The following is a 53,800-nucleotide window of genomic DNA, read 5'->3' as shown; positions in this document are numbered from 1 at the left end:
CGGACCGCCAGATGCCGACCGACAAGTGGTTGACTTCGCGGGCCGGCCTCCCTTATATCGCGGCGCGCTTGGCCTTCGGGCAACGAGCGGGCGATTAGCTCAGCGGGAGAGCACACCCTTCACACGGGTGGGGTCGCAGGTTCAATCCCTGCATCGCCCACCATCTGCTTTCCTGAATCAATTCCAAGTCAGAGCGGCTAGTTGTCAAAATCTGACGCTTGGTCCCGAAGCAGTAGGCGCGCTCTGGGTAAACCTGCCTTTCGCTCCGGCTGCTGAAGCGGCTTTATCGCGCCCACTGCAAGCATATCGCCCATTCGGCAAACTCGCGCGTCGAGGCCTTTTTCAGCGGCGCGAAGCAATCCCCGCCGCCTGGGAGCGGCTGGAGCGCCCGTCGCGGTCATCAAGCGGGTCGCTCGCTACGCTCCCGCTACGGACTCGATGTCACCCATTGTGAGGCCGCAGCCCGATCACGGTCCGCGCTAAACCCAACCCGAACCAAAGTGTCCACAGGGACATCACCAGTGATGCCACGACCCAGACGAAGCTGCCCAGGGTGACTCCGAGCCACATGCCCAGGGGCCAACCGAGGAAGGCTCCAATTCCGGCCACGACTGCGATGGACGATGCCCAGACCGGCGTGGCTCGGTGAGTGGTCTGCGCCTCGTTGCCAGCGATCACGGCAACGGCCAACGCCAAAAACATGAAGCCGTTGGCCTTTCCTTCGGAAAATGCCCACCAGGCCTCGAAAGTTGCCGTGTTCCCGGCGGCAGCAGCGGCGGAGACCACGGTGGCCTCGGCCACCGCGGTCGTCATGGTCCAGAGGGCGCCGACAGTCAGCACACCCCAGGCAGACAACGTCCACCACGCCTCGGTGAGGCGCGATCTGGCCGCCAGCACGATCAGACCTGTCAGGACGAACAGTGATAGCGCTACCGCGGAAACCCAATGGATGATCGCCCATCGGACAGGGTCGTCGGTGATGACTCCCATCTGGCGACCCATATCGGGATCGATCGGCCCATGGCCGACCAGCGCGCCTGCCAGCAGGATAGAGGCGATCGCAAGCCAAACTCCTGCTACGCGCGTTCCTTCTTCTGTGTTTGCCATAGAGACCTCGCGCAGTAATGGTCCCATGTCCCATCTAGCGCCAGATTTCAAAGGGTTGCAAGATGGCCAATGAACGGAACGGGTCAACTGACGCCGTAACATTGCCACGTCTGTACGACCGGAAAGGGTCGGAACAGATAATCCGCATTGGGCACCAAGCGTCAGATTTTTACCACTAGCAGCTGCAGGTCGCCCCCTCGCCCCCAAAATTCTTTTGGGCGAAATTCAAGGCGCTGCTGTAGCTCGTATAGCTTTGGAACTGGCAAACGTTGGAGCCGGCCCGCACCTTCATCTGCTCGATATCCCAGAACGAAACTCCGATGCGGTCGTCGGCGCAATAGACCGTATAGCGTTCAGGTTCCAGCGCCTCGGCTTTCTGCACAGGCATCGAAACGGACGGGATGGAAAGTATGGAAAGTATGGAAAGTACAAATATGATGGCATGACGCATTTGCATGTAGACCCCCGAGTGGCCGTCGGCACTGTTATGGCCGCGATGTTGAGGCGACGCATCATGATTTTAAGCAGTCGCCTTTTTTCGGCGGCCATAAATCAGGTACGGACGGTGCCTCCTTGTAGCGCAACGCTCCGCGATCCCGGAACAAACCTGCATGGAAACGAGTTTCTGCTGATCGAGATGTGAGGGAAAGCCATGTCCAGACTTGTTTTGGCGGCCGCCGTGCTGCTTGTCGGCGGATCGGCCTTTGCCGCGGACGACAATCCGGTGCCGGCGCAGAATGCCAAGAAGCTGTCGGAAATCATTGCCAAAGTCGAGCAGCGCGACGACTTCCGCTACATCAAGGAAATCGATTGGGACAGCGGCGCCTACACCGTCATTTATTACACGAACGACAAGGCCAAAGTCGAAATCACCTATGATCCGGTGACAGCCGCGCCGAAATGAAGCTGTCCCGCAAACGGTCCAGATTCTAAAAAATGGCGCGCCTCGAAGGCCCCCGGCCTTCGACACACCCTTGCGCAGATATGACTTTGATGGCTGACTGAGTGCTATCATTGCGCGCGGGGGTGGGCATGGCGACGGTAAAGCACGTATTGAAACGCTTTCTGATGATGCTCGCGGGTTATTTCATAGCGGTACTGGTTGGGCTGATCGCGGTGGCGGCGATCTATGGCGGGCTGAGCTCGCTGCCAAATGCGCCGAATTATTTCGACGTCATGGGTGTCACCCCCGTTGCGGTGCTGCTGTTGCCGCCGCTCGGCATGTTCATCTATTTTCTGACGATCGTGCTGACTGCCTTGCAGACGCTGATCTTCGCACTGATTGCCGAGTTTTTCTCGCTGCGCAGTTTTTGGCTGCATATGATCTTCGGCGCCGCGGCTGCGGTTGGCGGCTTCGCCCTGATCTGGCCCAGTGTACCAGACGACACGAACCCGGAGCGCTGGGCCGATATCGGTATCATTGCCGCAGCAGGCGTTGTCGCTGGCCTGGTGTATTGGCTGATCGCCGGGCGCGACGCCGGCTTCCGGCGTCCGCTCTTTCAGCGCTAGACCCGCATTCCTCAGCTTGCCGGCGAACGCACCGCTTCCGTGCTGTCGAGCGCCTGCTGCAGCCTTGTGTCGCGGCCGTAGACGTCGTTGAAATATTCGACATTGCCGGACAGGTCCGGCCATGCGGTGAAATAGGCGACATAGACCGGGATCTTGCGTGTCACGTCTTCGGTCGAATGTCCGAGCTTCAGTCTGTCCTCGATGTAGTCGACCGAGGTGCCGAGCACGGCAGCCGCCATACCGCGCGGATCCTGCAAGCGCACGCAGCCATGGCTGAGCGCGCGCATGTCGCGCTGGAAAAACGACTTCTGCGGCGTGTCATGCATGTAGATGGCGTGCTTGTTGGGGAACAATATCTTCAACTCGCCCAGCGCATTGGCCTCGCTCGGCAGCTGGCGCACGCCGTAGGGTATCTTCGCGCCATAGGCGCCCCAATTGACCGAGGAGGAGGGAATGCGCTTGCCGCGCGCATTGACCACCTCATAGCCGGCGCGGTCGAGATAGCCCGGATCCCGGCGCAGCCGCGGCAGCATCTCATTGACCAGGATCGACTGCGGCACGCCCCAATAGGGGTGGAAGTCGACCTGCTCGATCTGGTCATAGAAGAAAGCAGTCTGGTTGGTGGGCCTGCCGACGACTGCGCGGGTCTTCAGCTTCTCCTCGCCATCGTCGATATAACTCGCGGTGAAAGCCGGCTGGTTGATGAAGACGCGCGGGCTGCCGAGGTCGGAAGGCAGCCAGCGCAACTCTTCGAGCGCAACCCGAACCTTCTGAACCTTATCGGCCTTGGACGTTCCGGCCAACGATGCAACGGTACGTGGGCCAATGACGCCGTCGCCTTTCATGCCGGCCCGTTTCTGCACCGCCTTGATCACCGGCACCAGCTCCGGATCATAAACCTCGCTGGTGGCGAGCCTCGCCAGGACCTCGCCATAGGCGCCGCCCATCTCGTCATCGAGATTGCGCGCGATCTTTGTCAAAAGCTTCGGCAGTTCAGGGCTGGTCTGCCCCGGCTTCAACAGCAGATTGGGATCGATGGTGATTTCGTCTTCGGCGCTGGCCTGGAGCGCTTCCAGTTCGACGCGCAGCGCCTGATACTCGGCATTCTGTGGATGCCGCGATTCGAGGTAGGTGCGAGCTTGCTGGGTATGGGCCAGCGTCTTCAGCACCCCTTCCATGTCGAGCGGCTTCGGCGGAAAATCGTAGTAGCCGGTCATGCGGTTGGGATCGACGCGGCCGCTTTGTGCGTCACGGGCGTAGCGCAGGACGCGTGCCGACAGCGCCATCTCGAAGCGGACCAGCTCTTTCAGGCGTTCATCGGCATCGCCCGCCGATGTGCCTGCTGCCGGAATTTCGACGGTGTAGTCGGCGGGCGTCAGGCCGTAGCTCGCGGCTTCGCCCAGCACCCGCACCGCATCCTGCGCACGGCTGCTGGGACTGGTTCCCGTCACCCAGATGAAATCCGGATTGGCTGAGTAGTAGGCGATCAGCGCCTTGGCGATGTCCTTCTCGGCATAGAGGTCATAGCCGTCGAGCCCGGCAATGGCTTCGCGGAATGCAGCCCCGGTGGCCGCCGGCTCGAACGCAGCATCCTGCGGCGTTGCCGGTTCAGGCGCTGCCGACAGTGCCGAAAAATCGACGCGCACCAGCGGATCGCTCTTGTAGGTGTAATAGGACGGGCTGCTGATTTGCGCACCACCACCGCCACCACCGGAAGCGGCCGGCGCCTTGGGCCTCGGCTTGTATTTTGACGGTGGCGGGGGAAAGTTACCTTTCGGCGGTGCGTGTTTGACGCCGCCACCGAAAAGCATGTCGAAGAACCCTTGTGCTTCAGCCTGCGGCGCGCCGAAGGCCAGCATTGCCACGGCCACCGCAAACGGCAGCACGGTGGCTTTGTTTCCAAGGAGTTTCATGGATCACCCGCTCCGGTTGAACCCGGATCCCGTTCCGCACCGCTTTCACGGTCTCGCCCACCGCATGGCGGATGTAAGGCGTGACTATACTGATTCATACTGATTTCGTTAAGCTTCCATAAATTTCGGAACGTCTGTTGCAGAACGGTTTCACAACATCGTGACGGGTCAAGCCAATCCGCCTTCGCCCCCGACCAATGGTAGTGCCCGCGAGCCAAGCCTCAAGCGTTGGCGCCGCCGTCGATGGTCAATGCCGCGCCTGTCACGAAGCGCCCTTCGGGGCCGGCAAGCCAGGCGACCATGCCGGCGATCTCGTCGGCCGTGCCGAAGCGAGGCGTCGCCATCTTCTGGCGCTGATGCTCGGCGTGCGGGCCGCCTGCTGGATTCATGTCGGTATCCGTCGACCCCGGATGGACGACATTGGCGGTGATGCCGCGCGGACCGAGATCGCGTGCAAAGGCCTTGGTCAGGCCAACCAAGGCAGCCTTGCTGGCCGAATAGGCGCTCAGGCCGGCATCGGTGGCACGCTCGGCCAGGTTGCTGCCGATCGAGATGATCCGGCCACCCTCGCCCATATGCGCTGCTGCCGCCTTGGCGGCGACGAACGGGGCTCTGAGGTTGACCTCCATTGTCTCATCGAAGTCGGCAAGCGACAGGGCATGGATCGGCGCAGCGCGCCAGATGCCGGCACTGTTGACGAGGATGTCGAGCCGTCCGAAGGCTTTTACCGCCTCATCGACTGCCGCCTCGATCGCGGCAGCATCGCGATTGTCGGCCTTGATGGCGAAGGCCCGACCGCCGGCCGCCTCGATTGCCCCGACCACCGAACGCGCCCGTTCCTCGCCATTCACATAGGTGATCGCCACGCCCGCGCCGTCGGCCGCGAGCCTTCGTGCGATCGCCGCACCGATGCCGCGGCTGCCGCCGGTGACGAGGGCGGCCTTGCCGTGCAAGCTCCTGGATGACATTTGCTTCTCCATTTTGTAGTGATTGATACATAAATATCTGCCAGCCTTGCTGAACCGCGTCAACTGAATTATGTATCGATCAACACAGAAAGCGCGCCATGCCGGAACGAGGCCGCCCCCGCACCTTCGATCGAACCGCCGCCTTGCGGCGGGCAATGGAGGTGTTTTGGGCCAAGGGTTATGAGGGCGCGTCGATAAGCGACCTGACCGCTGCAATGGGCATCAACTCACCCAGCCTCTACGCAGCCTTTGGCAGCAAGGAAGCGCTGTTCCTCGAGGCGACCGAGCTTTACACGCAGGTGGAAGGCACCGAGATCTGGTCTGCGCTGGAAAAGGCGCCGACCGCACGCCAGGCGGTCGAGCGATTCCTGCGCCAGACGGCCAGGGCCTATTCGCAGACCGGCCGTCCGCAAGGCTGCCTTATCGCGCTCGGCGCATTGCACCAGGACTCGAGCCGCGGCGCCATCTGCGATGATCTGCGCCGTCGCCGTGCCGAAAACCGCGAAGCCTTGCTGAGACGCCTCGAGCGTGGCGTGGCCGAGGGGGAGTTGCCGGCCGATTTCGACTGCGGTACGGCCGCGACCTTCTATGCGACCGTACAGCACGGCATGTCGATCCAGGCGCGCGACGGCGCGTCGCGCTCGGCTCTTCTGGAGACGGTGGCCGGGGCAATGGCGGCTTGGATAGCGATGGCCAGCACCGGGGCGGCGTGACGGTCGAACCCGGCAGACAAGAACAGACATTCAGGTCACTGCAGAGACGGCTCCAGCCTGCCGGCAACGAAGCCAACGGCGCGCTCCACCACACCCTTGTCCGCGAGAATGCGGCGGTGGCCGAGCCCGTCGGCCCAGTACAGCCGCACATGGTCGCCGGCACGCGCGTAGAGCCTTGCATGATCGGCGGACACTTCGCGGTCGTCCGGCGCGTGGATCACCAGCGTCGGCAGCGGCGCGCTTGCCAGTTGGCGGTCACCGGTGAATTCGTGCAGCGGCCGGCCGGCGATGCGCTCGACCCGGTCGGCCATGGCGACCTGCGAGCGCGAGCCGACATTCAGCATGCGGCTGAAATCGGCAAAGATCGCAGGAAGCGAGCTCGGCGCAGCGATTAGCACCAGCCGCCCGGCCGTCAACGGCGGGATATTTCTGATTGAACCGGCGACGGCATTGGCGGCGACGGCACCACCAAAGGAATGGCCGGCGATGGCGGCAAATGGGCCGAACCATTCGCCGGCAACCCGTGCTGCATCGACCGCACTGACAAGGGTCAGCCGGCGGCCCTGCGACTGGCCGTGGCCCGGCAAATCGAGCGAGACCACCTTGTAGCCGGCATCGCGATAGGCTTCGATCAATGTGCGCATGTATTCGGTACGCGAACGCCAGCCATGGATGACGAGCACGGTGCCTGCAGCCGCCCTGCCCGGCTCGGGCCGGAATTCATGCACCATGACGCAGCCGGTTCTGGTCTTTAGCCGGTGATGGCGCGCTTCGGTCATGAAATCGGCGGCGCGATCGATTGCGCGGCGCTCACCATGGCTCAAGCTCTTTTCGTGCGGCGTGCGGCAGAACAGCTCGAATGCAGCGCGCCCGGTGAGTCGCGGCGCCACATGCTCGGCCACGCCGAACGTGCCGCGGATGACCTTCAGTCCAAATGATGCCATAGTGGCGATCCATCCATTGGTTCAAGCATGAACATAATAGTTCAAACATGAACATTAAGCAAGACCTGCCCTGGGACAACCCGCGTTTTCGCAACTGGGTTGCGGTGGCGCGCGCCTGCCACGTGGTGGAACGCACCTTGGCGGTGAAGCTGGCGCCGCTCGACCTGAAGCCGGCGCAGCTGGACGTGCTGATGAACCTCTACCGCCATCCCGGCATGTCGCAGCACGACCTCGCTCGCCGCCTGCTGGTCGGCCGCTCCAACATCACCATGCTTTTGCCGCAGTTGGAGACCCGCGGCCTACTGCGCCGCGAGAGCGACGAGAAGGACAAGCGCGTGCTGCGGCTGACGTTGACTGAGGCAGGCGAAGCACTGCTGATGCAGGCCCTGAAGGTCCACATGACGCTGATCGAAAAGGCGATGAGCCAGTCGACGCCGGAACAATGCGACATGATCGGCGAACAGATGCGCAAGATTGCCGAGGTGTTGAAGACCGCCTGACGGCCCAGTGCTTCACCACCAAATTCCCTCACCACCAAATTTCTTCACCACATCGATTTTTTCGCGCGCTCCGGCCATTCCCTGTCGTAGACCTCGCCGTCGATGTTCTTGCGGCTGGTGATTTCCAGGATTTGGCCGGCGGTCGGCAGCGATCTTGGGTCGACATGCCTTGCCGGATTCCACAGTTCCGATCGGTGAATGGCGCGGGCGCACTGGAAATAGACCGCATCGACCTCGACGACCGTCACCGAGCGCGCCGGCTTGCCCTCGACTGCGAACGAGGCGCAGAGCGCGGGATCGGTGGTGATGCGGGCGCGGCCATTGACGCGCAGCGTCGTGCCGGAGCCCGGCACCAGAAACAGAAGCGCGACGCGCGGATCGCGAAGGATGTTCCTCAGCGAATCGGCACGGTTGTTGCCGCGCCGGTCCGGCATCATCAGCGTTTTCGGATCGTGGATGCGGACGAAGCCGGCGAGATCGCCGCGCGGCGAGCAATCCAGCCCTTCAGGCCCGCAGGTTGCGAGCGCAGCAAACGGCGAAGCTTCGATGAAGGCTTCGTATTCGGGAATCAGCTGGTCGAGCTCCTTGACCACCGACGCCTCGCGAGGCAGGCCATAGAGCGCTTCGAGTTGTTCGATGCTGGTGATCACGGACATGTTTTCGTCTCCAAACCTTTGCCGGCGCTACTCCAGACGCATGACATTTTCACGACACGATGCCCGTTTGTCGGTCATCAGGAAACGGGTGTCGAGGGACCGCGAACAAGCGCAAACCGCTTTCGTGCTGACAGAAACGGAGGTCAAAAATGGAGAAACCGCTCGGCCGGCGACGCACCGCCATGGAACTTATTGAAAACATGTTCAATGTTGAAATGCGTTTCCTGCAATCAGGGTCGGAGAGCCTCGATATGCTTGCAAGCGCATTTCATGTCGAGATTGTCGTGCATGAGCCTCGCTCCCTGCCCTATGCCGGTGACTGGAACGGCCTCGACGGCGTTGGCGCCCTTTTCCGCAAGATGCGGGAAATCTGGAGCGACGTGGCGGTGGAGGACCTCCAGGTCGCCCAAAACGATGACATGGTGTTCATGAGCTGCACGCTTTCGCTGACATCGCGGGCCAATGGTGCAACCATCAAGCAGCCGTTTGCCGAAGTCTTGCACTTCAAGGATGACCGGCTGATCGAAGGCACGCCGTTTTATCACGACACCAGCGAGATACTGGCGATGCTGCGTTGACCGGAGCGTCCCGCGAAATCAGTCAGCGGTCGCGGCTCAGCCCCTTCTCTTCCAGCTCGGCGAGATAGGCGGCCCAGCGTGCATCCTTCTCATGACCCAGCGTATGCAGGTAATTCCAGGTGAAGATGCCGGTGTCGTGGAAATCGTCGAAGGTGATGCGCACGGCATAGTTGCCGACCGGCTCGATCTTAAGGATCGCTACATTGCGCTTGCCGGGAACGGTGACGCGCTGTTCGGGCGAATGGCCCTGCACCTCGGCCGACGGCGAGGCAACACGCAGCAGCTCGGCTGGCAATTCGAACGGCTGATGGCCCGGAAAGGTGACGGAAAGCAGCTTGCGGTCCTTCGAGACCCTGAGTTCCTTTGGCGCTGTCATGCTGGTGGATCCTGCGGAAGACAGCCTTCCCTACGCCGCTTCGCGTTGAGGGAAAAGGCCGCATGGAAAGTTCCGACATGATCTGTCGGCGTCGGGGTGTTACCGCAGATCGCGAGCTTCTATCTTGAATGGCAAGTTGGCTCGCATCACATAGCCATATATAACGAAGCCGTTCACGGCCACGGGAAGCGCATAAGCATGGATATGATCGATCCTTTCGGTCGCACGATCACCTACCTGCGCGTGTCGGTCACCGACCGCTGCGATTTCCGCTGCACCTATTGCATGGCCGAGGACATGACGTTCCTGCCCAAGAAGGACCTGCTGTCGCTGGAAGAGCTCGACCGGCTTTGCACGGTCTTCATCGAAAAGGGCGTGCGCAAGCTCCGCCTCACCGGCGGTGAGCCGCTGGTGCGCAAGAACATCATGCATCTGGTGCGCCAGCTTTCGCGGCATCTCGAGAGCGGTGCGCTGGAAGAGCTGACGCTGACCACCAACGGATCGCAGCTTTCACGCTTTGCCGCCGAGCTCGCCGACTGCGGCGTCAAACGCATCAACGTCTCGCTCGACACCCTCGATGCCGACAAATTCCGCCAGATCACCCGCTGGGGCAATCTGGATAAGGTCATGGACGGCATCGACGCGGCGCAGGCGGCGGGGCTGAAGGTAAAACTCAATGCGGTGGCCTTGAAGGACTTCAATGACGCCGAATTGCCGGAAATGCTGCGCTGGGCGCATGGCCGCGGCATGGATCTGACGGTCATCGAAACAATGCCGATGGGCGAGATCGACGCCGACCGCACCGACCAGTATTTGCCGCTGTCGCTGCTGCGCGCAGCACTCGAGCGCCAGTTCTCGCTGAGCGATATTCCCTATAAGACCGGTGGCCCGGCCCGCTATGTCCACGTCGCCGAGACCGGCGGGCGGCTCGGCTTCATCACGCCGATGACGCATAATTTCTGCGAAAGCTGCAACCGGGTCCGGCTGACCTGCACCGGCACGCTTTACATGTGCCTCGGCCAGGAAGATGCAGCCGACCTGCGCGTACCACTGCGTGCGTCCGAAGGCAACGAGCTGGTCGCCGACGCCATCGACGAAGCAATCGGCCGCAAGCCGAAAGGCCACGACTTCATCATTGATCGCCGCACCAACCGCCCATCGGTGTCGCGGCATATGAGCGTCACCGGCGGCTGATTTGTCACCGATTTCGTGCAAGAATAATCGCCTTGGCATCGGCTTCGAGGCAAGGCTCATGCAGCGGCTTTTTGCAATCCCGACGTTTTTCGGAGTGATGGCGGGGACCATGGCAGTTGCCGCGCCACTCACCTATACGAACGAGCGCTTCGGTACCGTCTGCACCTTTCCGGATGAGATCTTCACTCTTCGCCAGCCTGAGCCGGACAATGGCGATGGACAACAATGGCTCACGGCTGATGGCGCCAGCCTGATCTGTTCAGGCATCCTCAATATCGATGATGAAACTCCGACAGCCTTCGTCTCCGCCCAGAGGGGCAGCAAGGAACCTGGCTACAAGATTACCTACAGCAAGACCGGCAAGGACTGGGCGGTGCTGTCGGGCATCAAAGGCGAGAACATCTTCTACGAACGCCGCCTGTTCGGAAAAGACGGTGTCATCCGTACGGTCTGGATCGACTATCCGCCAGCCTTGAAATCGAAATACGACCCGCTTATCGGAGCGATCGCCGGCAGCCTCAGGGGACCGTGAGCATCCGGCGACCTCGGAACATATTCGCAACCCGTTGTTTTTGCTAACGAGTCACGGTTGACGCGTGTAGTCGTATCGTACGGCAAGCCATTTCTTGCCGCTGCCATTGGCCTGAAGGAAATGCTGCTCGGCCACTTCGTGATTGTCGCCGTCCCTGGAAATGACGAAATCGGAGGCAGTGAACCGCCCTTCGACCTCGGGCCCGAAGCCGACGAAACCAAGCGGCTCGAAAAGCAGCGAAATCTTGCCGTCCTCCTCGCCACCAAAACTCCAGGCGGGCATGATCCCTGCCGGGAAACGGGTATCCATCGAGACATACTTCCAGCGGCCCTCCACGCGGTCATAGCTCAAATAGGCTATCCGCTGGAAGTCTGGGATTTTCGACCCGGGCGCCGGTCGCATCACCTCCTGCATGAAGGGGCCGATCATCGTACGCTCGGCCACCAGCCCGGTCATCACAATCGGCTGGGCGCCGGGCGTTGGCCAGATCGTGTTGACGACGGACCATTTCCCGACGCGGCGAGCGAGTTCATCCGCTTCGTGACCCGGCGTGGACATCCGTTCGACTGCCGACGCCGAAGCGCCGTTCTCGGCGAAGGCAGGCGCCATCGCCATGAGGATAACCGCCAGTGCAGAAGAGAACCGGGAAGCCGACGAAACGTGCCGCCTGCTGCCTGTGCCAAGCATGTCCGCATTGCCTCGTGCATTCATCATGGACCACCTCCCCAGACAAGATCAGAAGCCTACAATGACCAATTTGGTGAATCTTGCCGAGCAAATTTGATCTCGTCGAAAAATTTTCCTCGAGCCGCAGTGTGATCGATTTGCCCTCCGAACCCATCCTTTGGAACGGCACATTTCGGGATCACACCCAGAAAAGGTCTTGTCCGCAAACGGTTACCGGATTTACCGCAAGCCCGTTCGGGCCTAGCCTCTGCTCTGGAGCGGTTCTTCGCCCAGTGGGGGAATACGATATGCACAAACTCATTCTTTCTGTTGCATTGCTCAGCTTCGCGGCCCTGCCCGCGGCGGCCCAGTCGATCGGCGGCACCTATGCCGTGGCCGGCACCAACTTCGATGGATCGTCCTATGGTGGCGACGCGACGATCACGCTGACCAGCGAGACTACCTGCACGATCCATTGGGAGACAGGCGGCTCGTCCTCGGACGGCATCTGCATGCGCAACGACGATGCCTTCTCCGCCGGCTATGTCATGGGCAAGGCGGTTGGCCTTGTCGTCTACAAGGTGCAGGAAGACGGCTCGCTGCATGGCCTGTGGACGATTGCCGGCAAGGAAGGCAACGGCACCGAGGTGCTGACGCGCAAATAAGCCTGCCGCTCTTGCGAGGTAGATGTCACGGGCCACAGAAAGGCTGTGGCCCAGCCCTTTGACGTTGCTGTTTTGCGGGTGCCTGCTAGACGCTTGCTGCAGGACTCACCCGGTAATCGCCTTGCCTCTTTCGCCAAATCTGCGCGGCGCGTTGTTCATGATGGTGGCCATGATTGGCTTCACCCTCAACGATGCAATCACCAAATTCTCGTCGGAATCGATGAACATGGCGCAGGTCATGCTGATCCGCGGCGCCTTCGCTTCGCTTTTCGTTGCCCTGCTTGCGTGGCAACGCGGCGCGCTTGCCCGGCCTGGCTCGATGCTGCAGCCGACAGTTGCGCTGCGCGTCGCCAGCGAGGCCGGCGCCACGGTGTCGTTCCTGGTTGCTCTGGCACATCTTCCGATCGCCAATGTGTCCGCCGTGCTGCAGGCGCTGCCGCTGGCTGTGACGATGGGCGCCGCGCTTGTGTTCAACGAGGGCGTCGGCTGGCGGCGCTGGCTGGCCATTGCCGTCGGTTTTGCCGGCGTGCTGATCATTGTGCGGCCGGGCTTCGAAGGGTTCAGCATGTTTTCTCTGCTGGCACTGGCTAGCGTGGCATGCTGCGCGGTGCGCGACCTCGCCACCAAGCGGATTCCGCAGGCAATTCCGACATTGCTGGTGTCGACCGCCACCGCTCTTGCCATGACCGTTCTGGGCGCAGCATTGCTTTCGCCGATGGGCGGTTGGACGCCGATGACGGGAAAAAGCACGGCATTCCTGGCGCTGGCGGCGGTGCTCGTGCTCATTGGCTACCAGTTCATCATCATGGCGATGCGGGTGGGCGATATCTCCTTCATCGCGCCGTTCCGCTACACCGCCCTGCTCTGGTCGATCCTGCTTGGCTTCACGATCTTCGGCGATGTCCCCGATCTGCCGATGATCGTCGGTGCCACGATCATCATCGCCTCAGGCCTCTATGCGCTCTACCGCGAACGGATCGTCGGCCGGCGAAAGACAGCTGCCGAAAGCGCTGGACCGGACATGGCGCCGGACGGCATATAGGCGCGACCGTTGACGACCGTCTGATTTGAAAACTTGATTTTGGTCATAGGGTCTAGCAGCAAACGATGGGCCGAGATATCGCAGGGATCATTCTGGCCGGCGGCCGGTCGAGCCGGATGGGCGGCGGCGACAAGACGCTGCTTGCGCTTGGCGATGGGACCCTGCTCGACCGTGTCGTTTCGCGCCTTGGCCCGCAGGTCGGCCCGCTGGCGCTCAACGCCAATGGCGATCCGGCACGGTTTGCCGCGACGGGGCTTCCCGTGCTTGCCGACACCGTCAAGGGTTATGCCGGGCCGCTTGCCGGGATCCTGACCGGCCTCGAATGGGCTTCCGACACCACTTGCCAGGCGCTGGTCACGGCTGCAGGCGATACGCCTTTCCTGCCCAAGGATATGGTCGAGCGGCTGCTCGCGGCAGCCTATGCACGCCCGGGCTCGATCGCCGTTGCCTGTTCCGGCGGCAAACGGCATCCGACGTTTGCGCTCTGGCCGCTGGGGCTCGACCAGGCCTTGCGCCAATTTCTCGTCGAGGAAGACAACCGGCGCGTTTCGGCGTTCATCGACCGGCACGGTTTTGTCGAAGTGGATTTTCCCATCCTGAAATCCAGAGGGGCCGAGATCGATCCCTTCTTCAACATCAACACTCCCGACGACCTTGCCCGGGCCGCGCATCTGTTGCAGAGCATCGAGCCATGAACAGACGTATCTTCGGCATCACTGGCTGGAAGAACTCCGGCAAGACGACATTGACCGAAAAGCTGGTAGCCGAACTCGTCCGGCGCAGCTGGAAAGTGTCGACTGTAAAACACGCCCATCATGATTTCGACATCGACAAACCTGGAGCGGATAGCTTTCGCCACCGCCAGGCGGGAGCGATGGAGGTGGCGATCGTGTCGGGCAGGCGCTGGGCGCTGATGCACGAATTGCGTGGCGAGGACGAGCCGACGCTGGAGGCGATCCTGTCACGGCTGGCACCCTCCGACATCGTGCTGGTCGAGGGCTACAAGCGCGAGGCGCACAAGAAAATCGAGACGCGACGGCTCGAGGCCAAGGACCGGACACCGCTCTCGGCAGGCGATCCACACATTATCGCCGTCGCCTCCGACTTTCCCATTGTCGGCGAAGACTTGCCGGTCTTCGATCTCGACGACACGAATTCGATAGCCGACTTCATCGAACGCGCCACCGGCCTGACGCGCTGAGACTGCGGCCGCGGGGAGCTTCCCGCCACTTTCTCTCCATTTAGGCGTTTGACCCAGCGTCACCGTTTTCTGAACATGACCTTCCCTCAAGCGGCGGTTTTGCAGTTGCTTTTTCTTGGGAAAGAATGGGAGTATCGCGCCAGCGGGCGGTCAAAAGCACCGCCCACAGAGCCGTTCGGGAACGACGGCCGGGACCAACAGAGAGGACCATTATGCGTATTGCACTGCGTATCGCGCTCGCCGCATCGGCTGCGCTGCTGACGCTTGGCGTTGCCCAGGCCCAGGAAAAAACCTTGAGGATCGGCACCGAAGGAGCGTATCCGCCATTCAACAACCTCACCGCCGACGGCCAGCTCGTGGGCTTCGATATCGATATCGCCAAGGCACTGTGCGACGAGATGAAGGTGAAGTGCACTTTTGTCGCGCAGGACTGGGACGGCATCATTCCAGCCCTTCAGGCAGGCAAGTTCGACGCCATTGTCGCGTCTATGTCGATCACCCCGGAACGCGCCGAGAAGGTCGACTTCACCCACAAATATTACAATACGCCGCCGGCAATCGCCGCGCCTAAGGACACTGATATCAAGGGTGTCACCAAGGAAGATTTGGCCGGCAAGACGATCGGCGTGCAGGCATCCACCACGCATTTCAACTATTCGACCAAGACGTACACCGACAGCACCGTCAAGCCGTATCCGACCGCGCAGGAATACCAGCTCGATCTGGCCAATGGCCGGCTCGATGCCGCCAATGACGACATCGTCGTGCTGCAGCAATGGCTGGATTCGCCGGACGGCGCCTGCTGCAAGCTGGTCGGCACAATCAAGCCCGTCATCGAAATCCACGGTCCGGGCGCCGGCATTGCCGTGCGCAAAGGCGAGACCGACCTGGTCAACCAGTTCAATGCGGCGATCGACGCGATCCGCGCAAACGGAAAGTACAAGGAAATCAACGACAAATACTTCAAATATGACGTTTACGGCGGCGAGTCCTGATCGACCGACATAGGACAACGTGAACGGCGGGAGATTCCCGCCGTTCTTATAAGGATGCCGCGCACGAGGGGTGATGCGGTACGGGTCTCAACGAGCCTTAAGGAGAACAGGCAGGCGGATGCAGAGCGCACTGACGCTTCTCAGTTGGGGACCCGAAGGCTGGCTCGACGACATCGCCGCGGGTGTGTTTGTCACAGTATGTCTTGCGCTGGCCACGCTGCCCTTCGGGCTGACGCTCGGCTTTTTCGTGGCGCTGGCCAAACAGTCGGAAGAGCCGTCGCTGAGACTGGCCGGGAACATCTACACCACGATCTTTCGCGGAATACCCGAGCTGCTCACGCTGTTTCTGATCTTCTTCGGCATCCCATTAATCCTGCAATACATTGTCCGGCTGGTGAGCCCCGGGACATCGGCCGACGTCAACAGCTTCGTCGCCGGGATGATCGCGCTGTGCTTCATCTTCTCCTCTTATTCCAGCGAGGTGTTTTTATCCGCCTTCCGCGCGATTCCAAAAGGGCAATATGAGGGAGGCTATTCGGTTGGCCTGTCCAGCGGCCAGACGATGCGGCTGATCGTACTGCCGCAGTTAATCCGCATCGCATTGCCCGGACTTGCCAATCTTTGGCTGATCCTGCTCAAGGACACCGCGCTCGTCTCGGCCGTCGGCCTCAACGAGATCCTCCGGCAGAGCGGGGTTGCCGCTCGCGTCACCAAGCACGCCTTCCTGTTTTACGGTTTTGCCGGCCTGATCTATCTCCTGCTAGCGATCGTCTCCTCCTTCGGCATCAATGCGATCGAACGAGCGGTTGGCGGCAGCGAGGTCAAGAGATGAGCCTGGCCACCGACACGCTGAAGGTTGACCGGCCGCCGCCGCCCGCACGCGGCTGGTCGCGCCAACGCATCCTCGGCCATGTCCTGGTCGGCCTGTGGATCGCTCTCGGCATTGGCGTGGTCGTCTACCTGGTCACTGCGTGGAACCCGGAGTTCTTCCAGAAATATGCACCCGGCTACATATCCGGCCTTGGCATCACCCTGCTGCTGGTTGCCATCTCGATTGTGCTTGGTGCGATCCTGTCGGTGCCGATCGCCTATGCACGTATGTCGAACAATCCGATCCTTTCGGGGTTCGCCTATGCCTATGTCTATTTCTTTCGCGGCACGCCGCTGTTGGCGCAGACCTTCCTGGTCTACTACGGGGTCGGCTCCTTCCGACCGGAGCTCGAGATGGTCGGCCTGTGGGGCTTCTTCCGCGAAGCGTTCAACTGCGCGATCTTCGCCTTTTCGCTGAATACGGCCGCCTACCAGGCCGAGATTTTGCGTGGCGCGATCGAGAGCGTGCCAAGGGGCCAATGGGAAGGTGCCGCCTCGCTCGGCCTGCACAAACTGCAGACGATGTGGAAAATCATCCTGCCGCAGGCGCTGATTGTGGCGCTGCGCCCTTATGGCAACGAGATCATCCTGATGATCAAGGGCTCGGCAATCGTCGCCATCATCACGGTCTACGATTTGATGGGCATCACCCGGCTCACTTATGCGCGCACCTTCGACTTTCAGTCGTATATCTGGGCGGCGATCATCTATCTGGTCATCGTCGAAACATTGCGCCACGGCGTCGAGTGGATCGAACGGCGTATCACCATCCATCTGCACCGCTGACTCCCATCCCCTTGCCTGATCCGATAAGAAGGCCGCAAAGCAGGTTTCTAAGGGATTCGAAAACATGGCTTCGGTGGCATTTCTCGGTCTTGGCGTCATGGGTTATCCGATGGCCGGGCATCTCAAGAACAAGGGCGGTCACGACGTCACTGTCTACAACCGCACCAGGGCCAAGGCCGAGCAGTGGGTTGCCCAGCATGGCGGCAGCTTCGCCGTGACGCCGGCAGAGGCGGCCGAGGGCAAGGACTTCGTTTTTTCCTGCGTCGGCAATGACGACGATCTGCGCTCGGTGACGACCGGCGCCGGAGGCGCCTTCAATTCAGTGAAGAAGGGCGCCATCTTCGTCGACAACACCACGGCATCGGCCGAGGTCGCGCGCGAACTGGCGCAGCAGGCGCAAGCGCTCGGGTTTTCGTCCCTCGACGCTCCGGTCTCCGGCGGTCAGGCAGGCGCTGAGAACGGCGTGCTGACCGTGATGGTCGGCGGCGAGCCAGACGCCTTCGACAGGGCCAAGCCGGTCATAGATGCTTATGCCCGCATGGTCGGGTTGATGGGACCGGCAGGGGCTGGCCAGCTCACCAAGATGATCAACCAGATCTGCATCGCCGGCCTCGTTCAGGGACTGGCCGAAGGTATCCATTTCGGCAAGCAGGCCGGGCTCGACATCGAAAAGGTGATCGAGGTGATTTCCAAGGGCGCGGCCGGTTCCTGGCAGATGGAGAACCGCCACAAGACGATGAATGCCGGCAAATATGATTTCGGCTTCGCCGTCGACTGGATGCGCAAGGATCTTGGCATCTGCCTCGCCGAGGCCGACCGCAACGGCGCCAAACTGCCGGTGACGGCACTTGTCGACCAGTTTTACAAGGACGTGCAGGCGATGGGCGGCAAGCGCTGGGACACGTCCTCGCTGCTGGCGCGGCTGGAGAAATAGGATTTCACCGTGGCCGAGCTTTCGCCTCAATCCAGCGCCGACGAAATCGTCGCTCATCTGCGCTCGATCGCCTCGGAGGAAAATCGCCTTGGCATGCTGCGCTACGGCATCAAGATCGAACGTGCGCTCGGTATCTCGCATGGCGTGCAGCGGCAGATTGCCAAGAAGATCAAGCGCAACCATGACCGTGCCTTCGAGCTTTGGCAGACAGGCATCATGGAGGCGCAGTTCATCGCCTCCGTGACCGCCGATCCAGAGCGATTCTCCGCCGCGGATGCAAGACGATGGGCGGCGACTTTCGACTCGTGGGATATCGTCGACGGGGTCTCCGATCTCTTTGTCGATACGGATTGCTGGAGGGAACTGATCGCCGAATTCGCGGTCGACGAACGGGAATTCGTTCGGCGCACGGCGTTTGCGATGATGGCTTGGTCGGTGGTCCACCGGAAGAAGGAACCCGAGGCGACCTTCCTCGAATTCCTGTCGATCATCGAAGCGCATGCGATCGACGGCCGCAATTTTGTGAAGAAGGCGGTGAACTGGGCGCTTCGTTCGATCGGCAAACGATCGATGAATTTGCACGGCCCTGCCCTTGCCCTGGCGCAAAAACTAGCGGCCTCGACAGACAGGACTGCGCGCTGGATCGGCAAGGACGCCGTGAAGGAACTTTCCGATGCCAAGACGCTCGAACGGCTCGCCGCCAGAAAAGCTTGACCTGAGCAAAGTGCGCTTCACGGAGGTGACGCAATCGACGCGCGCTGATTTCGAAAACCTGTTCGAGCAACCCGGCGGGCCGAAATATTGCTGGTGCATGGCCTGGCGCAACCTCGACCGCCGCGAGCATGTCGAGGACGACGAGAAGAAACGCGCGATGATGGCGCTGATCGAAGCTGGCACGCCGGTCGGCATTGTCGCCCAGATCGATGGCCGGACCGTCGGCTGGTGCTCGGTCGCGCCGCGCGAGACCTACCGCAGGCTGTCGCGGCAGCAGGACGATAGCGAGATGGGCATCTGGTCGATCGTCTGCTTCTATGTACCGAGAGCGCTGCGCGGTGGCGGGCTGGCAAGCGCATTGCTCGACGCGGCCATCGATCACGCCGTTGCCAAAGGCGCCAGGATGATCGAAGCCTATCCGGTCGACGATGCTTCGCCGAGCTACAGCTTCATGGGGTTTCGCGGCATGTTCGTCGCCCGTGGCTTTCGCGAGATTGGCATAGCCGGCTCGCGCCGGCATGTGATGCGGCTTGAGCGTTGACCAGTGGACAGCGGCAGCTTTACTTGATGTCCGCAGATCAAGGCTCAACAGCGGAGCAGCGATGAGCAACCGTTTTAAATCAGGCGCGGTCTTGGCGACTGCCTTGTTGGCGTCCGCCATCGCGGCAAGCGCTTCCGCTGGGACCATGCACATTTTCTGGAAGGATCTGCGCCCAGCGACCCAGGCAGCCGCCGAAAGCGTCGGACTGCCAATGATCGCGGCCAAAATGCCGGATCATGGCGAAACGCTCTCTCACGATTTGCAGGACCAGACCGTGCAGCTCGCGGGCTACGCACTGCCGGTCGATCGCGACGGTGATCTCGTCTATCAATTCCTGCTGGTGCCCTGGACAGGGGCCTGCAGCCATATGCCGACGCCGCCGCCCAACCAGATCGTCCTCGTTACGCCTGCGCAGCCCTACCGGATGTCCGAGGCCTACCAGCCGGTTTCGATAACTGGCGCACTAGAGCCAGGCATGGAGAAGAGCCAGCTTTTCATCCTTGACGGCGTCAGTGTCATCCAGTCGGGCTACACTGTGCGCAAGGCCGAGGTGGTCAACGTCGACACCGTGCCGGACACGATCACGCTGCCGGTCAACTCGCCCTGGACTTTCCTCAACAAAAAGAAGAACTAAGCAGAAGAATCTCAAGCGGCGTTGGCGCCGGACTCCTTGTCGAGCACCATGTAATCCAGCGGCATCTCGGTGGTGTATTTGATCTGCTCCATGGCGAAGGAAGACGACACGTCGCGGATCTCGATCTTGGCGATCAGCCGCTTGTAGAAGGCGTCGTAGGCGGCGATGTCGGGCACCACGACGCGCAAGAGATAGTCGACATCGCCGCTCATGCGGTAGAATTCGACCACTTCGGGAAATTCCTGGATGACCTCCGAAAAGCGCCGCAGCCATTCATGGCTGTGCGAATTGGTGCGGATCGACACAAACACCGTGACCCGCACATTGACCTTTTCATGGTCGAGGATGGCGACGCGCCGCTTGATGACGCCCTCTTCCTCGAGCTTCTGGATGCGCCGCCAGCACGGCGTCGTCGACAGGCCGACCTTCTTGGCGACGTCGGCGACCGCAAGCGTCGCATCCTCCTGCAGGAGGCGGAGGATTTTTCTATCGAGGCGGTCCATTGGGTGCTCCCCCTGATGCAAGTCGTCCAAAGTGCGCAGCGGCTTTGGCACAACGATATGCATAAAAACAAGAATTTAAAGCGCGTCCCCTCATGCGCTGCGCGCTTCGAGGAATAGATTACCATATTCCCTCTTGTCATGGCCTTTTACAAGAAAGAAATTCTGTCGGATAGCGCGAAAGCGAGTGATTTCTTGCTGAATGCCTAGCCGATGCGATAGCGGATTTCCGATCTTAGAAATGGCAGCAAATCCATTTCAAACCATGGATTGCGCTTCAGCCAGCCGGTGTTGCGCCAGGACGGGTGCGGCAGCGGCAGGACTTTCGGGTCAGTCGGTGCCGCCCAGATGGCGCGCCAGTCCAAGACTGTTTCTGTCAGCGAGGGACGGCGCGCCGCGCCCATATGCCAGCTTTGCGCGTAGATGCCGATCGTCAGCACCAGATCGACTTGCGGCATCAGCGCCATCAGCGATACGCGCCAGGCCGGCGCACATTCGCGGCGCGGCGGCAGGTCGGCGCCCTTGGCGTCCTGACCCGGAAAGCAAAAGCCCATCGGCACAATGGCAAATTTGTCCGTGTCATAGAATTCCTCGCTGCCGACGCCGAGCCAGCTTCGCAGCCGGTCGCCGGAGGCGTCGGTGAACGGCATGCCTGACACGTGGACCTTGGTACCCGGCGCCTGGCTGGCGATCAGGATGCGGGCGCTCGAAGATGGCCTGAGCACCGGACGCGGCTGGTGCGGCAATGGCCTGCCGGCCGGCTTATCGACGCAGATGCGGCAGGCGCGTACCCTCGCTGCCAAGGCTTCCAACTCTTCGCTCATTCGGAACTCATTGTCAGGCGGCGGCACTCGGCCGGCTTGAGATTGCCCGATACCAGCGCAGCACGTTGGTGCACTCTTCGGGTACCTTGATGCGAGCCGGCTTCATGAAGTCGATGGCGACCAGCCCGGTGATGTCGGCGATCGAATAGGTATCGCCGGCGACGAATTCCCTGCCGGCGAGCTCAGTGTCCAGAAATCTCAGGAATTCGATCGCCTTCGGCTTGTTGGCCTCGCCCCATTCGGGGATTTGCGGGATCTCCCATTCCCTCATTGCGGGATGGATATGCCGGAACGCCGCGGAGACGCAGCCGAACAGATTGAACTCCACGCGCCTTTGCCACATCTCGACGATTGCCTTGCCCAGCGCACCACGCCCGAACAAAGCCGGCTCGGGGTGCAGTTCCTCGAAGTAACGGCAGATTGCGACGGACTCGGTGATGATGGTGCCATCGTCGAGTTCGAGCACCGGCAGACGCTTCAGCGGATTGCGCGAGCTGACCGGCTGCTCTTTGTGCTCCAGCGCACCCATGTCGACCGGCACCAGCGGAACTTCAACTCCCTTTTCAGCCAGGAAAATCCGAACCCGACGTGGATTGGGCGCGCGCCCGCCGTCGAACAGCTTCATCTCTATCCTCCTCGTCCGTACGACGAATTATAGGCGCAGCTCACCAGAAGCGAAAAATCTCCCGCAGGGCGTCGCCGATCGACGCCAAGGTCCCGTGTTTTCTTTCGACCAGCTCGTGCCCGTGGCTCTCGCGCCAGTTCTTCGGCTCGTCGAAAGTTCCGGCCCAGATGCCGGCCTTGCCTGCGCGCGCAGCGGCTTCCTCGGTCTCGAAGTCGCCAAAGGCGACCGCCCAGCCGGCCTCGACCTGAGCGCGGTTGAGATCCTTGCCGCCGACCTTGCAATTGCCGAGCAGCCTGCCGTAGCGGTCGCGCTGCCAGCCGCTGCAGGAAACCGCTTTGCCGGCAATCAACCGCACCAGGGACTGCCGCGCGAGCTTGCCGCAGGGATAGTCGGCACCGTCCTTGCGGCAGATCTGCGAATATTCCGGCGCATCGATGCCACGCATGCGGACACGCTCGCTGCCGAGGGTGATGCTATCGCCGTCATTGACAATCGCCGCGCCCTCCGTCTTGCGCGTCTCCACCCGGTCGAGGCGCGCCGCCAGGAGGATCAGCAGGCCAAGCACGATGAGCGTCAGCCCATAGTCCATCAGCCTGCGCCACAGGCTTCGCGGACGCGGCGCATAGTATCGCTGGCGCGGCCATCGCGACCACGAACGGCTCATATGGCAAACCGTTGGTTAATCATTCGAACGTAGCTTAACGATTTGAAATTGCTGCCCGCGTAAATTGAAGACTTCATGCCCCTGCAACGCTCGACCACGGCGGACAAGTTTATTGTGGACCGCAGGAAACGCCATCGCAACAGCGATGTCGCGCGCGCGGTGCGCAAGACGCGCGACCGTCTTTCGCAGCAAGCCGGAAATCCCGACTTCGACCGCGAGCTGTTGAAGCTCCACGCGCTGTCGATGACCGGCGGCGTGATCGTCATCCCGCTGCTCGTTCTGGCAACGGCCGCCGCAGGCTTGCTCGCGGGCATCGGCAAGGAGATCGGCGTCTGGGCGCTGTTCACATTCATCTGCTATACCATCGTTGCATTCATGGCGAGACGCGTCACGCAAGCGTCCGAGCTCAACCCGCTGGAAACGCATAGGGATTTCCTGATCGGCCATTTTCTTTGCGGGCTTGGCTGGGCCTGGTTCGCATGGCTCGGCTGCGAAACTTGCCAAATCGATCAGTTCCAGGTCGCCAAGGCGGTGGTGCTGCTGCTCGCCATGTCGGCAACCGCGATCCTGGCATCGTCCCTGCGCGGTGCGCTGTTGGCGACCTTCGCCCTCCCGGTCGCCATCTATGCCTATGCCAGTGCGAAACTATGGCTGCCCGTCGAAGTGATCATGGCAGGTTTGCTGATCGCTTCGCTGCCTTTCTTCGCCTATGTGGCGCGCCAGCTCAACCGTTCCTCGCTGATGCTGCTGTCGTTCCGCTCCGAAAAGGATGCGCTGATCGCCGAACTGGAGACGGCGAAATCGATGTCGGACGAGGCACGGCGGCGGGCGGAAGACGCAAATCTGGCGAAATCACGTTTCCTGGCCTCGATGAGTCACGAACTGCGCACGCCGCTCAACGCCATTCTCGGCTTTTCCGAAGTGATGGCCAACGAGGTGCTCGGCCCGATGAGCAACCCGACCTATCGCGACTATGCCCGCGACGTGCATGACTCCGGACAGCATCTGCTCGACCTGATCAACGAAATCCTCGACTTGTCGCGCATCGAAGCGGGTCGCTACCAGCTCAATGAGGAGCCGATGATGCTGCTCTCCGTCGTCGAGGATTGCTGCCACATGATGGAGCTGAAGGCGCGCAACAAGGACATCCGCATCGTCCAGGATTTCGAAAACGCCTTGCCGCGCCTGTTCGCCGACGAACGCGCGGTGCGGCAGATTGCGCTCAACCTCTTGTCCAATGCCATCAAGTTCACCGCCACCGGCGGCGAAATCCGCGTGCGCGTCGGCTGGACGGCGGGCGGCGGGCAATATCTCTCCGTCAAGGACAATGGGCCGGGCATACCGGAAGACGAGATCCCGATCGTACTCTCGGCCTTCGGCCAGGGCTCGATCGCCATCAAGAGCGCCGAACAGGGCACCGGGCTTGGCCTGCCGATCGTGCAGGGCCTGCTGGCCATGCATGGCGGCGAATTCCAGCTCCATTCCAGGCTACGCGAAGGCACCGAGGCGATCGCCATCTTCCCGCTAAGCCGGGTGATGGAGGAACTGCCGGCGCTGCCGACCAAGGCGGTTGCTTCGCGCCGGCGCTGAATGCTTAACCGCGGACCGCGGCTGCCATGCCGGAGCTGGTCAGCGCGGCCGCCTTGACCAGTCCAGCGGCAAGAGCCGCCCCTACCCCCTCGCCCTGGCTGACGCCCAGATCGAGCAGCGCGCGAAGGCCGAGGCGCTCGGCGGCCTTGGCATGGCCCGGCTCCGGCGACAGGCTGGCGAGGAGACAATGATCGAGCGCGGCGGGATTGGCGGCATATAGGGCGGCAGCGGCCGCGGTCACCGCGAACCCATCGAGCAGCACCGGGATCTTCTGCATCCGCGCCGCCAGAATGGCGCCGCAGATCGCTGCGAATTCCCGTCCACCGACCCGGCGCAGCGCTTCCAGCGGGTCCTTGAGGCTCGCGCCGTGAAACGCGATCGCGGCATCGACTACCTCCGCCTTGCGCCTCTGCATCGCCGCGTCGGCCCCTGATCCAGGGCCGACCCAGTCGGCGCCGGTGCCTCCGAACAGTGCCGTGCAAAGGGCCGCGGCGACAGTCGAATTGCCGACGCCGAGGTCGCCAAGGCAAAGCAGGTCGGTGCCGCCGGCAATCGCTTCCATGCCGAAGGCCATGGTGGCGGCGCAACCGCGCTCGTCCAGTGCCGCGTCCTCGGTGATGTCGGCTGTCGGAATGTGCAGAGCCAGATCGAACACCTTCAAGCCGAGATCGTTGGCGATGCAGATCTGGTTGATCGCTGCACCGCCGGCGGCGCATAGCTCGACCGCATTTGCCGTGGCAGCGGCGGGGCGCGGTGAAACGCCGTGGCGGGTGACGCCATGATTGCCGGCAAAGATCGCCACCAATGGCCGCGTCACCGCCGGTGGCGCGCGGCCGCTCCAGCCGGCGAGCCAGGCGGCGACGTCCTCGATGCGGCCGAGCGAGCCTTTGGGCTTGTCTGCCTTGGCAAACAGCTGGCGCACGCGGGCTCCGGCCGCCATATCTGCCGGTGGCAGGCTCATCAGGAGTTCGCGAAAATCGTCGAAAGGCAGCGCGCTGGTCATGTCGATGGCGATCGTCCCTGTGAATTGGTGAGCGGCATAGCCGCCTTGGCCAGCCGGCACAACCTCGGCGTAACTTGGCGGTATTGACGCGAAAGCACTTGTTGGCGGCGCACCCCGGAGGGCTTGCATTGACTTTGTCGTTGCACCATGTGGAGGCTAGCCAAGGAAATCCTCATGACGGCCATTGAATCCCCGTGCATCCTGGTCTGCTCGATCGACATGAAAACCGGTTTCTGTTTCGGTTGCGGGCGCACGCGCGAGGAAATCGCCGCCTGGATCGACATGACCCCGCAAACCCGCCGCAGCGTCATGGCCGAGCTGCCGGCAAGGCTGGAAACGGTCGAGCGACGCCCCCGCCGGGAAACCCGTCGCAGCCGCATGGCACGCGAACGCGACGCCCTCTCGTGAACCGGCCGCAGAGATGAACCGACTGTTGTGGATTCTGATCGTCGCGATCGGGGCGGGTGTGCTCCTGCTCATGCTCAACGATTCCGCCGGCAGCACGTTCGGCATTGAGAATTACGATTTCAGCCAGCTGATCTGGCTTGGCGCTTTAGCGGCGCTCGTCGGCGCCGGCCTGCTCAGATCGGGCAGGCCGTTAGGCACCATGGCCCGCAGCCTCGGCGCCTGGGGTGCCATCGTGCTGGCGCTGATCGCCGGCTACCAGTACCGCTATGAGTTGCAGGATTTCGCCAGCCGCGTCACCGCCGGCTTTGTTCCCGGCAGTCCGCTGGCACTGGGCGTGGACGAAGGCCATGCCACCGTCACCCTGGACAAGGCCGGCAATGGCCATTTCGAAGCGCGTGTCACGATCAACGGGACGCCGATCCTGACGGTTGTCGATACCGGCGCGACCAGCACCGTGCTGACCGCCGAGGACGCACTGGCGGTCGGGTTCAATTCGGCGGCTCTCCGCTTCACCATACCGATCTCTACCGCCAACGGCATGACACGCGCCGCCGCCGTAAAAACCGATGAGCTGTCGATCGGCGGCATCGTGCGCAAGGACATGCCCATCATGATCGCCGCACCCGGCACGCTCGGCCAGAGCCTGCTCGGCATGAATTTCATCGGCTCGCTATCGGGCTTCGACGTCCGTGGCGATCGCATGATTTTGCGGGATTAACTTCTTTCCTCAGGCCGCCTCTGCGGTCCTGCCGAAATCGACTTCTGCGAAAGCCGCCTTGAGCACCTGCGGTCCGGCACCCGGCTTTGTCGCCTCGGTGGAAAGGATCTGCCGATAGCGGCGTGCACCGGGCAGGCCGTGAAACAGCCCGACCATGTGCCGGGTGACATGCCCGAGGCGTCCACCCTGCTCGATATGGCGTGCCGCGTAATCCGCCATGGCATCGATCAGCGCGGCAAAATCGAACGGCTCAGCCGTGCCGCCGTAAAACGCGGCATCGATGCCGGTCAGTATCCCGGGCGTGTGATAGGCGGCGCGGCCGAGCATAGCGCCATCGACATGGTCGAGATGCCTCAGCGCCTCTGCAAGAGATTGAATGCCGCCATTGATGCCGATGAATTTGTTTTGTTTTCTGGCTTTCAGCCGATAGACGCGGCCATAGTCGAGCGGTGGGACGTCGCGATTTTCTTTTGGGCTCAGACCTTCCAGCCAGGCCTTGCGGGCGTGCACCCACAGCGCGTCGGCGCCGGCCGCGAAAACACCGTCGGCCAAGGCATCGAGTGCCGGTTCCGGATCCTGCTCGTCGACGCCGATGCGGCACTTGACGGTAACCGGTATTTTCACCGCCGCCTTCATCGCAGCGACGCAATCCGCGACGAGCACCGGCGTCTTCATCAGGCAGGCGCCGAACGTGCCCGACTGGACGCGGTCGGACGGACAGCCGACATTGAGGTTGATTTCATCATAGCCGAAGGCTTCGCCGATGCGCGCCGCCTCGGCCAGCTTTCCCGGATCGGCGCCGCCGAGCTGCAGCGCCACCGGATGTTCGCTGTCGTCGAAGCCGAGCAGCCGCTCGCGTGCGCCGTGGATGACCGCATCTGCCACCACCATCTCGGTGTAGAGCAGCGCCTCGCGCGTCAATTGGTGATGGAAGAACCGGCAGTGCCGGTCCGTCCAGTCCATCATCGGTGCAATGGCGAATTTCATATATTTTTCAATCATTTATCTACAGTTTTTAAACCACACTGAGATTGGACAGACTGACATTGCCGCCCTCTGTGATATGTGACCCATTTCATTCTAATTTTTCAAAGCGGAACCCATCAATGTCACTCAACACCGCTTTTCTGCTCATGGCACAATACAATGGTAAGGCCATCATTCCGCTCGATGAGGTCCGTCGCGATTTCTTTTCGCACCTGACGGTCCCGAAATTTCTTCGCAAGCTCAGTTCAGGCGACATTGCCCTGCCGCTCATGCGAATAGAAACAAGTCAGAAATGTGCCAAGGGTGTCCATTTGCAGGATTTGGCAGACTATATTGATAGGCGCAGACAGGTGGCCCAAAGAGAGTTTTCCCAGATGGGCGGTTGGAAAATGCAGATGTAGCGCGCAGCCTTGACGGCTGTGGTTGGTGGCGCTGAGATAACCGCCGGAGCACTCGAAGTCGCGCTCGATGAAGGCTTTGGTCTCGGCTTTGTCGAACGAGTGTGCCGTTCCCGCAATCAGGCCAGATCTTTACTCCGGCGACGATGATCTCTACCCCCGTTGTCTCTACCCCGGCGACAAGGACTCGACAATCCGGCAATCGGCGACCACGCCGCAGCCGCACTGGTCAATCATGCGGTCGAGCTCGAGCTTGAGCGCCGTCAAGTCGCGAATCTTGCGCTCGACCTCAGCGCGATGCTCCTTGGCGATCGCGTCGACTGCCGCGCAGGATTGGTGCCGGTCGTCGGAGAGCGTCAGTAGGGTGCGGATCTGGTCCAAGGAGAAGCCAAGGTCGCGTGCTCGTCGGATGAAGCTCAGACGGTTGAGATGCGCTCTGTCATAGGACCGATAATTGCCCTCGGTTCGCGCCGGGGCTGGCAAAAGCCCGGACTTTTCATAGAAGCGAACCGTTTCCACCTTGGTGCCGGTCTCGCGGGCTAGGTGGCCGATGGTCAGTGCGCGCGCATTCATGACTTGACCCTGTACTCGCTACAGACAGTAATCCTTGCCTTTAAGCCGCAAAAGGCACGGCTGTCGAGACAGGGAATGCGATGCGCAAGCGCAATCACGTGATCGCCTTCGCCATCCTTTACACCCTCGTTATCGTCGTCATCGGATATGTCCTGCTCGGTGCAGTGGCAGCGGGACTGTTCACTCTTGGCTTCGTGGGCGGCCTGGTCATCTGGCTGGCGATGCCGGAGCGGCGACCTTTGCCGACATTCGCGTACCCTATTTCATCACGCTCGGCTTCTTCGTGCTGCACAAGATCGAGGAGCGCGAGTTGGACTTCTTCCCCGCGCTTTCGCAACTCGCCGGGGTTCCTGTCCCGGAAGCTGGCTCGTCGCTTGCCGTATTGCTCTATGTGCTCGCCGCCGGGTGGCTCCTGGTCCCGCTGCTGATGCCACGACGGTACTCGTTCGGCTACTATCTCGCCTGGACCTTCTTCACGTCGATGGGCGTTATCGAGCTAGCGCATTTCGTATTCCCTCTCTTCATGGACGGCCCCTACGGCTACTTCCCCGGGCATGGTAAGCGTCATGCCGCTCGCCTCTGCCGCCTGGTGGGGTCTTTATCGGATGACATTTGCCGCTGCGACCAAGTCGGCGAAATGAGCCATTGACCCTATAGTGACTACAGGGACTAGGTATGATGTCACAGCGAAGAATCGAGGTTACACGATGGCTGCTGCAAGCTCGCTCAAACTGCAGATCGAAGGCATGGACTGCGCGGCCTGTGCGCTGAAGATCGAAACCGCCGTGGCGCGGCTGCCCGGCGTCAGCGACATCAATGTCAGCTACGCAGGAGGGACGCTGGCGCTGAATGTCGATCCGGACAGGACTTCGCAACGCACGATCGAGGAGAAGATCAGGGCGCTGGGATACCGGCCCGCCGGCTCCGCGCCGCAAGCCAGGCCGGCCCTGCCGACGAAGCGCGTGCGGGAGCCGTGGTGGCAGGCAACAAAGGCACGTCTGGTGTTCATGACGGGCGCGTTGTTTGCGGCGGCCTTTGTCGCAAGTTTCTTCCTGCCCGAATGGGATACGTGGCTGTATGCCACCGCGGCGCTCATCAGCGTCGTGCCCTTCGCGCGCCGCGCCGTTGCAGGCGCGCTGGCGGGCTCACCTTTCTCCATCGAGACGCTCATGGCGGTCGCGGCCCTCGGCGCCGTCGCCATCGGCGAGGCCGAGGAGGCCGCCGTCGTCATCTTCCTGTTCGCGGTCGGCGAGCTTTTGGAGACGGTTGCGGCGGGGCGCGCGCGCGCCGGCATCGAGGCGCTGATCGATCTCGTACCGCGCACCGCCTTGCGGCGAGCCTCAACGGGAGTGACTGAAACAGTTGCGGTCGAAGCGCTTGCCATCGATGACCGAGTTGTAGTGCGGCCCGGCGACCGGATCCCGTCCGACGGCGTAGTCGAGGAAGGTTCTTCCGAGGTCAACGAGGCCCCCGTAACGGGCGAGTCCATGCCGATCCTGAAGGAGCCTGGCGCCAAGGTCTATGCCGGCTCGATCAACGCCAATGGCGAGCTATGCGTCAGGATCACCCACGTCGCCGCAGACAACACCATCGCGCGCATCATCCACATGGTCGAGGAGGCGCAAGAATCGAAAGCCCCGACGGCGCGAATGATCGACCGCTTCTCGCGCTGGTACACACCCGCCGCCATGGCCGTCGCGGCGCTGATCATGGTCGTGCCCCCGCTCGCCTTCGGCGGCGACTGGATGACATGGATTTACCGCGGCCTCGCGACCCTGCTCATCGCCTGCCCCTGTGCCCTCGTCATCTCGACCCCGGCAGCGATTGCGTCGGGTCTCGCCGCCGGCGCGCGCCAGGGCCTGCTCATAAAAGGTGGCGCAGCGCTCGAAACGCTCGGCAAGGTAATCACCATCGCCTTCGACAAGACGGGCACGCTGACGCGCGGCCATCCGAAGGTGACCGACGTGATCGCACTGTCGGGCTCCGACGACGATGTGCTCGCCAGGGCCGCCGCCGTCGAGCGCAATGTCAGCCATCCGCTGGGCGTCGCAATCGTCGAAGCGGCGAAGGAACGAGCGCTGGAACTTCCGGCAACCTTCGGCGGCGGCATCGCGGTTCCCGGCAAGGCCGTCACTGCGCGGCTTAAATCCGGCTTCGCCTCGGTCGGCTCGCCGCGCCATGCAGCAGAAGGGACCGAAATTCCCGCTGACGTGCGCGACCGAGTTCTCGCGCTTGAGAGCGAAGGCAAAACGGTCGTCGTCCTGATGGCTGGCAAGAAGATCGAGGGACTGATCGCGCTGCGCGACGAACCTCGTGACGATGCGGCGGAAGGCGTTCGTCGGCTGAAGGCCCGCGGCGTGAACATCCTCATGCTATCGGGTGACAACCAGCGCACGGCGAGCGCCATCGCGGCCGGGCTCGGCCTTGAAGCCAGGGGCGAACTCCTGCCGGATGCCAAGCTCGCCGAGATCGGCAGGCTTAAGCAAGCAGGCCCGATCGCCATGGTTGGCGACGGCATAAACGACGCGCCCGCGCTCGCCGCCGCCTCCGTCGGCATCGCCATGGGCGGGGGAACCGACGTCGCGCTGGAAACCGCCGACGCCGCGCTGCTGCGCGACCGCGTGGAAGGCGTTGCCGACCTCATCGCGCTCTCGCAGGCGACGCTTGGCAACATCTGGCAGAACATCGCCCTGGCGCTCGCGCTTAAGGCCGTTTTCCTCGCAACCACGCTGTTCGGCGTGACCACACTCTGGATGGCCATCCTCGCCGACACCGGCGCGACCGTGCTCGTCACAGCGAACGCGCTTCGCCTGCTCGCCTATCAGCCGCCGAAATAACCGGAAGGAAACGGCCTTGCTTACCAGAACCGCTGCGGCGCTCGCCGCTTTCATTGCATTTGTCGGCCCGGCCTACGCGCATGACTTCATGGTCGGCACAATCAAAATCGATCACCCCTGGTCGCGGCCAACGCCGCCGTCCGCACCCGTGGCCAGCGGCTATATAAAATTGAAGAATGCCGGCACGGAGACCGACCGTCTCGTTCGGGTGACGTCGCCCATCGCCGAGCGCGCCGAGATCCATCGATCGCTCATCGAGAACGGCGTTGCCAGCATGCGTCCCGTCGAGGGAGGCTTGCCGGTCGAACCAGGCGCGACCGTCGATTTCGAGCTCGAGAAGCTGCACATCATGTTCATCGCACCGGACCGTCAGCTGAAGGACGGCGAAAAGTTCCCGGCCATGCTCGTCTTCGAAAACGCCGGAGCGATCGAGGTCGATTTCGTTGTCCAGCGGAAAGCGGGCGAGGCCGCGACTGAGGATCATTCCGGACACGGGGATTCCAATTGAGCGGCGTGAAGATATTCAGGATCGCCACCTGGACCGCGCTCGCCGTGCTGGCGGGCATGCTGATCGGATTCAGCAGCTTGTTGCCAGGCCCCGGTTCTGCGCCGGAGACCACTGCGACGAGAACCGCTCGCGTCGGCGGTCCCTTCAGCCTTACCTCGCACAAGGGTGAGTCGGTCGACAATGCGAAGCTGGCGGGCAAACCCTACCTGGTTTTCTTCGGCTTCACCCACTGCCCGGACATCTGCCCCACGACGCTCTATGAGCTCACGGACCTGTTGGCGGAACTCGGTCCGGCGGCCGACCGCTTCACGCCTCTGTTCATCACTGTCGATCCGGAACGCGATACCCAGGCAGTGCTTGCCGAATATATGACCGCTTTCGACGAACGTATCATCGCCCTTCGCGGCGACCAGGCAGAAACTGACGCCACGGCGAAGGCGTTCGCCGCCTATTACCGAAAGGTGCCGACAGAGGGTGGCGGCTACACGATGGATCACACAGCTGGCGTGATTCTCATGGACGCCGATGGGCGTTTTGCGGGCACGCTCGACATGCATGAGCCGCGCGGCACGATGCTGGCGAAGCTGAAGAGGCTTGCCGGTGCCTGACGGCCGGCTCGACGTTCTTGTGATCGGCGCAGGCCAGGTGGGTCTCGCAACCGGCTATCACCTAAAACGCAAGAGTCTGGATTTCTACATCATCGAGCAGTCGACACGGATCGGTGACGCTTGGCGCAAACGATATGACTCCTTGACGCTGTTTACGCCCCGCGCGCTCAGCGCGCTTCCCGGCTTGCAACTCGCGGGCGATGCCGATGGTTATCCGTCGCGCGACGAGTTTGCCGACTACCTGCAAGACTATGCCGCTCGATGGCGCCTTCCGGTCGCCACCGGCGTGCGCGTGGTCGAGTTGGCCAGGGACGGCGGTGACTTTCTTGCGATGCTGTCGGACGGCAGCACGGCACGATCCCGTTCGGTTGTCGTGGCGACCGGCGGCTTCCAGAAGCCCGCGCGCCCTGCGATCGCAGCCGGCTTCAATGCGTCGGTCGTCCAGTTCGATCCCTAGAGCTATCGGAATGCGCGAAGCATTCCGCTTGGCCCCATCCTTGTCATCGGCGATGTCGCGTCAGGGCGAGACATCGCCGCGGAACTCGCCGCAACCCACGAGACCTTTCTCGCGGTGGGCAAGCCGCGCCGGCCGTTCCCCGAACGCATACTCGGCCGAAGCGTCTGGTGGTGGCTCAAGAAGCTGGGCCTGATGCGGGCGCGATCCGGCAGCTTGCCGGGTCGCAGCATGCGCCGCGCCGATCCGTTTCCAGATCGCGGCCGAAGCCTGCCCGCGCTTCGAGCGGCGGGTGTCCGCATCGTACCTCGACTGGTTGCGGCGGAAGGACGAACTGCGGCGCTCGCCGACGGAACCCGCATCGGGGTCGATGCGGTCGTCTGGGCGATCGGCTACCGCGACGACTTCGGCTGGCTTCGAGTTCCAGAGGCGAAGGATGCCGACAATAAGATCCTGCACGTGGACGGCGTCTCGCCGGCGCCGGGCCTATTCTTCGTCGGTCGCCCGTGGCAGCGCAATCGTGCCTCGGCCCTCGTCATGGGTGCCGGCGACGATGCAGCGGCTATAGTGCAGCGTATCTCCCCAGCAAGGTCGTCCTGACTGCTATTGGCTCGACGCCCCTGCCCGCGCGGCCGTCACTTCCGCCGCCACGAGATCGTTGAGCTGCTGCGGCCCAAAGGAGGGAAGCGGCTTGCCGTTGACGAAGAAAGTCGGCGTGCCCTGTAGATTGACCGCCTTCACGTCGGCCATGTCCTGCTCGAGCACGGCTTTGATCGCCGGCGATTTCGCATCCTCGCGCGCCTTCGCGACATCAAGCCCAGCTTCGCCCGCGAAGGTCCATGCCTTTTCCAAGTCGGGCGCGCCGTGAACCGCCCATTGCGGCTGTTCAAAGAACAGCTTCTCCAACACCGGCTCGAACTTGTCCTGCAGGCGCGCGGTTTCGAGGATACGAGCGGCTTCGTCCGAACCTTCGTGCAGCGACGCATAGCGGATCACAAGTTTCGTCTCCTTCGGAAAGGCGCCCATGATCTGCTTCACGATCGGATAGAACGCCCGGCACGCCTCGCAGGACGGATCGAGGAACTCGACGATCGTGACTGAGGCGTCGGCCGGGCCGATCACGGGCGAATGGGTGCGGACGAGATTGCTCTCCTCCTGCGGAGCGACCCCGCCCGTGTTCCTCGGATAGTAGGCCGCTGCGGCGGCAAACGCCGCGGCAGCGACGGCGACGGTGCCGATGACGAGTGCGCGGCGGTTCATGATGTGGATCTCCGTCTTGCGAGAAGCAGGCAGGCGATGATGGCTGTGAATGCGAGAAGCGACAGAGCCGGTAGCGGTAGACCGCCGAGGATGGTCATGTCGGCGCTCGAACAGGACGGGCCGACGCCGCAGGGCTCGATCGCCTCCGGAATGATCCCGGCATGGAGCAGCGTGTGGAACCCGGCGACCAGCCAGCCGGCGACCGCGAGCGGCACGGCGTAAATCCACACGGCCGCATCCGAGCGGAAAGCCGCGATCGCCAGGATGATCGCCAGGGGGAACATGAATGCCCGCTGGAACCAGCAGAGATTGCACGGGACCTGGCCCATCACCTCGCCGACAAAGAGCACGGCGAGGCTCGCCGCGAGCGAGACCGCGAAAGCCGCGAACAGCACTGGCCATGAGCGATCATCGGGCTTGTCGATCATCCTATGCTCCCGAAGACAGGGAACCGTTCGAGCAGCCAGAAGGCGAACCACGTCATCTGGCCGGTCGCCATCGCTACACCCATCAGGATCATGATGCCTCCCGCCGCAATCTGCAGCACTCGGCCTGCGCGGCGCATGCGCGGCAGGCTTCCCATCAGCGCCTTGGTGAAGATCGCCGCCAGAAGAAACGGAATACCGAGTCCAAGCGAGTAGAGCGAAAGCAGCACGATGCCGCCGGTCGCCGTTGCCGACACTGCGCTCACCGTCAGGATCGCGCCAAGGATCGGCCCGATGCAGGGCGTCCAGCCGAAGGCGAATGCAAGGCCCAGCAGATAAGCGCCCAGCGGTCCGCCGCCCGACATGCCGCCATGATAGCGGACGTCACGCTCCAGCCAGGGAAGCCGCACCAGTCCGGTCATGAACACGCCGAACAGGATGACCACCATTCCACCGACGAGGCCCGCTTCGTAACTGTAGGCGCGAAGCAGCCGGCTCAGCGCTGTGGCGCTGGCGCCGAGCGCCACGAACACCGTCGAGAAGCCGAGGATGAAGCAGAGGCTGAGCAGCGCCACGCCGAGCTTATCGACCGACGCGCTCCCCTCCCTTGCGCCGGTCGAATTGCCGGCGATGAAGGAGACATAGCCCGGGACAAGCGGCAGCACGCAGGGCGATAGGAACGAAACCGCCCCCGCCGCGACCGCCGTCACTATGCCGATGTTCGAAATATCGAAGTCCATGCGGCGAACAATGTGCACCCTGAACCCACTGCAGGGTCAACCCAAATCGGGTCGGAACGTCATCCGCCCCAGTAGTCGATCGCGCTTTCACTTTCGAGCAGACGAACGAGGCCCTTGTCTCGTCGAGCAAGGGCGTGCTAATTGCAAGGTTGTGGCCACGGAAGACCCGCGACAGCGCGTGATAGAGCGGCTCGTGGGCGATCATGCGTGCCGTGCCGTAGCCCAGCATCGAGGCCAGCATCAGCGCGATGACATTGTCCGCCAATGACGACCTTCGTCATCATCCTGGAGATGACCGGCAATCACGCTTCAGCATATCCGCCGTAGGGTCATAAGCTCGGATGGCCCTTAGTGAGTGGTCAGCTCTGACTCTCAGCAAACGGCTGTCTGATCCCAGTAGCCGACACCGGCCCATTACGGACAAAAAGCATCGTCAGCTAAGCCGAACACGTCGTGTACAGTTCGCGGGGGTGTTTGCAGGTCCACTTTTCGATCAGTGCCGAAAGACAGCGTCGCGCTACTCTGGCAGCCCAGCAGCCCGCAGCGCATCGCCAAGAGCTTCCGCGAGCGCTGGGGCGCAGTTCACGCCCCCAAACTGCCGGTTGTAGCGAAAGGTTGGATGAAGTTCGAGCACCCGTGCAGCGGCAGCTCTCGCTTCCTCCAGCCGTCCGAGTTTGGCAAGCGCAGCGGCCAACTGCACATAGGTGGCCATCGCCATCGCCCAGCAGCGACGGGACCATGCCCATGGTGAGCCACCTTGTCTACGGCAGTCCAGCCTAGCGAGGGTTACATGTCTACCGCGGCAAACTTGCTGCAACTGTCGACAAGAGTTCCACGAGGGCCCAAACAGAGACATAACCTATCCCTAGGCCTATAATATCTTCGTTACATTCCGAGACCTTATCGGAGAAGAAATGATCCCGACCCCCGAGCGACCAAACGAGGACAATCGTTCGGACATTGTCAGGGACGCCGACGCTCAGGTCGAGAGGTTTCGCCAGGTACGCAAAAATCGGCGAACCGAACTCATGCAGGACTATGTCGAATTGATCGCGGATCTGATCGATCTTGATGGCGAAGCGCGCCAGGTCGAGATCGCGAGAAGGCTGGGCGTCGCCCGACCTACCGTGGCTGGGATGCTCAAAAGGCTGGCCTGCAACGGGCTAATACAGCAGCGACGCTACCGAGGCGTGTTCTTGACAGACGAAGGCATTAAAATGGCGCGATTGAGCCGTGAACGTCACCAGGTTGTCGAAGCCTTCCTTTGCGCCCTTGGGATAAGTCCAAATATGGCGCGGGTTGACGCTGAAGGAATCGAACATCACGTCAGCGCTGAGACGCTCGATGCTTTTCGGGCTTTCATAGTTGGAGCGGCCGCGTGCCGGCGACCGCTCCAGATCGCACTTGCACCTAAGAGTGGAGGAAACGCATGCGACGGCAATTGATAACATCGACAGCTACACCACATCGAACACATCTGCGTGCAAACGCTTAGCGCGCATGCCGGCATCGTGAAGGATGCGCGGGCTTGAGCCGGCACCCTTCGTGGAATTGGAGCATGCCACAAAAGCCCAACGTTCCTGACAAACTAAGCCGTTGCTATATTTAACAGCTAACGCTATTCTTTGGCGAACGAATGGCCTTTGCAAGGAACCGAAGATGGTCGATGTCGGGATGTGGCTGCGCGACCGGATAAGCCGACGCTCCATTTTGACGGGAGGTCTTGCTGCTGCGGGCGGCACGGCGATCGCTGCCCGGAGCGCGCTCGGCCAGTCCGATCTATATGCCGGTCATGACATGGCGGCGATGGCCTCCACCGATGCAGCGCCTCAACACATGAATGCGCATGGCGCGATGGTTACCGTCGGGGAGGTGGACAACGCCGCCAACGGTTTTGACCCGGCCGCGATGCTAACGGACTGGGAGCGAGGGACCGTCTCGGTTCTGCCCGACGGGCGGACGCTGCGAACGTTCGAGATAACGGCCGAGGACAAGACGATCGAGATTGCGCCCGGCGTGACCTTCCCGGCGTGGACATATAACGGCCGCGTGCCTGGTCCGGCGCTACGCGCCAAGGAAGGCGAGCGCATTCGCGTCGTCTTCCAGAACGACGGCTCGCATCCGCACTCCATGCATTTCCACGGCATCCATGCCGCCCGCATGGATGGAATTCCGGGCGCCGGGCTGGTCGATCCGGGTGGCGCGTTCGTCTACGAATTCGATGCTAGGCCGTTTGGCTGCCATCTCCATCATTGTCATGCCTTGCCGCTGAAGAGGCACATCCACAAAGGCATGTACGGTGCCTTTGTAATAGATCCGGACCCGGATCGCCATCCCGACCATGCGGAGGTCGCCAGGTCACGGCTTCTCGACACGCCCGAGAATGCTGGCTGGCAGGAGCTGGTGATGGTCATGAACGGGTTCGACACCAATTTCGACGAAGAGAACGAATTCTACGCCGCCAACACCATCGCCCATGCCTATGCGAAGACGCCGATCCGCATCGTGCGAGGCAAGCCGGTGCGCATCTATCTGGTCAATGTGCTGGAATTCGATCTCATCAACTCATTTCATCTGCACGGAAATTTCTTCGACTATTTCGATCAGGGCACGACGCTAACGCCGACCTTGAAAACGGTCGATCTCATCATGCAGTGCCAGGGCCAGCGCGGCATCCTGGAATTCACCTACGCCGAGCACGAACCGGGCCTTTACATGTTCCACGCGCATCAAAGCGAGTTCACCGAGCTCGGCTGGATGGGCATGTTCGACGTCATCGAGGCGCTGGCATGAGCAAGATCGTTGCGGCCGGTTCGCCGGCAAGGTCGCGCACCCATTGGCTATGGATCGGCCTGCCTCTTGCAGCGCTCGCCATTGCGGTGGCTTGGATCATCGCCGTCAATCCGATGCAAGGATTTTCAAATGGCGCGCCGCCTGTCGAGAAGCTGACGTTCGAGCGCACCGTGATCGACACGTCCGGCCTGCATCTGCTTGTGCGTGCCGGGGGCTCAGAGCCCATGAAGATCGCCCAGGTCCAGGTTGACGGCGCCTACTGGCAATTCACCCAGGACCCGCCGGGTGACATCATGCGCGCTTCCACGGCCTGGATCAACCTGCCCTTCCCGTGGATCCTGGGCGAAACGCACAGAGTCAATATCGTCACCAATAACGGCGTCACCTTCGAACACGAGATCGCGGTTGCCGTTCCAACGCCGACCGTCACTGCCGGACAGCTCAAGCTGCAGGGGTTGGTCGGCGTCATCGTCGGCATGCTGCCCGTCGCAATTGGCCTCTTGTTCTACCCGGCGCTGCGCGGTGTCGGGCGAAGCGGCATGAACTTCCTGCTGGCGCTCACCATCGGACTTCTCGCCTTTCTGCTGGTCGATACGATCGAAGAATCCTTCGACCTTGTCGGAACAGCAGCCGCTGTATTCCAGGGACCGGTCATGGTGGTGCTGGCGGGTCTGGCCAGCTTTCTTGTTCTGATGGCGATCGGCCGGCGGCGCGGCACGCCGACAGGGCTGGCGTTGGCCACCTATATCGCGCTCGGCATCGGCCTTCACAATCTTGGCGAAGGTCTTGCCATCGGCGCCGCCTTCGCCGCCGGCTCGGCAAGCCTCGGGACTTTCCTGGTGCTCGGCTTCACCTTGCACAACGTCACCGAAGGCATTGGCATTGCCGCGCCGATCTTGAAGGAGCGGCCGCCGCTGTGGACGTTCGTCGGCCTGACCTTGCTCGCCGGCGGGCCAGCCGTTCTCGGCATGTGGCTCGGCAGCCTCGCCTATGCGCCGCAATGGTCGGCGCTTGCGCTCGCCATCGGCGCCGGCGCGATCCTGCAGGTCATCGTCGAGGTCGGCGCCTATCTGATGCGCAGCAACCAGAAGGGCCTCGATGCCTTCTTCACGCCGCCGGTCATGGGCGGCCTGGCGGCTGGTGTCGCCTTCATGTACGCGACGGCCGCTCTGGTGAAGGTCTGACCGCAGCGTAGGCGCTGCGCGGCGCAAACGGAGCGCCAATCGCATGACATCACCGCAATGCCTACATGAATGAAATTCAGGATAGCTGGCGTAAACGGACGTCGTGCCATTACGCAGAAGCAGTAGCACATCATAGGGTCTGCATTCGGGCCAGCTTCGCCCATGCCCGGCGAGCCGTAAGGCATATTGGGCACGACCAGGCCGATCGCGTCCGGCGTTTCCTTCAGGAGACGGCTGACTTCATGTGCTGGCACGTGGCCCTCAATGATGTAGCCGTCGACCAGACCGGTATGACAGGAGGTAAGCCCGTCACGGAGGCCGGCTTGCAATTTGCATAAGCAAGATCACCGGGCGCTCGGAAAGGCGTTCATCTCCAGGACTTCGCTTCCTACCTCCAGCGGCGCGAAATCGCACTGTCTGAAGTACGCGCCTTCCAAAGTAGCCAGCGCTCCCGTGGCTTCGTTGCGCTTGGAGTTCCGCAATCCCTAGATGACCGACAGGATGCTACCCCATCCGAGTACAACGACAGTACAACTTAGGGGAATTGATTCCGCTAAGTTTTTGAATATACGCTGCTTTTCGCTACGTCCGTCCAATCCATCATCGGCGCAATGGCAAAATTCATATATTTTTCAATCATTTATATACAGTTTTTAAACCACACCGAGATTGGACAGACTGACATTGCCGGCCTCTATGATATGTGCCCCATTTCATTCTATTTTTTAAAGCGTAACCATTCAATGTCACTCAACACCCCTTTTCTGCCCATGGCACAATACTAGGCGCGCCTTAAAGAGTGTCGGTGCCCGCCGCGATTCGAAACCTGGCGTCCGCCTCTGGAGGGCGACGCTCGAAATCGTTGCAATCGGTCACACGAAGGCGCGGTGTCACGTTCGCTATGGCCCGCATGGTCCGACTAATCCAATCACGCGCGACTCCACTTCAATCCTGAACAGATAGACCGGCACTCCCGTTTCGTCTAAGAACCAAGTTTTATTGAATACGGAACCAGTGTCGGAAATCAGCGAGGCCGCACTTGGGCATCAACAGCGTGCGAAAAAGCGACCCGACGCTTGTGTGGGAACATCTCCTCACGCAACCAAGGCGATCAAAGGGTTCGCTGGCTATGCAACTTGTCGCGTCGTTTATCGACGCGATAGATAGCAAACAGATTCCGGAGGGGGTTCGCGTTCCCTCAAGCCGCGCAATCGCAGAGCATCTTGGCGTCGGTCGCAATACGGCAATTTCCGCCATCACTACCCTCATCGAGCAAGGTTACCTCATTTCGAAGGATCGCTCCGGCGTATTCGTCGCCCCGACGATCACGCTGAAGTCGGCCCCAGTGCCGGCAGGGGCTGGGTCGGATGCGTTCGACTGGAATGCGCGGCTCGGCCTTTGCCGTCCCGATCCGAACGGTGGTTCGGAGGAAGCTCCGAAAACCCTGGTCACCCATAATTTCAAGTATGGCCAGTTCGATCTCAGCACGTTTCCGACATTTCACTGGCGTCAGTGCGAGCGCAGCGCATCGGGCCTGTCAGAAATAGCGCAGTGGGGCCGGGACATGTTCGATCGCGACGATGCCGAACTCGTCGAAAGCCTGCGAAGGCACGTCCTGCCCAACCACGGCATATGGGCTGAACCGGAAGATATATTGGTAACGTTGGGAGGACAGGAAGGACGCTATCTCGTCGCGCAGCTCCTGAGCAAACCGGGTGTCACAATCGGCGTTGAAAACCCAGGACTGCCGGACGTCAGCGAGATGGTGTCGGCAACCTCAGCGGGCCGCGTGTGTCTGCCGGTCGATGAGGAAGGGGTGTGTCTCTCGCCAGAACTGAAGCAATGTGATGTGGCTTTCATGATGCCCGGGCATCAGTGCCCGACCACAGCGGTCATGTCATTGGAACGCCGGGAAAAAGTAATCAATCTGGCGAAACGACGGGACATGATCATCGTAGAGGATACCTACGAGACCGAACTCCTCAGCTACGGCAAGATGACACCCTCGCTCAAAAGTCTCGATAGAGAGGGGCGGGTTATTCACATTGGCAGCCTCTCGAAAGCAGTCGCTCCCGGTCTTCGCCTTGGCTTCGTCGTCGCCGCGCCGGTCGTGATCAGGGAGCTTCGGTCGATTCGTCGGCTTGTTCATCGCCATCCGCCCGGAAACATTCAGAGAGCGCTCGCGATGTTCATCGACCGTGGCTACTACCATTCTTATATTCGGCGCGTGTCGCAAACGCTGGCAAGCCGAACGAGTATCTTTTTCGCGTCGGTGAAGCGCCACCTTCCTTATGTGTCCCTGCGACATCATGAGGGGGCGGCGTCTTTCTGGGCCGAGTTCCCATCCTCGGTAGACGCCGGAGAACTTTGCCGGGAGATGGCGGCGCGTGGAATTCTGATCGAGTCCGGCGCGCGGTTCTTTCTGGATGGGCCAAGGAACAACTATCTGCGAATGGCAGTGTCGCAAGTCCCGGAGAACAAGATCGATTCCGGGATCGCCAAGATAGCGCAAGCGATCTGACCGTCACGCATTCTGCAATAGGTGATGTGCCGGCGTGACCGACGAACGCCCCTGCCCTGCGTTCAGAATTTCGGCTTCGCTCGCAGGAAATTGAAATCACAACCGTCCTCGGCTTGAAGAACCTGCTCGAAATACAGTCTTGCATAACCTCGCCGTGCAGCCACGTGTGCTGGCGGGTTCCACTCGGCGCGGCGCTGCCGGAGCAGTTCGTCGTCGACGAGCAAGGCCAAGACCCCGCGCTCGACATCGAGTTCGATATTGTCGCCGTCCCGCACCAGCGCCAGAGGGCCTCCCACCGCCGCTTCCGGCGAGACGTGCAGGACGATGGCGCCGAACGCGGTGCCGCTCATGCGCGCGTCCGAAATCCGCACCATGTCCTTCACGCCGCACGAGGCCAGTTTGCGCGGAATGGGAATGTAGCCGGCTTCCGGCATGCCGGGAGCGCCCTTTGGGCCGGCGTTCTGCAACACGAGAACATCGTCCGCCTTGACGTCGAGATCGGCAGAATCGATTCGGGCGGCCATGTCCTCGAGCGAGGTGAAAACCACGGCCCGGCCCGAATGTTTCAGCAGGGCCGGGCTCGCGGCCGCCTGTTTTATAATCGCTCCGTTGGGTGCAAGGTTGCCGCGCAGGACACGTATGCCGCCCCCGTTGTGGATCGGATTGCTCATCGGACGCACGATGTCATTCGGCCAGCCTTGGGGTTGAGCGGCAAGGTTCTCACCGAGGCTTCGACCCGTGACCGTGAGGCACTCCTTGTCGATCAGAAGCTCGATTTCACGCAGGATCGCAGTCAGTCCCCCTGCCTTGAACAGATCCTCCATGTAGTGCTGGCCCGATGGCTTCAGGTCCACCAGAACGGGCGTTTCAACGCCAAGCCGATCCAGTTCGGCAAGGTCGAGATCGAAGCCAAGCCGTCCCGCGATAGCCGCCAGATGAATCACGCCATTCGTCGATCCGCCCACCGCCTGCAGCACGCGCAGGGCGTTCGTCATCGACCGTCGGGTCATGATCTGAGACGGCAGCAGCCGTTCGGACGCCAGCGCGACAGCGCGTTCGCCCGTGCTCTCTGCGTGGCGCAGCCGGTCCGCATGGACGGCGGGAATGGCAGCGCCGCCTGGCAGCATCATGCCGAGCGCCTCGGCGACAAGCGCCATCGTGCTGGCGGTGCCCATGACCATGCATGTGCCGGGGCCGGGAGCCAGCTTGTCGCCGATCTCCTCGATTTCGCTCGCATCGATCACGCCGGCGCGGTGCTGGCCCCAGAAGCGCCGGCAGTCTGTGCAGGCGCCAAGCCGCTCGCCCTTGTGGCTGGCGGTGATCATCGGGCCAGTGACGGTCAGGATGGCTGGCACATCGGCGCTTGCCGCGCCCATGAGGAGTGCGGGAACGGTCTTGTCGCAACCGCCGATCAACACGACGGCGTCCATCGGCTGCGCGCGGATCATTTCCTCCGCGTCCATCGCCATCAGATTGCGCAGGAACATGCTGGTCGGATGCGAAAACGCCTCATGCATCGACACGATCGGAAACTCGATCGGCAGACCGCCAGCCAGCATGACGCCGCGCTTGATCGCCTCGATCATGTCCGGCACCGAGCGGTGGCAGGCGTTGTAGCCGGAAAACGTGTTGGTGATCCCGATGATCGGACGCTCGAGCGCGCTGTCGGAATAGCCCATCGCCTTGATGAACGCCTTGCGCAGAAAGAGAGAGAACCCCGCGTCGCCGTAGTGAGCCAGCCCGCGCTTCATGCCGATCGGCTTCTCAGCCATGAGACTGCATTCCTCCAACTGGATTAATCGGGCGGCGCGCCCTCGTCATCCATAGCTCTTGTACCGTTCGATCGCGATGTCGAGTTCGCTTTGGCCCAGCATCACCACGTTGCCCGCCTGCCGGGTCTGGATGAACTGGCGGCAAAGAATTTCCAGGCGCAGCGCGGCGTTGAACGCTTTCCGAAGCGATGTGCCGTGGCTGATCATGCCATGGTTACCGAGCAGACATGCGGTCCTGCGTTCCAGGGCCTCCACGGCCGCCTCGCCCAGTTGCGGCGACCCGTAGGTGACATAGGGTGTGCACCGCACATCGTTGCCGCCAAAAGCGGCGATCATGTAGTGGAACGGCGGAAGCGCCTGCCCGGTGCACGCCATTGCAACGCAATGGTCCGAATGGGTGTGCACCACCGCGTCCGCCTCCGGATAGGCTTTGTAGATCGCGGCATGCATCGACCATTCGCTGGAAGGGCGCATGCCGGCCGCGCAATGTCCATCAAAGCCCGAAAGCACAAACGCCTCCGGCGTGATCGAGGCTGCCGAGGCTCCGGTCGGCGAGATGACCATAGAATCATGATACCTGACGCTAATATTGCCCGCTGCCAGAAAGATAAGTCCGACGCTATCCATCTCGCGATAGACCCGGGCGAGTTCTTCGCGCTTCGCAGCTTCAGTGGACATTTTCGGCTCCTGCTCGTTGTTGGCGTCTGGCGACCTCTCGGACGTCGCCATGCCGCTGGAATGAATTCGCGATCAGGATGGGCTAGGACGAGCCACATCGATAAGCGTCGGTCCCCGATCCTCGACCGCATGCCGGACATCGATGGTCGGGGAATGCCCCTCGTTGCCATGCGGCGTACGGGGCATGCAGGCTCGCAATCTCGTCGCGGCGCTCTGCCGCAGCTGAGCGCAGGTCCTCGGCCAGCCGCCTTGCGTCAGCGAGCACCGAACTCTCATTGAGAGTCGTGATCTTCCCGTTGCGCAGCAACCAGCGGCCGTCGACCATGAGTGAATGGACGTTGCGTGGGTCGGCGTGGACGACAATGGAGTTCAGGCTCTTCGACGAGGCCGCCATTCCGGCGGCCTCCAGATCGAGCACCAGAATGTCGGCAGCGGAATTCGCAGTAAGCAGACCTGCGGGTTGCGAGCCGCCAAGCGCCCGCGCCCCGGCTGTGGTGGCGGCATTGAAGACGTCGACCGGGGCAAGCCATTGGTCGAAATCCGTGCCCGGATCGCGTGACGAGATCAGCATATGGCGCATGACCTCGAAGAGGTCGTGCCTGCCGCCGGTGTTGGAGCAGTCCGTGCCAAGTGCCAGGTTCAGACCTGCATCAAGATCCTCCAGGACACGCTTCCGTCCGGAGCCGAGCATGCCGTTGCTGAGCGGGTTGTATGAAACCGTCACACCAGCCGAAGCGAGGAGTTCGCGCTCGCCAGGTTCGAGCCAGATGGCGTGCCCGACCGACAGCCTGCTGTGGAGCAGTCCGGCATCCGCCAACGCCCGGATCAAACCCTGCGGCCAACGCTTCCGCGCGGCCTGCGCCTGGGGGAAGGTTTCCAGCAGATGCGTATGGCTACCCAGCCCAAGTCTGTCCTGAAGGTCCCGCCACAAGGTCCAGAGCGCCGGCGAGCAGCGCTGCGGCGAGTTCGGGCCCGCAAGCAGCGTCACGCGTCCGTCACCCTTGAGCCGTATTTCGGCGTCGAGCCCTACATAGGCGGCCCAGATGTCTTCGAGCCGCTTCGGCGCCAGCGGCGCGATCTTCTCGACAACTTTCCGGTCGAACGGTATGTCGAGAATATCTTCATCCCACATATCGGCGAAGAATGGCGCGAACCCGATGCTTAGGCCGGACTCGATATGCGCCGACAGGGCCGATTCCGCCCGGTGCGTTTGCGGAAAGTGGTCGATGTAGCCGCCGATGCCGTTGCGGATCATCTCGACATTGGTCAGTTGAGCCGCGACGCGCACCGCTTCGTCGGTGAATTCCCGGCCATAGTTGATCGCGTAGTAGGACCACAGTTCCAGCGGCAGCGAGTTCTCGGTGCCTCTGAGGAGCGTCGAGTTCGAATGCACATGGCAATTGAAAAACGGCGGCATGAGCACCATGCCGGACACGTCAATAACCTCGTCGGCACCGATCGCGGCTGCTTCCGCTTCCGCCGGCGACAGGACAGAGATGATCCGGCGTCCGCGGATCAGAATACCGCCTTCCGCCAGGCCCGCATGACCACCGGGCCATACATGCCCTCCCTTTAGGCAAATTGTTCGATCGCCAGCCATTCAGGCCGCCGCCGGTTCTGCAAAACGGTCGCGGATCATGGTCGGGGCGAAAACGCCCGCGGCAGTCGCGATTGCCGAAACCAGCCTGGGCGGGGTCACGTCGAATGCCGGATACCAGCCCCTGGCCAGCGGCGTCGCCGTGCGCATGCCCAGGCAGTGCAGGACCTCTTCCCCGTCGCGTTCCTCCATTCGAACGTCGTTCGGCGTGGACGCCTTGGCGTCCGGGAACCGAACCATCGCCACGAAAGGGATGTCAAAATTGTTGGCGGCGATCGCGAGCTGGAGCGTGCCGACCTTGTTGATCACATGGCCCGAAAGGGTGACGCGATCGGCGGCAGTCATCAACTTGTTGACCATACCGCGGTCCATCGCATGGGCGGCCATGCTGTCGGTTATCACCGTTGCCTCGATGCCCATTTCCGCCACGCTGTGGGCGGTCAGCCGCGATCCCTGCAAGTAGGGACGGGTCTCGGTGCAGATCACCTTGATCCGCTTGCCGGCGCGAACGGCTGACGCCAGCGCGTCGATGATCCCCGATTCACCCCAGCAGTGCGTCAGGATCGTGTCTCCGTCCTCGATCAGTTTTGCGGCATTTTCGCCAAGGTTGCGGCTGTGTTCGTGCTGCCTCGCCCAAGCCTGCCGGGCCATCGCCTCGACGCGTTCGCCAAGCTTTTCCTCCCCGGCAACCGCGCGTGCTTCCGCCAGGAGAGACGTGATCACATTTCTGATGTTGTTGTTCGTGGGTCGCGTCCTCAGCAAACGTTCGGCAGCGCGCGAGAGCAGTTCCAAACGCTCGTTCACCGTGAGGAGCACTTCCGCCCGCCGGGCCGCAAGCACGAAGCCGGCGCTCGCGGCAAAGAACGGTCCGCTGCTTTGGGTGACCATCTGCTCGATCGCGACGGCGACGTCTTCGAAGTCGCGGCAATCGACATATTCCGTCTTCAACGGAAAGATGCGTCGGTCGAGGATGCGCACCATTTCCTCCTCAAGCAGAATGCTTTTAGCAATAAGCGTCGGCATAGTGACTGGATCAACCATCACCATCTCCCATCCATCGTTGTTTTAGGCATATTCCCGGCGGATCCGCCGAGTGGATTACCGCACTAGATGTCGCGTGACGTTATGTTCACACGTTCGGCCTCTCGCGACCTGCCGTCCCACTCCGTCAACCGCTTGACAGCATCCGCCGCGACCTGGCAGGCCCGCGCCACTCCGCCGCTCTCACCCCAGACGCCCGTGATGCGGTTTGCGACGACGGAGCAGACGGAGCCCGCCCGGAAGCCGTACAGCCGCGACAATGTCAGCAGCGCCGCCGTCTCCATCTCGAAATTCAGAATGCCGGCTCGCTTCATCTCTTCGAGAATGCGCTCCCCTTCGAGCGACACGTAGCCATTGTATGCAGGACGGCCCTGTCCGGCGAAAAAGGAGCCGCTCGTGCAACCGGTTCCGACTCGATAAGGCTCGCCGTTGGCAACGGCCGCGTCGACGAGCGAGAAGGTGACTTCGAAGGAAGCTGCAGCCGGAAACTCGTTGCGCACGTAGAAATGCGACGTGCCGTCAAGCCGCACCGACGCATCATTGATGATCAGCGAGCCGGTCGCGATATCCTCCTTCAGCGTGCCGCAGGTGCCGACGCGGATGAACGTATCGACCCCCAGTTGTGCCAGGTCAGCGAAGATGGAGTCGAGCGACGGCGCGCCCACCATGGTCGAGACGGCGCCGATGCGCGCACCCTTGTAGGTGCCGGAGGCGGCCCGATACCCCCGCGGCAGGTCGATCACCCTCGCCTCGTCCCACTGCCCGGCCATCAGGTCCACCCGGTCCGGGTCGCCGGGTAACAGCACATAGCGCGGCAGATCGATCTCGCTGAGCGCGTTGATGCGCCGCCGGTCGCCGCTGTTGGCGGTTGCTGTCTTCACATTCTCGTCGGTCATTTTCCAATACCTTTCGGCGACATCTGTTGTTCTAGTTGGCGCGCCATCTGACGATGTAGCGCTCAAGCAATGTGACCAGGCCGAACATCGACAGGGCGAGAGCCGATGAAGCGGCGATCGAAGCGTAGAGAAGTTCGGTCCTGTAATCGAAAGTCGACTGGATGATGAGCATGCCGATGCCTCGTTCGGCGCCGACCCATTCACTGACAATTGCACCGATCACGCTGCTGGTTGCGGCGATCTTGAGCGCTGTGAAAACAAACGGCATCGACCGCGGCAGGCGAAGCCTCAGGAAGACTTCACGCCGAGTGGCTGACAGGATCTTCATGAGCTCCATTTCCGAATGCGACACGGACTCCAGCCCCCTCAGCGTGTTCACCAGTGTAGGGAACATGCAGATGATTGCTGCGATGGCGATCTTAGAAGTCATCGTCAGGCCGAAGATCAGGATCAGCACCGGTGACAGGGCGATGATCGGAATGGTGTTGAATAGGACGACAATCGGGAAATAGATGCTCCTGATCCGCTGGCTGTGAACGAACAAGGTCGCGAGCAGGAAGCCGATGCTGTTGCCGATGCAAAAGCCGCCGATGGCTTCAGCCGCCGTCGGCCGGAGATTGTCCCACAGCAGCCATCGATATTGCCAGATCGCCCTCCCGACGGTGAGAGGGTCCGGCGCTATGAACGGACGAACCCCAAAGCCGACGATGACGGCCTGCCACAACGCGATCAGCGACGCGAACCCGATCAGTGGCCAAAGCCACGCGAAACTGTTCCTCATGGCCGCTCTCCGTGGCCATGAGCCTGTTCCAGAACGGTCCGCAGGTCTGCGGTGATCTCGAAAAAAGCGGAGGATTTGCGATCGATCGAATTGTCTGGCTTCTTCGCGTCGAGCCTGATCTCCTTCACGATGCGCCCGGGGTGGGCGCCCATCACGACGATTGTCTGGCCGAGGAAAGCGGCCTCGGAGAGGCTGTGGGTGACAAAGACGATCGTTGTTCCCGTCTGATGCCATATCTTCAGCAGTTCGTCGTTCAAAGTGTCCCGGGTGATCTCGTCGAGCGCACCGAACGGCTCATCCATCAGCAGAATGTCCGGCTGCGTGACCAGGGCTCTGGCGATGGCGACACGTTGCTTCTGTCCGCCCGACAATTGCCAGGGATAAGCATCCTCGCGTCCCTTCAAGCCGACGAGTTCCAGCAATTGCAAGGGGTCGCGGCTTTCTCGATTGAGGCGCGGCCATCCGCCCACCTGCAACGGCAGCGCGACATTCTGCAGCGCGGTACGCCAGGGCAGCAGGGTCGCCTCCTGAAAGACGAAGGAGAAGCGCCGATGGCGACGGGATGCGCCCGGGCTTGAACCGAATACCTCGATGTCGCCCGAGCTGCTTTCCAGCAAATCGGCGATGTTGCGCAGCAGGGTCGACTTGCCACAACCGGACGGTCCGATAAGGACCATGAACCGCCCTGTCGCGATATCGAGCGAGATGTTCTCGAAGGCAACGACCGCTCCAAAGGACATGGAGAGGTCGGCGACCTTGATGGCAAGCTGGGAGCTCATAAAGATCAACCCAGCTTGGGACGGATGTCCGCCGTCATCTCGAGGATTTCCCACGTGACGCAGTCGTCGACGACGGGGACTTTGCCCGGGAACTTCCCGATCTCCTTGAATAGATCGATCTGGGTCGAGAGCTTTTCGCGCTCATGCCAACCCCAGCCTTTCTCCTTTGTCGTTTCGTCAAAGGCGAGCGACATGATCAGGTCGACGGTCTTGTACTCGATCTCCCGATCGAGCGCCGGATACGCGTCGCACAAGATGTCCACCGCGGCGCGGCGGTTCTCGAACGCCCAGCCCCAGCCTCTTGCGACAGCGCGCAGGAACTTTGCCAGGTTCTGCTTCTGCGGTTCAAACGCATCGGCAGCGGTGAAATACGCATTCGCGTAGTTCGGCACACCCGTCTTGGCCGGTAGCAGCGTCACGATGTCGGGCCCAAGAATCGACAGTGCCTTGGTGTTGGTAAGGAATCCCGTGACCGCGTCGACCTGACCGGCGACAAGCGGCGTCATGTCCGCGCCCATGGTCACGACGTTGACCTTGGAACGGTCGAGGCCGTTCTTGGCCATGATCAGATCGAGCAGGTAACGGCCGTTCGGATTGATCGCGACCGTCTTGCCGATGAAATCCTGCGGCGTTCTGATCGGCTTGCCCGGGAGAGAGACGTAGGCATAGGGCGAGTAGCGGAAGCCGCAGGCGAAAAGCATCAGCGGCCGACCGGCCTCGAAAGCCGTAAAGAACTGGGCGGTGGACGAAAGCTGGCCGAGCTGCGCCTGTCCGGCAAGAACCGGCGGGACGGTCTGGGCATTGGGCCCTCCCGGGCCGAAGGTAACCTCCAACCCCTCATCCTTGAAGAAGCCCTTCTGCTGCGCGACGATGTCGCCAAGCTGGCCGTTTCCAATCAGCCAGTCGTATTGAATCCTGAGCGGAGTGACGTCATCCGCATGGGCAGGGCCAAACGAAACCACCGCGCCCCCACCGGCAGTCAACGCCGCCGCCTTCAAGAAGGTGCGTCTGTCCAGTTTAAATGCTGCAAATGGCGCTTGATAATCTGTTGTCATTACCAGTTCCCCTTTTGGCAAGTTTTTTCGTTGCACATGCTGTTACGCGCCCGCTCGGCCTTCGATAAGAACCAGTTCTGAATCAGTTCGGAACCAGCTAGCAATCAGAGGCATTATACGAAGGCTGGAAGTCCCGGTCTCTGCACGGGCGCATCGCGAGTTGATCGGCCGTGGCGATGCCGGCCCGCCCCTCACAGGAACGACCCCACGCTTCCCTCTGGATGTCCGATTTCAATCCTACTGCGGTGGAGGGCCAGAGCACCGGTCGAAACCGCCTTCGCATAAGCGCGGCTACGCTGCAGATCAAACGAGCCGGCACGCCGCACTACGAAATCGTATGGTAGCAATATGGTTGCAATCCTATCGCGCCCAACACTCTTCCGCACGCGACGATCTTATTGGCAATATTGGAGTTTTTGGCGCACCTGACAGGATTCAAACCTGTGACCTCTGCCTTCGGAGGGCTCAAAGCCGGCGCATAAGCCACATCACCGGTCGCTCGGAAAGGCGTTCATCTCCAGGACCTCGCTTCATACCTCGATAAGCAGTGCGAAACCGCACTGTCTGAAGTACGCGCCTTCCAAAGTAGCTAACGCTCCCGTGGCTTCGTTGCGCCTGGAGATCACAATCCCTAGATGACCGACAGGATACTACCTCCCATCCGCCATTCGTGCCCCTTCCCCAAAATGCGCCCGGTTTTTGCCCAAGCGCTCCGGACGAGTACAACGACAGTACAACTTAGAGGAATTGATTCCAGCTAAGTTGTTGAATATAAGTTGATTTTCGCGACATCCGTCCAATCCATCAATGAGCGCAGTTGCACGTTAAGCCTGCGCCGACGCGACCGAGCCTCACGGCTTTGAGCTTTTGGTCAGCAGGCCATCCGATTTCTATCCGGCCATATCCGTTGTCACTACGCCCCTCCTCCGAGCCTTCCATTTCTCTTGCACAGACCTCAGTCATTGCGTAAGCGGTGTTTCCGGACCATCTTTCGGGAGTGGTCGCGATCTGTGAGGTTGCCGATCCTGTATTGGGATCGGAGATATGAAATAGTCTCCAACTATGTTGACGCATAATGATCCCGCTCCATATCCGTCGGGCATGCTGTGTCACGCCTTAGCCAAAATTCGTGTTGAATTGCGTGACTTGAGCATCTATGTCGCGCACGCGAAACTGGGGCGCGACGGTTGATAGAAAGCAAAAGTAGCCAGTTGTCCTCCGGGGGCGTTATGGCGGAAGAAATGCGCCCTTCCCTTCCCCCCAATGCGACGCCGATTTCACGCCTGCCTGCGATCGCGACGACTGAAAATGGGCCGAGAGGGGAATGTCAGCTTTGACATTGCGGCCAATCAAAGCGCATAGGATTTGCAGTGAGGAACTCAAGATAGCTCGAAACGGCATTCTATCCGTGGCCAACTTTGCCGCCTGAATAGCCTATGCGCTCAACGGCGATGGCCACACAATGTGTCGCTACTGATCACCGTCTTCAGTGGGAGATAAAGCGTCGGTTAGGATACAGTTCCGGCTTTCTAAGGCGTCCACGGTTGCCGCTGTGAGCGGCGTCGGAAGGGCCGATCGGCTGAACCAACCAAATTCGCACATTACCCTTGCGTCGATTATCTTCGGCTTTCCGGAGACAATCGTCGCAGAATAGACAACGGAAAACCTGCTCACATTGGTGACTTGATCTATTTCGTCTGAAACCGCCACTATACGATGTGGCCAGATCAATAGGCCAAGCGTTTGATGAAGTACCCTGACAATGGCCAGAACGGCCGGCTCCATCCGCCCGACTGGCCCACTTGGGAGGCCCCACCGAGCCGCATCGGCGCCCTTTCCCCGCCGGGTCAACAGGATACGATTCTGATTGTCTGTAACTAGCGCCACGCACCATAGCCGTGCCTGACATTCGCTGGCGCAGGATCCTGGTTGCATCATCCTGGCCTCTGGTCTTCATGAACACCGTTTGGCATGCCACCTCAGATGATCGTCCATGAAGGTCGAGATGAAATTGTAGGAATGGTCGTAGCCCTCGCGCATGCGCAATGTGAGCGAGATGCCCGCCTTCTTGCAGGCTTCTTCTAGCAACCACGGACAAAGACCATCTTGTAGGAAGTCGTCAGCACTGCCCTGGTCGACGAGGAACTCCCGGAAGCGCTTACCGTCCTCGATCAGAAGCGTCGCGTCATAGGCGCGCCAGTTTTTCTCGTCAGGTCCGAGATAGTTCTCGAAGGCCAGACGCGACCAGCCGGCCGTCGTGGGTTGCACGATCGGCGCGAATGCCGAACAGCTCTTGAACCGGTCGGGGTTCTTTAGCGCGATCGTCAGCGCGCCATGGCCGCCCATCGAATGGCCGAAGATCGACTGGCAAGACATATCGACCGGAAAATTGGCAGCGACAAGTGCCGGCAATTCGTGGACGACGTAGGAATACATCCGATAGTTCTTCGCATAGGGCTGCTCGGTCGCGTCGACATAGAAGCCAGCGCCGTAGCCGAACTGCCAATTGTCCTTCTCGTCGGGAACATCCGCGCCGCGCGGGCTGGTGTCGGGGCAAACGATGGCCAGACCGAGCTCGGCGGCCAGACGGCGATACTCGCCTTTGTCCATGACGTTGGCATGCGTGCAGGTCAATCCCGACAGGTACCACAGAACCGGCACTCGGCCGTCCTTGGCCTGGGGCGGCACGAAGACGGCGAAGGTCATGTCGCAGGCGCAGACCTCGGATACGTGGGAATAGACGCCCTGGATGCCGCCATATGACTTAGCAGTGGAGATGATTTTCAAAGACTGTGACATGTACGTCCTCTCCGGCACTGCAACACGGCAGCACGGCCGGTGTCCAAGGCATCGGGCATCCCATGCAACCCAGATTTGATCGACCGGCGACGCGAACATTCCGGAATGCCTAGTTGCGCCGCCGGTCTTACGCCAATGCTGAGGAGGCAGAGTATTTTGGGAACACAGGCCTTCAGCGTGGCGTATGGCTCAAACCGATCGGTAGACCACCACGCTGCGGATGCTCTCACCCTTATGCATGAGGTCGAAGCCCTTGTTGATGTCGTCGAGCTTCAGCGTGTGGGTGATCATCGGATCGATCTGGATCTTGCCGTCCATGTACCAGTCGACGATTTTTGGCACATCGGTGCGGCCGCGCGCACCACCGAAGGCGGTGCCCATCCAAGTGCGGCCGGTGACCAGCTGGAACGGCCGCGTCGAGATCTCCTGGCCAGCGCCGGCGACGCCGATGACGACCGACTTGCCCCAGCCACGATGCGAGGCTTCGAGCGCCTGGCGCATCACCTTGGTGCTGCCGGTGCAGTCGAATGTGTAGTCGGCGCCGCCGATCTGGTCGGCACCACGCTTGGTCATGTTGACGAGGTGGGGCACGACATCGCCGTCGATCTCCTTTGGATTGACGAAATGCGTCATGCCGAATTTCTCGCCCCAGGCCTTCCTGTCGTTGTTCAGGTCGACGCCGATGATCATGTCGGCGCCGGCAAGGCGCAGGCCCTGGATGACGTTGAGGCCGATGCCGCCAAG

61 protein-coding genes, 1 tRNA gene and 3 pseudogenes are annotated in these 53,800 nt (G+C 61.6%); 33 read left to right on the top strand and 32 right to left on the bottom strand.

Features of this window, described 5'->3' with window-relative positions; translation table 11 throughout:
- The first annotated feature begins 88 nt into the window (after positions 1 to 88).
- Positions 89 to 163 (top strand) — tRNA-Val (locus NKH43_RS12905).
- Between the two features lie 278 nt (positions 164 to 441).
- Here NKH43_RS12905 and NKH43_RS12900 read toward each other — a convergent pair.
- Together NKH43_RS12900 and NKH43_RS12895 are read right to left on the bottom strand one after the other, a co-directional pair.
- Positions 442 to 1,107 carry a hypothetical protein gene (locus NKH43_RS12900; RefSeq protein WP_352494649.1) on the bottom strand — a complete coding sequence of 222 codons (666 nt, stop codon included), beginning with the start codon at positions 1,105 to 1,107 and terminating at the stop codon, positions 442 to 444.
- A gap of 175 nt (positions 1,108 to 1,282) precedes the next feature.
- Positions 1,283 to 1,558, bottom strand: a complete 276-nt coding sequence (locus NKH43_RS12895; RefSeq protein ID WP_352858499.1) for a hypothetical protein — start codon at positions 1,556 to 1,558, stop codon at positions 1,283 to 1,285.
- Positions 1,559 to 1,759: 201 nt separating this feature from the next.
- Between NKH43_RS12895 and NKH43_RS12890 the strand changes: the two genes are divergently transcribed.
- Both NKH43_RS12890 and NKH43_RS12885 read left to right on the top strand, forming a co-directional pair.
- Complete coding sequence (locus NKH43_RS12890; protein WP_352494647.1) at positions 1,760 to 2,011, top strand: PepSY domain-containing protein; 252 nt, start codon at positions 1,760 to 1,762, stop codon at positions 2,009 to 2,011.
- 128 nt (positions 2,012 to 2,139) lie between these two features.
- Entirely contained in the window at positions 2,140 to 2,616 is a 477-nt protein-coding gene (locus NKH43_RS12885) for a hypothetical protein (protein WP_352482589.1), read from the top strand.
- Between the two features lie 11 nt (positions 2,617 to 2,627).
- On the opposite strand, the gene NKH43_RS12880 is transcribed toward NKH43_RS12885, so the two are convergent.
- Together NKH43_RS12880 and NKH43_RS12875 are read right to left on the bottom strand one after the other, a co-directional pair.
- The gene (locus tag NKH43_RS12880) at positions 2,628 to 4,529 is read right to left on the bottom strand and encodes a L,D-transpeptidase family protein (protein ID WP_023717621.1); all 1,902 of its coding nucleotides are present in this window, start codon (positions 4,527 to 4,529) and stop codon (positions 2,628 to 2,630) included.
- 221 nt (positions 4,530 to 4,750) lie between these two features.
- Complete coding sequence (locus tag NKH43_RS12875) at positions 4,751 to 5,497, bottom strand: 3-oxoacyl-ACP reductase family protein (RefSeq protein WP_352640836.1); 747 nt, start codon at positions 5,495 to 5,497, stop codon at positions 4,751 to 4,753.
- Positions 5,498 to 5,595: 98 nt separating this feature from the next.
- Here NKH43_RS12875 and NKH43_RS12870 point away from each other — a divergent pair, with 98 nt between their 5' ends.
- Positions 5,596 to 6,210 carry a TetR/AcrR family transcriptional regulator gene (locus tag NKH43_RS12870; RefSeq protein WP_352494644.1) on the top strand — a complete coding sequence of 205 codons (615 nt, stop codon included), beginning with the start codon at positions 5,596 to 5,598 and terminating at the stop codon, positions 6,208 to 6,210.
- A gap of 35 nt (positions 6,211 to 6,245) precedes the next feature.
- Here NKH43_RS12870 and NKH43_RS12865 read toward each other — a convergent pair whose 3' ends face one another.
- Entirely contained in the window at positions 6,246 to 7,154 is a 909-nt protein-coding gene (locus tag NKH43_RS12865; protein WP_352482593.1) for an alpha/beta hydrolase, read from the bottom strand.
- Between the two features lie 47 nt (positions 7,155 to 7,201).
- Between NKH43_RS12865 and NKH43_RS12860 the strand changes: the two genes are divergently transcribed.
- On the top strand, positions 7,202 to 7,654 hold the full coding sequence (locus NKH43_RS12860; RefSeq protein WP_352494642.1) for a MarR family winged helix-turn-helix transcriptional regulator: 453 nt from the start codon (positions 7,202 to 7,204) through the stop codon (positions 7,652 to 7,654).
- Positions 7,655 to 7,698: 44 nt separating this feature from the next.
- Here the strand turns inward: NKH43_RS12860 and NKH43_RS12855 are convergent, their stop codons facing one another.
- Entirely contained in the window at positions 7,699 to 8,310 is a 612-nt protein-coding gene (locus NKH43_RS12855) for a pyridoxamine 5'-phosphate oxidase family protein (protein ID WP_352858493.1), read from the bottom strand.
- Positions 8,311 to 8,459: 149 nt separating this feature from the next.
- On the opposite strand from NKH43_RS12855, the gene NKH43_RS12850 reads away from it, so the two are divergent.
- The gene (locus tag NKH43_RS12850) at positions 8,460 to 8,888 is read left to right on the top strand and encodes a nuclear transport factor 2 family protein (RefSeq protein WP_352858490.1); all 429 of its coding nucleotides are present in this window, start codon (positions 8,460 to 8,462) and stop codon (positions 8,886 to 8,888) included.
- A 22-nt stretch (positions 8,889 to 8,910) separates the two neighbouring features.
- Here NKH43_RS12850 and NKH43_RS12845 read toward each other — a convergent pair whose 3' ends face one another.
- Entirely contained in the window at positions 8,911 to 9,264 is a 354-nt protein-coding gene (locus tag NKH43_RS12845; RefSeq protein WP_023717628.1) for a gamma-butyrobetaine hydroxylase family protein, read from the bottom strand.
- 198 nt (positions 9,265 to 9,462) lie between these two features.
- Between NKH43_RS12845 and moaA the strand changes: the two genes are divergently transcribed.
- Entirely contained in the window at positions 9,463 to 10,458 is a 996-nt protein-coding gene (gene moaA / locus NKH43_RS12840) for a GTP 3',8-cyclase MoaA (protein ID WP_352494639.1), read from the top strand.
- A 58-nt stretch (positions 10,459 to 10,516) separates the two neighbouring features.
- Positions 10,517 to 10,990, top strand: a complete 474-nt coding sequence (locus NKH43_RS12835; RefSeq protein ID WP_023717630.1) for a hypothetical protein — start codon at positions 10,517 to 10,519, stop codon at positions 10,988 to 10,990.
- Positions 10,991 to 11,041: 51 nt separating this feature from the next.
- Here the strand turns inward: NKH43_RS12835 and NKH43_RS12830 are convergent, their stop codons facing one another.
- Positions 11,042 to 11,704 (bottom strand): DUF1579 family protein, encoded by a 663-nt coding sequence (locus NKH43_RS12830; protein WP_031193573.1) that lies wholly within the window; start codon positions 11,702 to 11,704, stop codon positions 11,042 to 11,044.
- A gap of 260 nt (positions 11,705 to 11,964) precedes the next feature.
- Between NKH43_RS12830 and NKH43_RS12825 the strand changes: the two genes are divergently transcribed.
- The 11 genes from NKH43_RS12825 (at position 11,965) to NKH43_RS12775 (ending at position 20,038) form a co-directional block, all read left to right on the top strand.
- The gene (locus NKH43_RS12825; protein ID WP_023717633.1) at positions 11,965 to 12,321 is read left to right on the top strand and encodes a hypothetical protein; all 357 of its coding nucleotides are present in this window, start codon (positions 11,965 to 11,967) and stop codon (positions 12,319 to 12,321) included.
- A 121-nt stretch (positions 12,322 to 12,442) separates the two neighbouring features.
- A complete protein-coding gene (locus NKH43_RS12820; protein WP_023717634.1) occupies positions 12,443 to 13,363 on the top strand; it encodes a DMT family transporter in 921 nt (306 codons plus the stop codon).
- Positions 13,364 to 13,428: 65 nt separating this feature from the next.
- A complete protein-coding gene (gene mobA, locus NKH43_RS12815; protein ID WP_352482600.1) occupies positions 13,429 to 14,058 on the top strand; it encodes a molybdenum cofactor guanylyltransferase MobA in 630 nt (209 codons plus the stop codon).
- Complete coding sequence (mobB, locus tag NKH43_RS12810) at positions 14,055 to 14,564, top strand: molybdopterin-guanine dinucleotide biosynthesis protein B (RefSeq protein ID WP_023717636.1); 510 nt, start codon at positions 14,055 to 14,057, stop codon at positions 14,562 to 14,564. Before mobA ends, mobB begins: the two co-directional genes overlap by 4 nt.
- Before the next feature lie 212 nt (positions 14,565 to 14,776).
- Positions 14,777 to 15,559, top strand: a complete 783-nt coding sequence (locus tag NKH43_RS12805; RefSeq protein WP_023717637.1) for an ABC transporter substrate-binding protein — start codon at positions 14,777 to 14,779, stop codon at positions 15,557 to 15,559.
- A gap of 118 nt (positions 15,560 to 15,677) precedes the next feature.
- Complete coding sequence (locus NKH43_RS12800) at positions 15,678 to 16,391, top strand: ABC transporter permease (protein WP_023675013.1); 714 nt, start codon at positions 15,678 to 15,680, stop codon at positions 16,389 to 16,391.
- Positions 16,388 to 17,215: an ABC transporter permease gene (locus NKH43_RS12795; RefSeq protein WP_023717639.1), complete on the top strand. Its 828-nt coding sequence runs from the start codon at positions 16,388 to 16,390 to the stop codon at positions 17,213 to 17,215. The genes NKH43_RS12800 and NKH43_RS12795 overlap by 4 nt, the downstream gene beginning before the upstream one ends.
- Before the next feature lie 64 nt (positions 17,216 to 17,279).
- Positions 17,280 to 18,149, top strand: a complete 870-nt coding sequence (locus NKH43_RS12790; RefSeq protein ID WP_023717640.1) for an NAD(P)-dependent oxidoreductase — start codon at positions 17,280 to 17,282, stop codon at positions 18,147 to 18,149.
- A gap of 9 nt (positions 18,150 to 18,158) precedes the next feature.
- Positions 18,159 to 18,863, top strand: coding sequence for a DNA alkylation repair protein (locus NKH43_RS12785; protein ID WP_352858486.1), 705 nt, complete (start codon positions 18,159 to 18,161; stop codon positions 18,861 to 18,863).
- A complete protein-coding gene (locus NKH43_RS12780) occupies positions 18,823 to 19,404 on the top strand; it encodes a GNAT family N-acetyltransferase (protein ID WP_352858483.1) in 582 nt (193 codons plus the stop codon). The genes NKH43_RS12785 and NKH43_RS12780 overlap by 41 nt, the downstream gene beginning before the upstream one ends.
- A 61-nt stretch (positions 19,405 to 19,465) precedes the next feature.
- Positions 19,466 to 20,038, top strand: a complete 573-nt coding sequence (locus NKH43_RS12775) for a DUF3299 domain-containing protein (RefSeq protein WP_023717643.1) — start codon at positions 19,466 to 19,468, stop codon at positions 20,036 to 20,038.
- Positions 20,039 to 20,049: 11 nt separating this feature from the next.
- Here NKH43_RS12775 and NKH43_RS12770 read toward each other — a convergent pair whose 3' ends face one another.
- The 4 genes and pseudogenes from NKH43_RS12770 to NKH43_RS12755 all read right to left on the bottom strand — a co-directional run bounded on the left by NKH43_RS12770 (position 20,050) and on the right by NKH43_RS12755 (position 22,651).
- The gene (locus tag NKH43_RS12770; RefSeq protein ID WP_006333679.1) at positions 20,050 to 20,541 is read right to left on the bottom strand and encodes an Lrp/AsnC family transcriptional regulator; all 492 of its coding nucleotides are present in this window, start codon (positions 20,539 to 20,541) and stop codon (positions 20,050 to 20,052) included.
- 203 nt (positions 20,542 to 20,744) lie between these two features.
- A pseudogene (locus NKH43_RS12765) lies at positions 20,745 to 21,436 on the bottom strand (uracil-DNA glycosylase family protein).
- Positions 21,376 to 21,987 carry a glutathione S-transferase gene (locus NKH43_RS12760; protein WP_023717645.1) on the bottom strand — a complete coding sequence of 204 codons (612 nt, stop codon included), beginning with the start codon at positions 21,985 to 21,987 and terminating at the stop codon, positions 21,376 to 21,378. The pseudogene NKH43_RS12765 and the gene NKH43_RS12760 overlap by 61 nt, the downstream one beginning before the upstream one ends.
- 40 nt (positions 21,988 to 22,027) lie before the next feature.
- Entirely contained in the window at positions 22,028 to 22,651 is a 624-nt protein-coding gene (locus tag NKH43_RS12755) for a thermonuclease family protein (protein ID WP_352858480.1), read from the bottom strand.
- Positions 22,652 to 22,726: 75 nt separating this feature from the next.
- On the opposite strand from NKH43_RS12755, the gene NKH43_RS12750 reads away from it, so the two are divergent.
- Positions 22,727 to 24,241, top strand: a complete 1,515-nt coding sequence (locus tag NKH43_RS12750) for a sensor histidine kinase (protein ID WP_352858477.1) — start codon at positions 22,727 to 22,729, stop codon at positions 24,239 to 24,241.
- Between the two features lie 4 nt (positions 24,242 to 24,245).
- Here NKH43_RS12750 and NKH43_RS12745 read toward each other — a convergent pair whose 3' ends face one another.
- The gene (locus NKH43_RS12745) at positions 24,246 to 25,244 is read right to left on the bottom strand and encodes a nicotinate-nucleotide--dimethylbenzimidazole phosphoribosyltransferase (RefSeq protein ID WP_352858607.1); all 999 of its coding nucleotides are present in this window, start codon (positions 25,242 to 25,244) and stop codon (positions 24,246 to 24,248) included.
- A gap of 174 nt (positions 25,245 to 25,418) precedes the next feature.
- Here NKH43_RS12745 and NKH43_RS12740 point away from each other — a divergent pair, with 174 nt between their 5' ends.
- Together NKH43_RS12740 and NKH43_RS12735 are read left to right on the top strand one after the other, a co-directional pair.
- Positions 25,419 to 25,652: a DUF1289 domain-containing protein gene (locus NKH43_RS12740; protein ID WP_031193575.1), complete on the top strand. Its 234-nt coding sequence runs from the start codon at positions 25,419 to 25,421 to the stop codon at positions 25,650 to 25,652.
- Between the two features lie 13 nt (positions 25,653 to 25,665).
- Entirely contained in the window at positions 25,666 to 26,370 is a 705-nt protein-coding gene (locus NKH43_RS12735) for a TIGR02281 family clan AA aspartic protease (protein WP_352482604.1), read from the top strand.
- A gap of 9 nt (positions 26,371 to 26,379) precedes the next feature.
- Here the strand turns inward: NKH43_RS12735 and dusA are convergent, their stop codons facing one another.
- Positions 26,380 to 27,357: a tRNA dihydrouridine(20/20a) synthase DusA gene (dusA, locus tag NKH43_RS12730; RefSeq protein ID WP_352815341.1), complete on the bottom strand. Its 978-nt coding sequence runs from the start codon at positions 27,355 to 27,357 to the stop codon at positions 26,380 to 26,382.
- Between the two features lie 119 nt (positions 27,358 to 27,476).
- Here dusA and NKH43_RS12725 point away from each other — a divergent pair, with 119 nt between their 5' ends.
- Complete coding sequence (locus NKH43_RS12725) at positions 27,477 to 27,758, top strand: pyocin activator PrtN family protein (protein ID WP_352858473.1); 282 nt, start codon at positions 27,477 to 27,479, stop codon at positions 27,756 to 27,758.
- A 15-nt stretch (positions 27,759 to 27,773) separates the two neighbouring features.
- Here the strand turns inward: NKH43_RS12725 and NKH43_RS12720 are convergent.
- A pseudogene (locus tag NKH43_RS12720) lies at positions 27,774 to 27,878 on the bottom strand (alpha/beta hydrolase); the annotation flags it as partial.
- Between the two features lie 45 nt (positions 27,879 to 27,923).
- Complete coding sequence (locus NKH43_RS12715) at positions 27,924 to 28,328, bottom strand: MerR family transcriptional regulator (RefSeq protein WP_352858470.1); 405 nt, start codon at positions 28,326 to 28,328, stop codon at positions 27,924 to 27,926.
- Positions 28,329 to 28,611: 283 nt separating this feature from the next.
- Between NKH43_RS12715 and NKH43_RS12710 the strand changes: the two genes are divergently transcribed.
- The 6 genes from NKH43_RS12710 (at position 28,612) to NKH43_RS12685 (ending at position 33,335) form a co-directional block, all read left to right on the top strand.
- On the top strand, positions 28,612 to 28,977 hold the full coding sequence (locus NKH43_RS12710; protein ID WP_352858467.1) for a hypothetical protein: 366 nt from the start codon (positions 28,612 to 28,614) through the stop codon (positions 28,975 to 28,977).
- A 58-nt stretch (positions 28,978 to 29,035) separates the two neighbouring features.
- Positions 29,036 to 31,165: a heavy metal translocating P-type ATPase gene (locus NKH43_RS12705; protein WP_352858464.1), complete on the top strand. Its 2,130-nt coding sequence runs from the start codon at positions 29,036 to 29,038 to the stop codon at positions 31,163 to 31,165.
- Positions 31,166 to 31,181: 16 nt separating this feature from the next.
- On the top strand, positions 31,182 to 31,673 hold the full coding sequence (locus tag NKH43_RS12700) for a copper chaperone PCu(A)C (protein WP_352858461.1): 492 nt from the start codon (positions 31,182 to 31,184) through the stop codon (positions 31,671 to 31,673).
- 5 nt (positions 31,674 to 31,678) lie between these two features.
- Positions 31,679 to 32,281 carry an SCO family protein gene (locus NKH43_RS12695; protein WP_352858606.1) on the top strand — a complete coding sequence of 201 codons (603 nt, stop codon included), beginning with the start codon at positions 31,679 to 31,681 and terminating at the stop codon, positions 32,279 to 32,281.
- Positions 32,274 to 32,738, top strand: coding sequence for an NAD(P)-binding domain-containing protein (locus NKH43_RS12690; RefSeq protein WP_352858458.1), 465 nt, complete (start codon positions 32,274 to 32,276; stop codon positions 32,736 to 32,738). The genes NKH43_RS12695 and NKH43_RS12690 overlap by 8 nt, the downstream gene beginning before the upstream one ends.
- 114 nt (positions 32,739 to 32,852) lie before the next feature.
- Positions 32,853 to 33,335 (top strand): NAD(P)/FAD-dependent oxidoreductase, encoded by a 483-nt coding sequence (locus NKH43_RS12685; RefSeq protein ID WP_352858455.1) that lies wholly within the window; start codon positions 32,853 to 32,855, stop codon positions 33,333 to 33,335.
- 3 nt (positions 33,336 to 33,338) lie between these two features.
- Here the strand turns inward: NKH43_RS12685 and NKH43_RS12680 are convergent, their stop codons facing one another.
- From NKH43_RS12680 to NKH43_RS12665, 4 genes and pseudogenes are all read right to left on the bottom strand, one after another.
- A complete protein-coding gene (locus NKH43_RS12680; RefSeq protein ID WP_352858452.1) occupies positions 33,339 to 33,995 on the bottom strand; it encodes a DsbA family protein in 657 nt (218 codons plus the stop codon).
- On the bottom strand, positions 33,992 to 34,423 hold the full coding sequence (locus NKH43_RS12675) for a disulfide bond formation protein B (RefSeq protein WP_352858449.1): 432 nt from the start codon (positions 34,421 to 34,423) through the stop codon (positions 33,992 to 33,994). The genes NKH43_RS12680 and NKH43_RS12675 overlap by 4 nt, the downstream gene beginning before the upstream one ends.
- Positions 34,420 to 35,160, bottom strand: coding sequence for a cytochrome c biogenesis CcdA family protein (locus NKH43_RS12670; RefSeq protein ID WP_352858446.1), 741 nt, complete (start codon positions 35,158 to 35,160; stop codon positions 34,420 to 34,422). Before NKH43_RS12670 ends, NKH43_RS12675 begins: the two co-directional genes overlap by 4 nt.
- A 517-nt stretch (positions 35,161 to 35,677) precedes the next feature.
- Positions 35,678 to 35,866 (bottom strand): annotated as a pseudogene (locus NKH43_RS12665) (tetratricopeptide repeat protein); the annotation flags it as partial.
- Between the two features lie 208 nt (positions 35,867 to 36,074).
- Here NKH43_RS12665 and mntR point away from each other — a divergent pair.
- The 3 genes from mntR (at position 36,075) to NKH43_RS12650 (ending at position 39,137) form a co-directional block, all read left to right on the top strand.
- On the top strand, positions 36,075 to 36,605 hold the full coding sequence (gene mntR / locus NKH43_RS12660) for a manganese-binding transcriptional regulator MntR (RefSeq protein WP_352858443.1): 531 nt from the start codon (positions 36,075 to 36,077) through the stop codon (positions 36,603 to 36,605).
- Positions 36,606 to 36,819: 214 nt separating this feature from the next.
- A complete protein-coding gene (locus NKH43_RS12655) occupies positions 36,820 to 37,953 on the top strand; it encodes a multicopper oxidase domain-containing protein (protein ID WP_352858440.1) in 1,134 nt (377 codons plus the stop codon).
- Positions 37,950 to 39,137 (top strand): ZIP family metal transporter, encoded by a 1,188-nt coding sequence (locus tag NKH43_RS12650; protein ID WP_352858437.1) that lies wholly within the window; start codon positions 37,950 to 37,952, stop codon positions 39,135 to 39,137. Before NKH43_RS12655 ends, NKH43_RS12650 begins: the two co-directional genes overlap by 4 nt.
- Here NKH43_RS12650 and NKH43_RS35330 read toward each other — a convergent pair.
- Positions 39,020 to 39,391 carry a DUF411 domain-containing protein gene (locus NKH43_RS35330; RefSeq protein ID WP_502906476.1) on the bottom strand — a complete coding sequence of 124 codons (372 nt, stop codon included), beginning with the start codon at positions 39,389 to 39,391 and terminating at the stop codon, positions 39,020 to 39,022. The two genes, NKH43_RS12650 and NKH43_RS35330, sit on opposite strands and share 118 nt — an antisense overlap.
- 785 nt (positions 39,392 to 40,176) lie before the next feature.
- Here NKH43_RS35330 and NKH43_RS12640 point away from each other — a divergent pair.
- Positions 40,177 to 41,658 (top strand): aminotransferase-like domain-containing protein, encoded by a 1,482-nt coding sequence (locus NKH43_RS12640; protein WP_352858434.1) that lies wholly within the window; start codon positions 40,177 to 40,179, stop codon positions 41,656 to 41,658.
- A gap of 62 nt (positions 41,659 to 41,720) precedes the next feature.
- On the opposite strand, the gene NKH43_RS12635 is transcribed toward NKH43_RS12640, so the two are convergent.
- The 11 genes from NKH43_RS12635 to NKH43_RS12585 form a co-directional block, all read right to left on the bottom strand.
- Complete coding sequence (locus NKH43_RS12635) at positions 41,721 to 43,430, bottom strand: IlvD/Edd family dehydratase (RefSeq protein WP_352858431.1); 1,710 nt, start codon at positions 43,428 to 43,430, stop codon at positions 41,721 to 41,723.
- A gap of 45 nt (positions 43,431 to 43,475) precedes the next feature.
- Positions 43,476 to 44,108: a class II aldolase/adducin family protein gene (locus NKH43_RS12630; RefSeq protein WP_352858428.1), complete on the bottom strand. Its 633-nt coding sequence runs from the start codon at positions 44,106 to 44,108 to the stop codon at positions 43,476 to 43,478.
- An 82-nt stretch (positions 44,109 to 44,190) separates the two neighbouring features.
- A complete protein-coding gene (locus NKH43_RS12625) occupies positions 44,191 to 45,708 on the bottom strand; it encodes an amidohydrolase family protein (protein WP_352858425.1) in 1,518 nt (505 codons plus the stop codon).
- The gene (locus NKH43_RS12620; protein ID WP_352858422.1) at positions 45,709 to 46,746 is read right to left on the bottom strand and encodes a s-methyl-5-thioribose-1-phosphate isomerase; all 1,038 of its coding nucleotides are present in this window, start codon (positions 46,744 to 46,746) and stop codon (positions 45,709 to 45,711) included.
- A gap of 65 nt (positions 46,747 to 46,811) precedes the next feature.
- Positions 46,812 to 47,642, bottom strand: coding sequence for a nucleoside phosphorylase (locus NKH43_RS12615; RefSeq protein ID WP_352816171.1), 831 nt, complete (start codon positions 47,640 to 47,642; stop codon positions 46,812 to 46,814).
- A gap of 31 nt (positions 47,643 to 47,673) precedes the next feature.
- Positions 47,674 to 48,423 carry an ABC transporter permease gene (locus NKH43_RS12610; RefSeq protein ID WP_352858419.1) on the bottom strand — a complete coding sequence of 250 codons (750 nt, stop codon included), beginning with the start codon at positions 48,421 to 48,423 and terminating at the stop codon, positions 47,674 to 47,676.
- The gene (locus tag NKH43_RS12605) at positions 48,420 to 49,202 is read right to left on the bottom strand and encodes an ABC transporter ATP-binding protein (protein WP_352816174.1); all 783 of its coding nucleotides are present in this window, start codon (positions 49,200 to 49,202) and stop codon (positions 48,420 to 48,422) included. The genes NKH43_RS12610 and NKH43_RS12605 overlap by 4 nt, the downstream gene beginning before the upstream one ends.
- A 5-nt stretch (positions 49,203 to 49,207) precedes the next feature.
- Positions 49,208 to 50,278, bottom strand: coding sequence for an ABC transporter substrate-binding protein (locus tag NKH43_RS12600; protein ID WP_352858416.1), 1,071 nt, complete (start codon positions 50,276 to 50,278; stop codon positions 49,208 to 49,210).
- 1,449 nt (positions 50,279 to 51,727) lie between these two features.
- Positions 51,728 to 52,192 (bottom strand): NUDIX domain-containing protein, encoded by a 465-nt coding sequence (locus tag NKH43_RS12595; RefSeq protein ID WP_352858604.1) that lies wholly within the window; start codon positions 52,190 to 52,192, stop codon positions 51,728 to 51,730.
- An 18-nt stretch (positions 52,193 to 52,210) separates the two neighbouring features.
- A complete protein-coding gene (fghA, locus tag NKH43_RS12590) occupies positions 52,211 to 53,056 on the bottom strand; it encodes an S-formylglutathione hydrolase (RefSeq protein ID WP_352858414.1) in 846 nt (281 codons plus the stop codon).
- Positions 53,057 to 53,245: 189 nt separating this feature from the next.
- A partial coding sequence (locus NKH43_RS12585; protein WP_352858411.1) for a zinc-binding dehydrogenase occupies positions 53,246 to 53,800 on the bottom strand: 555 nt, incomplete at its 5' end.

The sequence above is a fragment of the Mesorhizobium sp. M1163 genome (genome assembly GCF_040318415.1).
Lineage (GTDB): Bacteria > Pseudomonadota > Alphaproteobacteria > Rhizobiales > Rhizobiaceae > Mesorhizobium.
Note: the sequence above shows the minus strand (reverse complement) of the source record. Positions and strands in the feature narration are given on the sequence as shown.

Coding starts and splice junctions, on each gene's coding strand:
- NKH43_RS12900 (WP_352494649.1), bottom strand. CDS start 1,107: ATGGCAAACACAGAAGAAGGAACGCGCGTAGCAGGAGTTTGGCTTGCG.
- NKH43_RS12895 (WP_352858499.1), bottom strand. CDS start 1,558: ATGCGTCATGCCATCATATTTGTACTTTCCATACTTTCCATACTTTCC.
- NKH43_RS12890 (WP_352494647.1), top strand. CDS start 1,760: ATGTCCAGACTTGTTTTGGCGGCCGCCGTGCTGCTTGTCGGCGGATCG.
- NKH43_RS12885 (WP_352482589.1), top strand. CDS start 2,140: ATGGCGACGGTAAAGCACGTATTGAAACGCTTTCTGATGATGCTCGCG.
- NKH43_RS12880 (WP_023717621.1), bottom strand. CDS start 4,529: ATGAAACTCCTTGGAAACAAAGCCACCGTGCTGCCGTTTGCGGTGGCC.
- NKH43_RS12875 (WP_352640836.1), bottom strand. CDS start 5,497: ATGTCATCCAGGAGCTTGCACGGCAAGGCCGCCCTCGTCACCGGCGGC.
- NKH43_RS12870 (WP_352494644.1), top strand. CDS start 5,596: ATGCCGGAACGAGGCCGCCCCCGCACCTTCGATCGAACCGCCGCCTTG.
- NKH43_RS12865 (WP_352482593.1), bottom strand. CDS start 7,154: ATGGCATCATTTGGACTGAAGGTCATCCGCGGCACGTTCGGCGTGGCC.
- NKH43_RS12860 (WP_352494642.1), top strand. CDS start 7,202: ATGAACATTAAGCAAGACCTGCCCTGGGACAACCCGCGTTTTCGCAAC.
- NKH43_RS12855 (WP_352858493.1), bottom strand. CDS start 8,310: ATGTCCGTGATCACCAGCATCGAACAACTCGAAGCGCTCTATGGCCTG.
- NKH43_RS12850 (WP_352858490.1), top strand. CDS start 8,460: ATGGAGAAACCGCTCGGCCGGCGACGCACCGCCATGGAACTTATTGAA.
- NKH43_RS12845 (WP_023717628.1), bottom strand. CDS start 9,264: ATGACAGCGCCAAAGGAACTCAGGGTCTCGAAGGACCGCAAGCTGCTT.
- moaA (WP_352494639.1), top strand. CDS start 9,463: ATGGATATGATCGATCCTTTCGGTCGCACGATCACCTACCTGCGCGTG.
- NKH43_RS12835 (WP_023717630.1), top strand. CDS start 10,517: ATGCAGCGGCTTTTTGCAATCCCGACGTTTTTCGGAGTGATGGCGGGG.
- NKH43_RS12830 (WP_031193573.1), bottom strand. CDS start 11,704: ATGATGAATGCACGAGGCAATGCGGACATGCTTGGCACAGGCAGCAGG.
- NKH43_RS12825 (WP_023717633.1), top strand. CDS start 11,965: ATGCACAAACTCATTCTTTCTGTTGCATTGCTCAGCTTCGCGGCCCTG.
- mobA (WP_352482600.1), top strand. CDS start 13,429: ATGGGCCGAGATATCGCAGGGATCATTCTGGCCGGCGGCCGGTCGAGC.
- mobB (WP_023717636.1), top strand. CDS start 14,055: ATGAACAGACGTATCTTCGGCATCACTGGCTGGAAGAACTCCGGCAAG.
- NKH43_RS12805 (WP_023717637.1), top strand. CDS start 14,777: ATGCGTATTGCACTGCGTATCGCGCTCGCCGCATCGGCTGCGCTGCTG.
- NKH43_RS12800 (WP_023675013.1), top strand. CDS start 15,678: ATGCAGAGCGCACTGACGCTTCTCAGTTGGGGACCCGAAGGCTGGCTC.
- NKH43_RS12795 (WP_023717639.1), top strand. CDS start 16,388: ATGAGCCTGGCCACCGACACGCTGAAGGTTGACCGGCCGCCGCCGCCC.
- NKH43_RS12790 (WP_023717640.1), top strand. CDS start 17,280: ATGGCTTCGGTGGCATTTCTCGGTCTTGGCGTCATGGGTTATCCGATG.
- NKH43_RS12780 (WP_352858483.1), top strand. CDS start 18,823: ATGCCAAGACGCTCGAACGGCTCGCCGCCAGAAAAGCTTGACCTGAGC.
- NKH43_RS12775 (WP_023717643.1), top strand. CDS start 19,466: ATGAGCAACCGTTTTAAATCAGGCGCGGTCTTGGCGACTGCCTTGTTG.
- NKH43_RS12770 (WP_006333679.1), bottom strand. CDS start 20,541: ATGGACCGCCTCGATAGAAAAATCCTCCGCCTCCTGCAGGAGGATGCG.
- NKH43_RS12760 (WP_023717645.1), bottom strand. CDS start 21,987: ATGAAGCTGTTCGACGGCGGGCGCGCGCCCAATCCACGTCGGGTTCGG.
- NKH43_RS12755 (WP_352858480.1), bottom strand. CDS start 22,651: ATGAGCCGTTCGTGGTCGCGATGGCCGCGCCAGCGATACTATGCGCCG.
- NKH43_RS12750 (WP_352858477.1), top strand. CDS start 22,727: ATGCCCCTGCAACGCTCGACCACGGCGGACAAGTTTATTGTGGACCGC.
- NKH43_RS12745 (WP_352858607.1), bottom strand. CDS start 25,244: ATGACCAGCGCGCTGCCTTTCGACGATTTTCGCGAACTCCTGATGAGC.
- NKH43_RS12740 (WP_031193575.1), top strand. CDS start 25,419: ATGACGGCCATTGAATCCCCGTGCATCCTGGTCTGCTCGATCGACATG.
- NKH43_RS12735 (WP_352482604.1), top strand. CDS start 25,666: ATGAACCGACTGTTGTGGATTCTGATCGTCGCGATCGGGGCGGGTGTG.
- dusA (WP_352815341.1), bottom strand. CDS start 27,357: ATGAAATTCGCCATTGCACCGATGATGGACTGGACGGACCGGCACTGC.
- NKH43_RS12725 (WP_352858473.1), top strand. CDS start 27,477: ATGTCACTCAACACCGCTTTTCTGCTCATGGCACAATACAATGGTAAG.
- NKH43_RS12715 (WP_352858470.1), bottom strand. CDS start 28,328: ATGAATGCGCGCGCACTGACCATCGGCCACCTAGCCCGCGAGACCGGC.
- NKH43_RS12705 (WP_352858464.1), top strand. CDS start 29,036: ATGGCTGCTGCAAGCTCGCTCAAACTGCAGATCGAAGGCATGGACTGC.
- NKH43_RS12680 (WP_352858452.1), bottom strand. CDS start 33,995: ATGAACCGCCGCGCACTCGTCATCGGCACCGTCGCCGTCGCTGCCGCG.
- NKH43_RS12675 (WP_352858449.1), bottom strand. CDS start 34,423: ATGATCGACAAGCCCGATGATCGCTCATGGCCAGTGCTGTTCGCGGCT.
- NKH43_RS12670 (WP_352858446.1), bottom strand. CDS start 35,160: ATGGACTTCGATATTTCGAACATCGGCATAGTGACGGCGGTCGCGGCG.
- mntR (WP_352858443.1), top strand. CDS start 36,075: ATGATCCCGACCCCCGAGCGACCAAACGAGGACAATCGTTCGGACATT.
- NKH43_RS12655 (WP_352858440.1), top strand. CDS start 36,820: ATGGTCGATGTCGGGATGTGGCTGCGCGACCGGATAAGCCGACGCTCC.
- NKH43_RS12650 (WP_352858437.1), top strand. CDS start 37,950: ATGAGCAAGATCGTTGCGGCCGGTTCGCCGGCAAGGTCGCGCACCCAT.
- NKH43_RS12635 (WP_352858431.1), bottom strand. CDS start 43,430: ATGGCTGAGAAGCCGATCGGCATGAAGCGCGGGCTGGCTCACTACGGC.
- NKH43_RS12630 (WP_352858428.1), bottom strand. CDS start 44,108: ATGTCCACTGAAGCTGCGAAGCGCGAAGAACTCGCCCGGGTCTATCGC.
- NKH43_RS12625 (WP_352858425.1), bottom strand. CDS start 45,708: ATGGCTGGCGATCGAACAATTTGCCTAAAGGGAGGGCATGTATGGCCC.
- NKH43_RS12620 (WP_352858422.1), bottom strand. CDS start 46,746: ATGGTTGATCCAGTCACTATGCCGACGCTTATTGCTAAAAGCATTCTG.
- NKH43_RS12615 (WP_352816171.1), bottom strand. CDS start 47,642: ATGACCGACGAGAATGTGAAGACAGCAACCGCCAACAGCGGCGACCGG.
- NKH43_RS12610 (WP_352858419.1), bottom strand. CDS start 48,423: ATGAGGAACAGTTTCGCGTGGCTTTGGCCACTGATCGGGTTCGCGTCG.
- NKH43_RS12605 (WP_352816174.1), bottom strand. CDS start 49,202: ATGAGCTCCCAGCTTGCCATCAAGGTCGCCGACCTCTCCATGTCCTTT.
- NKH43_RS12595 (WP_352858604.1), bottom strand. CDS start 52,192: ATGCAACCAGGATCCTGCGCCAGCGAATGTCAGGCACGGCTATGGTGC.
- fghA (WP_352858414.1), bottom strand. CDS start 53,056: ATGTCACAGTCTTTGAAAATCATCTCCACTGCTAAGTCATATGGCGGC.